This window comes from Mycobacterium sp. NPDC004974, assembly GCF_053600815.1.
The window spans coordinates 453,409-509,655 of the sequence record NZ_JBSGAQ010000004.1 but is presented as its reverse complement, the minus strand read 5'-3'; the positions used below and the strand labels follow the sequence as shown (position 1 = coordinate 509,655).

Sequence of the window (56,247 nt, the reverse complement as noted above, 5' to 3'; positions counted from 1 at the left end):
CGATGAAGCGGGTGTCGCCCGGCTTGGACTGCACCCGCAGATCCCCGTGGTGCTTCTCCACCACGATGCGCCAGGCCAGATCCAGGCCCAGGCCGGTGCCCTCGCCGAACGGCTTGGTGGTGAAGAACGGCGTGAAGATCCGGTTGATGTCCTCGGCGGGGATGCCCGGCCCGTCGTCGCCGATCTCCACCCGGATCATCTCGTCGGTCTCCCGGCAGGTGCGCAGGGTCAGCGTGCCGTGGCCACCCATCGCCTGGACGGCGTTGTCGATGATGTTGGTCCACACCTGATTGAGATCGCCTGGGTAGCAATGCAATTCGGGCAATGACTTGTCCAGGTCCTTGCACAGGCCGACCGGCTTGTCCTTGCCGATCTTGTCGCCGAACATCATCAGCGTGCTGCGCAGCAGTTCGTGGACGTCGGCGCTCTGATAATCGCCGCGGTCCATCTGCGAGTACTGCTTGGCGCCGGCCAACAACGCCGAGATCCGCTTGCTCGCCTCGGCGATCTCGTTCATCCGCAGCTCGGTGTCGATCGTGTACTTCAGCCAACCCAGAGCCGCCTGCAGGGTGGCCGACGCCTCCCCGTCCTTGAGCGCGTCATCGACGGATGCCGAGATACGTTCCAGCCAGTCGATGTCGAGACCGGCCTCGACGAATGTCGGGGCGTAGTCCCAGGCGAACACGATGTCGTGGTCCTCGAGCCAGTCGCCCATCTCGTCTTCGCGGTCGGAGGTCTCCAGTGCGGTGAGCTCCAACCCCTTGTGCTTGGCGACCTGCTCGGCGACCTCGTCCTGGATGGTCACCAGCATCCGCAGCGCCTGCGGGGTGAACTTGCCGTCGGCCAGCATCGCCAGCTTGTGACGCATCTTGCCGACGCCTTCGCGAAGGTCGGCCACGGCGCGGGCGGTGGCCGCCGCCGGGTTGTTGAGCTGATGGGTCAGGCCCGCCGTGATGTTGCCGAGGGCCAGCAGCTTCTCGCGCTGACCGATGATCTGGCTCTGCCGCCGGCCGCCGACCTTGTGGCCCTCCAGCAGGTGTACGGCCATCGGGAACTGGGACTGCATGAACCCCGCGAACGCATTGGCATCCAGGACGAACACCCGCGACGGCTTCGTCAGGCGTACGGACGCCTCGTAGACGTGTTCCTCACCGGGGATATAGGCCGACCAGGCGCCGAAGTACACGCCGCGCATCGAGGTGCGGTTGGTCTGGATGTCGACGCCGCCGGAGCGCTTCGACATCACCAGCTCGCCATCGAGCATCACGTAGAAGCACGTGGCCGGATCACCTTCGGTGACGATCGGGCCGGCCGGGAACGTCTCGATGCTGCCGGCCTGGCACAACGTGTCGAGTTGCGCGTCGGACAGGTGCTCGAACAGAAACAGTGTCCGTAGTTCGTCCCGCACGCAGGTCTCGCCCATATCCGTCCTCAACTCCTCAGGCCTCGCCGGCCATCACGCTTCTGCCAGGTAACGGTGCACGAGCATCACAGCCATCGACCCTTCGCCGACGGCGGCAGCCACCCGCTTGGCGGACTCGGCACGCACATCTCCTGCAACAAACACACCGGGCACACTTGTTTCCAGATGGTGCGGCGGACGTTCCAGGGTCCAGCCGCACACGTCGCGCAGGTCGGGGCCGGCCAGGATGAACCCGTGGTCGTCGCGGGCGACCACGCCGTCGAGCCACTCGGTGCGCGGGGTCGCGCCGATGAAGCAGCACAGGCGCGTCGCACGCACCTCCTCGTGCTGGCCGGACTGCCTGTTCACCAACTCCAGTCCGACCAGGTGGTCGTCCTCGCCGGTGGCACCGACCACCTCGGTGCAGGTGCGCACGAAGATGTTGGGCGTCTGTTCGATCTGCTGGATCAGGTAGTACGACATCGACGCTTCCAGCGACGGTCCGCGCACCAACAGCGTCACCGACTTGGCCTCGCGCGACATGAACATCGCGGCCTGCCCGGCCGAGTTGGCGCCGCCGACGATGTACACGTCCTCGCCCTTGCATTCGGAGGCGTCCGACACCGATGCGCCGTAGTACACGCCGCGGCCGACGTAGTTGTTCGGATTGTCGGGATCCGCGAAGCATCCCGGCACCGGGAGCTGCCGGTACTCGACACCGGTGGCCAGGATCACCGCGCGGGCGCCGATGGTCTCGCCGTCGGCGAACGTGATGGTGCGGGCCGCGCCCGCGATGTCGAGCGCGACGGCTTCGCGGGTGGTGATCACCTCGGCGCCGAACCGCTCGGCCTGTCTGCGGGCCGAGGTGGCCAGTTCGGCCCCCGACACCCCGGTCGGGAAGCCCAGGTAGTTCTCGATCCGGGAACTGCGACCGGCCTGTCCGCCGGTCGTGGTGCCCTCGATCAGCACGGTCTTGAGACCCTCGGAAGCTCCGTACACCGCGGCGGCCAGACCCGCCGGGCCGCCGCCGATCACCGCGAGGTCGTACATGGTCAGCGACGGGGTGGTCGAGAGCCCCAGCATGTCGGCGAGCTCGCCGTCACTGGGTTCGACCAGCGTCTCGCCACCCTCGGTGATCACCACCGGGAGCTGCAGACCGTCCAGTCCCGCGGCATCGAGGAGTTGACGGCCGACGGGCTCGTCGGTGGTGAACGCCCGGAATGTGTGCTGGTTGCGGGCCAGGAACTGGCGCACCTCCCAGGACCGCGAACTCCACTGGTGTCCGATCACCTTGGTGTGCGGGATGGCCCGGTCACCGACGGCGTGCCAGGCCTCCAGCAGGCCGTCGACCACCGGGTAGAGCTTCTCCTCGGGCGGATCCCACGGCTTGAGCAGGTAGTGGTCGAGGTCGACGACGTTGATGGCATCGATCGCCGCGGTGGTGTCGGCGTACGCCGTCAACAGCACGCGCCTGGCCATCGGGTAGAGGTCCATCGCCGACTCGAGGAACTCGATGCCGCTCATCTGCGGCATCCGGTAGTCGGCGACGAACACCGCGACGGTGTCGCCGCGCAGCTTCAGCTCGTTGAGGGTCTCCAGGGCGTCCGGGCCGGATTCGGCACGCACGATCCGGTAGCGCTCGCCGTAGTGGCGGCGCAGATCGCGGGCGACGGCACGCGAGACCGCGGGATCGTCGTCGACGGTCAGGATTACAGGTTTACGGGGCTGGGAGGCGGGGCCAGTCATCGTCACCAATTATGCGCCCCGCCGCCAGCAGTTTTCTCAGCTCGGGTGCGAGCTGCTCCCGTTGTTCGCGTTCGAACCCTGGAGCATGGACGCCACGTCGATGCCCGAGGCCTTGAGCGACTCGAGGATGTTGGCCACCGCGAGGGGGCTGACGCCGAGCAGGCTGCTCACAGCGTCCTGGGTGTCGCCTGACCCGCCGATGATCGACAGCCGCTCGATTTCGGCCAGCGGTGCGGCGGCCGCCTCCGTCGCCTTGACCACCGAGGCCAGCACGTCGGGCAGCATCAGCAGGCGCGCGGCGTCGGCCGTGTAGCCGTTGAGTGCGGCGGCGATCTCCTTCTTGCCGTTGGCCTCGGCCAGCAACTTGGCCTCGATACCGGCGGCCTCGGCCTGCTGTTCGACGCGCAGCGCGTCGGCCAGTTCCTTCTTGCCGGCAGCCTCGGCGACCAGCTTGGCCTGCAGGCTGTCCGCCTCGGCCTGCTTCTCGACGCGCAACGCGTCGGCGGCGGCCTTGCGGGCGTCGGCGTCGGCCTGGCCCTTGCGCCGCTCGGCCTCGGCAGCGGCCTCGGCAGCCAGGATCGTGGACTGGCGCTGACCTTCGGCGAGCGCGATGTCGGCCTGCCGTTTCGCCTCGGCGGGCGCGATCACGTCGGCCTGCAGAGCGGCCTGCGCCTGCTCGGCGCGACGCTGCTCCACCTCGATGCGGGCCTGCACCCGGGCCGCCTCGGCCTGCTCGGTGGCGATGCCGACGTCCTTCTGGGCGCGGGCGTTGGCCAGCGGTCCGGCCTGGTCGGCCTGGGCGTTCTCGGCCTCGGTCTGCGCGCGCAACCGGGCCAGTTCGACATCGCGCTTCTGGTTGGCGGTGGCGATCGCGGTGTCGGCCTCGGCCTGCGCGATCGAACCTTCCTGGCGGGCCTTGGCCGACTGGATCTGGGCGTCGCGCTCGGCTTCGGCGGTGCCCACCGTGGCGTCCCGCTTGACCTCGGCGATGCGCCGCTGGCCCAGTGACTTCAGGTAGTCGTTGGCGTCGGAGATACCGGCGATCTTGAGAACGTCGACCTCCATGCCGATCCGGGCCAGGTCGCCGCCGGCCTCCTCGACCACGCTGCGGGCCAGGCTGTCGCGGTTGGAGTTGAGGTCCTCGACGGTCATGGTCGCGGTGATACCGCGCAGGCTGCCTGCCAGGATCTCGTTGATCTGCCGCTGCAGCTCGTTGAGGTCGGACGTCAGGAAGCGCTGCACCGCGGTCTGCACGGCCTCGTCGGCCGAGCCGATGCGGACCAGGCCGACGGCTTCGACGTTGACCGGCACACCGTTGTTGGACAGCGCGTTCTGCAGGTTGATGCTGACGTTGAACGGTTCCAGGCTCATGATGTCCACCCGCTCGATGCCGGGCATCCGGAACCGGGCCCCGCCCCGGACCACTTTGGGTGTGCCCCGACCGGTGAAGACCGCCACCTCGTTGGGCGGCACCTTGATGTAGTTCTTGACGTAGACCAGCGGTATGACCACCAGGATCAAGATGGCGGCGATGGCAGCCAGGAGGACGATGAGCGCCAGTGACACTGTGGTGGCCTTTCTGAAGGTTCGGTGCTCGGGTACTACTCAGGTTTCTGGAACAGCGACGACGTGAACGAAGTCGGGATCGATATCGGCGATGTAGACACGGGTGGCCTTGGGCAGCGCGGCGGTCTCGTCGCTCTTGGCCCGGGAGAACACCCGGTTGCCGTCGGTGTCGACGAAGGAAACCTCGCCCCAGCCGCCGGGCGGGACATCGAGGGTCACCGTGCCGAGCAGGCCGACGTACGAGGACCGGCCCCGGTGCGAGTTGGACTGCTGGCGGCGCATGTAGGGCAGCAGTAGTCCGTTCAGGGCGAACACCAGCACGACGGCGCAGGTCGCGGCCAGCGCTGCGGTCCACACGGTGCCCAGCCCCAGCCACGTGCCGATCAGGCCTCCGGTCCCGGCGCCGAGCAGGGCCACCGACAGGCCGGTCAGGCTCAGGAACGGCATACCGTCCCCGTGCCCGACATCGGCGAGCAGAAGGGCGGCCAATACAGCGATGCCGCCGACGACGAACGCGGCCAGGTAGACAGCCATCACGTGCTCGTGGTCTCCGTTCCCCCAGACAGCGGATCAGTCCGTACCATTGTCGCTTGATCGGGGGGTCCGCCGCGCACCAAATTTCGGCGGAGGTATCGGGCGGCCAGAGCTGATCAGCCGTGATTTTGGCGCAGGCCGTCGAGCGGGTATTGTGGACCAACGGTGCGGCTATCGTGCCGACTTTTTGCGTGCCCCGTCTTGGAACTGCTGAATTTCTGCAATTTCTCTCGATCCGGCTCACGTTTCGAAGTCGGTCGCCAGCAGCATCGCGACGGGCTGCATTGCGACTGATGAAGCTACGAAACGAAAGCAAGGATCGCCGAAAAGTATGGCCAAGAAAGACGGTGCCATCGAGGTCGAGGGTCGCGTGGTCGAACCTCTGCCCAATGCGATGTTCCGCATTGAGCTGGAGAACGGACACAAGGTCTTGGCCCACATCAGCGGCAAGATGCGGCAGCACTACATCCGCATCCTGCCCGAGGACCGGGTAGTGGTGGAGCTCTCTCCCTACGACCTGTCCCGGGGCCGCATCGTGTACCGGTACAAGTGACCCGATAGAAGCCCGACCAGTAACGACGAGAACGGTGACGTGCGCATCTGCACGCCACCAACAGAGCCAGAAGGATCGAAAAGCCGTGAAGGTGAACCCGAGCGTCAAGCCCATCTGCGATAAGTGCAGGGTGATCCGCCGGCATGGGCGGGTCATGGTGATCTGCAGCGATCCGCGCCACAAGCAGCGCCAGGGCTAACCGTCCACACACGGACGGCGCACGACAACTGAATGATGAACTCCCAGCACCACTGAGCGATACGCCGCTCATCTGCGATGCAAGCCGAGCGCAAGCATCCACGTCCGGAACGGAGGCCGGACCCCGGAGAGTCCTTAGGGGCTGATGGGAACGGGCTGGGACCAGACCTCCGCAGAGAAGAAGGAACACCGCCACATGGCACGTCTCATGGGCGTCGATCTTCCGCGCGACAAGCGCATGGAGATCGCGCTGACCTACATCTACGGCATCGGCCGTACGCGCTCGCAGGAAATCCTTGCCGCCACCGGCATCGAGAAGGACCTGCGCACCAAGGATCTGACCGACGATCAGGTGTCCCAGCTGCGCGATTACATCGAAGGCAACCTCAAGGTTGAGGGTGACCTGCGCCGCGAGGTGCAGGCCGACATTCGCCGCAAGATCGAGATCGGCTGCTACCAGGGCCTGCGGCACCGCCGCGGTCTGCCGGTGCGTGGCCAGCGGACCAAGACCAACGCGCGCACCCGTAAGGGCCCGAAGCGCACCATCGCCGGCAAGAAGAAGGCTAGGTAACCCCGATGGCACCACCGAAGAAGGCCGCGGGCGCCAAGCGCGGCAAGACCACCCGTCGCCGGGAAAAGAAGAACGTCCCGCACGGCGCCGCGCACATCAAGAGCACGTTCAACAACACGATCGTCTCGATCACCGATCCCCAGGGCAACGTCATCGCCTGGGCATCCTCGGGTCATGTCGGCTTCAAGGGTTCGCGTAAGTCGACCCCGTTCGCCGCGCAGCTGGCCGCCGAGAACGCCGCCCGCAAGGCGCAGGAGCACGGCGTGAAGAAGGTCGACGTGTTCGTCAAGGGCCCGGGTTCGGGCCGTGAGACCGCCATCCGCTCGCTGCAGGCCGCAGGCCTCGAGGTGGGCGCGATTTCCGACGTCACTCCGCAGCCGCACAACGGCTGCCGTCCGCCCAAGCGGCGCCGGGTCTAGGGAGGATCTGAACAATGGCTCGTTATACCGGACCCGCCACTCGCAAGTCGCGCCGTCTCGGCGTCGACCTCATCGGCGGAGATCAGTCGTTCGAGAAGCGCCCCTACCCGCCCGGCCAGCACGGCCGCGCGCGGATCAAGGAGAGCGAATACCGCACGCAGCTGCAGGAGAAGCAGAAGGCTCGCTTCACCTACGGCGTGATGGAGAAGCAGTTCCGCAAGTACTACGAAGAGGCCAACCGCAAGGCCGGCAAGACGGGTGAGAACCTGCTCCAGATCCTGGAGAGCCGCCTGGACAACGTGGTGTACCGCGCCGGCCTGGCGCGTACCCGCCGGATGGCCCGTCAGCTGGTCAGCCACGGCCACTTCACCGTCAACGGTGTCAAGGTGAACGTCCCGAGCTTCCGGGTGTCGCAGTACGACATCATCGACGTCAAGGAGAAGTCGCTCAACACCCTGCCGTTCGAGGTTTCTCGGCAGACCGCGGGTGAGCGTCCGATCCCGTCGTGGCTGCAGGTCGTCGGCGAGCGTCAGCGCATCCTGGTGCACCAGCTGCCCGAGCGCGCGCAGATCCAGGTGCCGCTCGCCGAACAGCTCATCGTCGAGTTCTACTCGAAGTAATGACTTACCGGCCACCCGGCCGGTAAGTACCCAGACGGCATCAAATAGCGGGTGCCGAGAAGGAGAAGAACACAATGCTGATCTCTCAGCGACCCACACTGGCCGAGGAAACCCTCGCCGACAACCGCTCCAAGTTCGTCATCGAGCCGCTGGAGCCCGGTTTCGGTTACACGTTGGGTAACTCGCTGCGGCGCACGCTGCTGTCGTCCATCCCGGGCGCGGCGGTCACGAGCATCCGCATCGACGGTGTGCTGCACGAGTTCACCACCGTCCCCGGGGTGAAGGAAGATGTCACCGACATCATCCTGAACCTCAAGGGCCTGGTCGTGTCCTCCGAGGAGGACGAGCCGGTCACCATGTACCTGCGCAAGCAGGGCCCGGGTGCGGTCACCGCCGGTGACATCGTCCCGCCGGCCGGTGTCACGGTGCACAACCCGGACATGCACATCGCCACCCTCAACGACAAGGGCAAGCTGGAGGTCGAGCTCGTCGTCGAGCGCGGTCGCGGCTATGTCCCGGCCGTGCAGAACAAGGCGTCGGGCGCCGAGATCGGCCGTATCCCGGTCGATTCCATCTACTCGCCGGTCCTCAAGGTCACCTACAAGGTGGAGGCCACCCGTGTCGAGCAGCGCACCGACTTCGACAAGCTGATCCTGGACGTCGAGACCAAGAACTCGATCAGCCCGCGTGACGCCCTGGCGTCGGCCGGCAAGACCCTGGTCGAACTGTTCGGTCTGGCACGGGAACTCAACGTCGAGGCCGAGGGCATCGAGATCGGGCCGTCGCCGGCCGAGGCAGACCACATCGCCAGCTTCGCGCTGCCGATCGACGATCTGGACCTGACCGTCCGTTCGTACAACTGCCTCAAGCGCGAGGGTGTGCACACCGTGGGCGAGCTCGTCGCCCGCACGGAGTCCGACCTGCTGGACATCCGTAACTTCGGCCAGAAGTCCATCGACGAGGTGAAGATCAAGCTGCACCAGCTGGGTCTCTCGCTCAAGGACAGCCCGGCCACGTTCGATCCGTCCGAGGTCGCAGGTTACGACGCCGCTACCGGCACCTGGACCAGCGACGCCGGCTACGACCTGGACGACACCCAGGACTACGCCGAGACCGAGCAGCTCTAAAGAATTCCGTCCCGGTCCTACCTGATACGGGGACCGGCCCCAATTAGGAGATAGTCGCAATGCCCAAACCCACTAAGGGGCCCCGCCTCGGCGGGTCGTCCTCGCACCAGCAGGCGCTCCTGGCCAACCTGGCCACGTCGCTGTTCGAGCACGGCCGGATCAAGACGACCGAGCCCAAGGCCCGGGCGTTGCGTCCGTACGCCGAGAAGCTGATCACCCACGCCAGGAAGGGTGAACTGCACAACCGGCGCGAGGTCATGAAGAAGATCCGCGACAAGGACGTCGTGCACGCCCTGTTCGCCGAGATCGGTCCCTTCTTCGCAGATCGCGAGGGTGGCTACACCCGCATCATCAAGGTCGAGAACCGTAAGGGCGACAACGCCCCCATGGCGGTCATCGAGCTGGTGCGGGAGAAGACCGTGACCTCCGAGGCGGACCGCGCTCGTCGCGCCGCCGCCGCGCAGGCCAAGGCTGCCGAGGCCGAGGCTCCCAAGGCTGAAGAGGCCGAGGAAGCCGCCGAGGAGACCCCGGTTGCCGAGGTCGAGGCCGAGGACGCCGCCATCGCGGATGCCGAGACCGCTGAGGCTGCGGCTGAGGATGACTCTGCCAAGTCGTAGTGACAACATGAACATGCCCGCCACCGATTCCGGTGGCGGGCATGTTCGTTTGCGCCTGGACATCGCCTACGACGGCACGGATTTCGCGGGCTGGGCGGTGCAGGCGGGTCAGCGCACGGTTGCCGGCGTGATCGACGACGCGCTGTCGACGGTGTTCCGGACGCCGGTGGTGACGCGCACCGCGGGCCGTACCGACACCGGGGTGCATGCAACCGGCCAGGTCGCCCACGTCGACATCCCCACCGACGCACTTCCACACGTCTATCCGCGGACCACCCATGCGGGCGATGCCGAATTCACGCCGCTGGTTCGGCGATTGGCGCGGCTGCTGCCGACCGATGTCCGGGTCCGCGACATCGTGCGGGCGCCCGCGGGTTTCGATGCCAGATTCTCGGCACTGCGCCGGCACTACACCTACCGGCTGAGTCTGGCCCCCTACGGGGTCGAGCCGGCCGAAGCCCGGTTCATCACACCGTGGTCGAAACCCCTGGACCTCGACGCGATGGCGGCCGCATCGCGGGAGCTGGTGGGGCTCAACGATTTCGCGGCGTTCTGTCGCCACCGTCCCGGGGCCACGACGATTCGCGACCTACAGCGGTTGGAGTGGGTGCGCGACGGTTTCTACGTGACGGCGCACGTCACCTCGGATGCGTTCTGCTGGAACATGGTTCGCTCGCTGGTCGGCGCAATGCTGGCGGTGGGGGAGGGCAGGCGGTCAGCTGAGTGGACGGCCGGGCTGTTGAGTGAGACGAGCCGGTCCAGTGATTTCGCCGCCGCTCCTGCCCGCGGGCTCACGCTGGTGCAGGTCGATTACCCGGCCGATGACGAGCTTGAGGCCCGCAACTTGATTACCCGTGACGTGCGGACTGCCGACTGAGCGCTACAGCGCACGGTTTTCTACTCCTGGGTCGTAGGTGACGTGGTTTGGCGACCACAGGGTAGAAAGCGGTGCGCCGCCGCCAGGTTGGACTTCCGTTTGAGCCGTGGTGGTGCCCCGCAGGCCGTCTGGAGCCCCCGAAGGTTGTCCACTAGCCCTCAGAGTCGGGCGGAGACGAACCTGGCCGCCTGGGCCACCATGCCCGAGCGGATATAGCCGGGCGCCAGGTGATCCTGCCATCCGGCTTGCCATTTGTACGGGCTGCTCGGATTGCAGATCGGATCATCGGAGTGGCACAGGTCGATGGTGCGGTTCTGATAGGCCGGGTTCAACAGGGTGATCGGTGCGGCCCAGTTGGCGCCGTTACCGAACAGTGCCACCGCGGCGACGTGCCGGTCGGTGCCCTTGGGAAGCGGACTGTTGAAGGTGAACGCCGAGATCGGCATCGCCAGAATCAGATCGGTCGCAACGGCGCCGAGCGAGTATCCGCCCAGGACAAGCCGGGTGTTCGGACAGTTGCGGGTCATCCACTGCACGTGGCGGCTCATGTCGTTGGCGGCTACGTCGGCCTGGGTGTCGGCCGGGTACTTCACCGAATAGAGGGCGACATTCGGGCCGCGCAGGGCACGCAGTGCGTTGACGAAGGCGGCACCGACTTGTCCGGGTCCTTGGGGCTCCATACGGCCGCGGGCGAACACCACCTCCGCCGGTGGGCACGTGGCGGCCTTCGCGGCGCCAATCATGCTGGGCGCCACCGTCATTGGTACCACAACGGCAGTCAGAGCGGTGATCAGTGCGGCCGACATTCGACGGCCAATCACGCGTTAGATGGTATTTACGGTGCCGTCGAGAATAGGTGCCGGTCCGGCAACGATCCGGCGACGAAGTTGATCTCGGTGGTTGGTCAGGGCCAACTCAGAGGCGACCCGCGACGAAATCCGCGGCCTGGTTGACCATCCCGCCGTCGATGTAGGCGCCCGCCAGGTGATCTGGCCAGTTGTTCTTCCAGGTGTCCGGGTCGGCCGGGTTGCAGATCGGGTCGGCGCCGTGGCACAACTCGATGGTGCGGTCGGCATAGACCGGGCTGAAGCGCGTGATCGGACCGACCCACGCGGCGCCGTTGCCGAACAGGGCTACGGCGGCGATGTGCCCGTCGGCGCCCGCGGGAAGCGGAGTCTTGAAGCCGAAGCCGGTGAAGGGGACGGCCAGCACCACGTCGGCGACTGCCGCGCCCAGCGAGTACCCGCCGATCACCAACCGGGTATCCGGGCAGTTGTCCATCATGTACTGGATGTGGCCGCTCATGTCGTTGGCGCCGATGTCGACTTCGGTATCAGCGGGGTACTTGACGGCGTACGCGCCGATGTTCTTGTTGACCTTGGAGCGCAGGGAACTCACGAACGCGTTCCCGAGGGTGCCGACGCCGGCGGGTTCGGTGCGGCCGCGGGCAAAGACGACCTCGACCGGAGGACACGAAGCGGCGTTGGCCACCGCCGGCGAACCGGGCAGGACAGCCGAAGCGACCGGCAGGACAGCTACGGTTGCCGCGATGACGGCAGCCACCCCGATCCAGCGCCGGAGCAGCCGGGTTACACGGTTACCGCTAGGAAGTTCGACCACCTCAGCGATCGTAGCGGACAACGGCTACAACAGTCCGGCTACGAAGTTCGCGGCATCGTTGGCCGGGCCTTCGTATGCCCGGTGTGCCTGCACGCTGTCACCGTCGCCGCAGATCGGATCGCCCGGGTTGCACAGGTCGATGGCGCGGCCCCCGTACACCGGGCTGGAGGTCAGCGGCAAACCGAGCTTGGCTGACGGGTTGCCGAAGACCGCGACCGCGGCGACGTGCTCGGGGACATTCGGCGGCAGCGGTGCGTTGAAGCCGACGGCCGGGAACGGGACGGCGGCGATCACGTCGATCACCGCGGCACCCTGGGAGTACCCGCCGAGCACCAGGCGGGTGCCGGGGCAGTTGTCCACCATCCACTGGATGTGGCCGGAGGCGTCGTTGGCGCCGCCCGCCGCGGCCAGGAAGTCGAAGCTGGCCGGGTAGTTCACCGCATAGGCGCCGACCGAACGGCCGCCGACCTTGTTGCGCAGCGAACTGACGAACGCATTGCCGATCCGGCCGAGGCCGGCGGTGTCATTGGTGCCGCGGGCGAAGACCACCTCGATGTCGGGGCAGTCGGCCGCCGCCACCGGAAGTCCCGAGGAGGCGGCGGGCACCACAACCGGTGCGACGACGGCGGCGGCAGCGGTCAGCGCTGCCGCCACGAACAGGGTGCCGCGACGAACAAGATCAAAGGCCACACCAAATCCTAACGTCTGTGGTCGACTAAACGATTCCGGCGACGAAGTTGGCGGCCTGATCTGCCATACCCACGTAGTCGCTGTGCGCGAACGGGTTCCGGCCGCGAGAGCAGATCGGGTCCCCGTCCTTGCAGAGGTCGATCGCCTTGCCGCCGAAGATCGACGAGGTGAGCGGGATTCCGAATTTGGTCGAGGGGTTTCCGAAGACGACCGCTGCGGCGACCTGGGGGACCAGCTCGCCGGCCAGGGGCGGTGCCGATCCGACTTCCCCGACCTTGTTGCCGAGCGGCGGGATGCCGGCCAACATGTCCACGACCGCGGCGCCCTGTGAGTAGCCACCGAGCACGACCCGGGTTGACGGGCAGGAGGACGCGAGCGTGGCGATGCGGTTGGCGGCGTCGTTGGCGCCGTCGGCTGCGGCCAGGAAGTCATAGCTGGCGGGATAGTTCACCCCGTACGTGGACACTGTGCGGCCGCCGACCTGGGAACGCAGCGCGTCGGCGAAGGCCTGCCCGGGACGTCCCAGATCTGGGAGATCGTTGGTGCCACGGGCGAAGATGACCTCGATGTCGGAGCACGGTGCGGCCGCGGCGGGCGCGGCGAGCGCCAGCGGAAAAGCCGCGCTGGCCAGGGTTGAGACGATCGCGGCCACCCGGGCCGACTTCCGGAGGAGACTCACGGGGGACATAGTCACACAAATTGCTTAGCCGCGGCTAATCGATTGCGCGTTCGGACGTCTCCTGTATGGCCATGTCGGGCCAGGTCGCCAGCTCGACCTGAGTGGCTGTGTCGGGGTCCGCCTGCTCGCTGCGATCGCCCTGTCGGGCCACGGCCAGACCGACCAGTACGACTGCGCCGCCGATGGCCTGGCTCACCGACATGGCCTCGCCGAGCATGATCCAGGCGATCAGGACCGCGAAGAGTACTTCTGACAGCCCGACCAGGGAGGCGAAGCGCGGCTTGAGCCGGGCGATCCCGACGATGCCGAGGGTGTAGGCCAGGGCGGTGGGGATCAGGCCCAAGGCGATCACCGGCACCAGCCACGCGGTGGTGTGCCCCGCGATGGTGACGGCGTTGGTGGTGAAGATCAGCGGCATGACGCCGGTGACGCCGAGGAGCGTCACGGCCGCGGTGCCGACGACCAAGCCGCCGGCGGCCAGGCTGATCGGGCTCAGCCCCTCGCCGTCGGTGCTGGCCTGGTTGGACATCATGAAGTAGCAGGCGGCACACACGGCGGCCGCCAGGCCCCAGCTGACCCCGGCGAGGTTGATCTGGGCGCCGCTGAACACGTCGAGCACCAGGATGATGCCGGCGATGGCGACTGCCACGCCTGCGAAGGTCATCGCGCTGGGGCGGTGTCGCGTGGTGGCCCATACCCAGCCGACGACGAGGATCGGCGCGGTGTACTCCAGGAGTAGGGCCACGCCGACGGACAGGTGTGCGACGGCGTTGTAGTAGCAGAGTTGCGCGCCGGCGATCGGGATCAGGCCGTAGCCGACGACGGTCTTGGCGTGGCCGAGCACCTCACGGACCCAGCCGGGCCGGACGATGCTGGCGAAGACGGCCATCATGAGCGCGCCGCCGGCGAGCCGGGCCGTGACGGCCGCGGTCGGGCTCCAGCCGGATTCCATCAGGGCTTTGGCGAAGGGGCCCGATGAGCCGAACGCGAGCGCGGAGCTGACGGCGAACATTAGGCCGAGCCGGAAGTGGTTATCGGCGGTCGTGCGGTCGAGCTGGGCTTCGGCAGTCATCGGTACACCTCCCCTGGGGCATGTCATGAGTAAAGTTGACTATGGTAATGACAACGAGGTCGACGCTACGGTGACAAGGGGTCATGAGTCAAATGCTTTTTACCTATGACACGGAGCTCACGCTCCGGGCCGCGATGGTGCTGGTGAACACCGATCGGGTAGAAGGCGAACAACTGTCTGACCAGGCCGATTTGAACGCCTACCTGGACGGCTTCGGCTGGACCGGACGACGAGACCGCAACGACGCCGAACTGGAGGCCGTGCGCGCGCTGCGCGGGCGGCTCGGGGAGATCTGGGCGGTGGCCGATGACGAGGAGGAGACGGTCCGCCGAGTCAATGCCCTACTGAGCGATACCAAGGCATCGCCGTGGCTGACCCGGCATCCGGAGATGCCGGAATGGCACCTGCATCTGGCCTCGGTCGACGACCCGCTGGCACAGCGGATGGGCGCCGAGATGGCGATGGCGTTGGCCGACCTCATCCGCGGCGGCGAACTCCGCCGTCTCAAGAGCTGTGCGGCCCCGGACTGTGAGGCCGTCCTGACCGACCTGTCGCGCAACCGCTCGCGGATCTTCTGCGACACAGGCAATTGCGGTAACCGCCAGCACGTCGCGGCTTACCGGCAGCGCCAGCGCGAGGACTGAGGCGTTTCGGGCAAAGTCTTGGTCCCGTCGATGACCGCCCGTGCTCGATACAGTGCTCGGATGCTCATTTCCGCTGACGTGATCGACGTCCTGGACCCGATGTCGGGTCTTGTTGTTGCCGGCGAGGCGGGCGGGCGTCTTACTTTCGCGCTGTGGCGAGACGGTGCAGTGCGTCTTCTCGACGACAGACTCGCCGAGAATTCGCAGCGAGAGCTCCCTCTGGAGGACGACGTTCGCGTCCTTGCGGCGTCCGGCATCGATCTGGTGATACTCGCGTCCACCGGCGGGCTCGTCATCGTCGGAGACGAAGTGGTCACGGTGCCCGGAATACCCGCCGACGCGGCTGCGCTCCTGGGCGGTCTACTTGTCGTCGCTGCCCCGGACGGCGAGAGGCACCGGCTGCTGGTGCTCGATTCCGCGACTGGGGCGATCCTCGACGACCAGGCGATCGACGCGGATGATGCGCGCGCCTTCCTGCATCCTCATCCTGCCGAAGACACGGCGATTCTTGAGCTCGCCATGGGGCAGGATGGCGTTCTGGCCTTCCGCGTCGACGTCGAGGGAACGCGCCTACATCTGACCGAGATCCTCGCTGGAGATGATCCCGTGATCGCGGGCTTCAGTCCGTCGGGCGCGAGGCTACTTGTCGCCCCATATCCAAGCGATCCGGAGACCGTACGGGTGCTGTCGTGGCCGGATCTGAAGGAGATCTCACGGCTCGACGCGAGTGACGTCGACGCCGAGTACGGTTTCGGGCTGGCCGGATGCTGGATCAACGACGACCGGGCCGCCGTGTACGCGACTGAGGACGCATTGATCGTCGCCGACGAGAACTTCGAATCGTCCGAACGCGTCGTACTGCCGATCGACTTCGGTGACGAGGGAGAGATCGAGAGGCTCACGTATTTGGGTTCGGGGAACGTCGCCGTCGGCGCGTGGACGCCAGCCGGTCGACTCACCCTCGTCGTGCGCCTCATCGAAGGAGAGGGCTGTGACTGACAACGCCATAGTCCCGGCCGGCGACCAACAGGTGCGGTCACCGTCCCCGGTCCCGGGTTAGGGTTCTGCCCGGGGGATATATGGCACGGCGAACGGCCACTCGATTACAGCTCAACGGGCATCGATTTCTGTTGCGGCGCATGGCACACGCGCTGGTTCGCGGTGATGCCCGCATGCTCGACGATCCATTGCGCGCGCAAGCCGTGGCGTACGGAGCGGGCTGTGTGCTGGCGGCCATCGCGATCGCGGTGTGCGCGGTGCTTGCTCTCGTGCGTCCCGGCTCGGTGCCCGGCGACGCGCCGATCCTGGTGGCGCGCGACGCCGGTGCGCTGTACGTACGCATCGACGACACAGTGCATCCGGTGCCCAATCTCGCCTCGGCCCGACTCATCATCGGCGCCCCGGCGAATCCGGTTGTGGTCAACGATGCGGTGATTGCGAAGTTCCGGCGCGGGCCACTGGTCGGCATACCGGGCGCCCCGGCCCAGATCGGCCGGCCACTCAGTCTCGACGAGTCGGGCTGGGCGACCTGCGATGTCGCCGAACCCGCCGAGACGGTACTGCTGGCGGGCCGGGCCGACCGTGAGATCTCACCGTTGCGCGGCGGTCAAGCCCTGTTGGTGTCGGCGCGCGCAGTGGGAGCTCCGACCTATCTGCTCGCCGACGGCTGGCGCGCCCGGGTGGACCTTCGTGACATCGCCGTTGTTCGCGCGCTACATCTGGAAGGCATATCGGCCCAACCGGTTTCGCAGGCCCTGTTGGACTCGGTGCCCGAGGCTCCCGCGCTGCAGGCGCCTTTGATCGCCGGCGCGGGCCGTCCTGGACCGGCCGCGCTGGGAGGGCTCGCCGTAGGAACCGTGGTACGCGTGATGCGTGCCGGTCCCGCCGAGTTCTATGTGGTGCTTGCCGATGGGCTGCAACGCATCGGCAGGGTGGCGGCCGACGTCATCCGCTTCAGCGTGAAGCAGTCCGATGACGAACCTCCTGTCGTTCCCGCCGATGTGGTGGCCGACGTACCGGTCGCCGCCGGACTCGCGGTGGCCCGGTTCCCGGAGCGGGTACTGCCTCGTGGGCGGGCGGTGGTGTGCGCTCGCTGGGACCCGAGACAGTCCGGTCCTGATACGAATACGACTGTGGCGATTGCTGATTCACTCCCCGGCGACTCCGTGTCGTTGGCTCAGGCCGACGGTGCCGGGTCGGGTATCGACCGTGTGCACATCCCGGCAGGCCGCAGCGTTCTGCTACAGGCCGGCAGTGTCGTCCGCGGGGCGACGGTCGGTGGACCGCTGTATCTGTTGAACGATCTCGGTGTGCTGTTCGGGATCCGCGACGGGGCGACTGCTGAACACCTGGGACTGGGGACGAGCACTGTCCCCGCACCATGGCCCATGCTGGCCATGTTGCCGCGCGGGCCCGAACTCGACAGCGATGCGGCGTCAGTCGTGCGAGACGTGGTGGCCGCGCCGGCGTAACCGGTTGGCCGCCAGTGCCAACGCGGTCACCACCGTCATGGCGACACACACGGCTGCCCCGCCGAAGGCGATGCGCCGGGGCATGGGGTCGGTCGGCGTGGGGACCGTAGCTGCCACCGAAACCGGGGCCGCGGTCGCGGCTGCGGGCGCCGGGGTGCTGCCGCTGACCGCGGCCAGGGCGTCGATCACACCGTGTCCGACGTACGGATTCCAGCCGCCGGCCGGGTTGTGTGCGGTGTCTTCGATGCGGCGCATCACCTCGCGCGCGCTCATCTGCGGGAATCGGGAGCGTACGAGTGCAGCGACTCCGGCCACCACTGGTGCGGCATAGCTGGTTCCCGATATCGGGGCATCCCGTCCGATCGTGTCGATCAACTGCTCGCCGTCGGGATGCAGCGACACGAGGTTCTCCCCGGGTGCGGCTACATCCACCCAGGGGCCTGCCAAGCTGAAAACCGATGGGGTGCCGTCTGATCCGACCGACCCCACAGACAGCACCAGGTCGTCGTACCAGGCGGGGCTGGACACCGTGCGCACGCTGTTCCAGTCGGGTTCGCCGGATCGTCCGACAGGGCCGTCCTGCTGGGTGCAGCCCGCTCCGACGTTGCCGGCCGCGACGACCACCACGACGTTGCGCACGTCGACGGCGTAGCTCAACGCTGCGCCGAGGGTACGGTCGTCGGGTGCGGCGGCGACCGGCACGCAGGCTACCGACGAGATGTTGATGACGGTCGCACCGAGGTCGGCCGCGGTGCGCACCGCCGTGGCGAGGGTGTCGACGTCGCCGACACCGATCGCGCCACCGTCGACGGCGAACTTGTTGCTCGACTGCCGGATGGCCAGGACCGCGGCATCGGGGGCGACCCCGCTGAAGCCGGCGTTCGGTGCGGCAGCGGCGATTCCGGCGACGATGGTGCCGTGCCCGTCGCAATCTGCGGTGCCGTCACCGTGTGACACATAGTCGCCGCCGCCGATCAGGCGTGGCAGTAGCCGGTGCCGGGCCACCCCGGTGTCGATCACCGCGATCTTCTGGCCGTCGCCACGGGTGAGCGGCCACACGGCATCCAGACTCAGTGGCGTACCCGTCGCGCCGGTCGCACCGCTTGCGGACTGGTAGCAGGGCTGACGTTGCTCTGTGCGCGCGACGGGCGCAGGCGGCGCCGGGCGGGGCAGCAAGGTGGAATCCACCGCGGGCGGTACGACGACCGGTGGCACGACGGCCGGGGCCGGCGCGATGGCCAATAGCGGAAGCCCGGCGATCAGCGTCGCGGCCATCCGGCCTGACCGGTTCACCGCAGTCCCAGGTCCCGAAACAGATCGAAGGCACCGGCGAGCCAACATGCCAGCGGCACCACGGCGGCCAGCGCGAGGTACTCGATGGCGTCGGCGAGCCGCGCCGCCACCGGACTCTGGACGGTGACCGGCCAGATCACGGCGATCCCGGTCCCCACGGCGAGGATGCCGGTCCAGCTGCCGTGCGCGGGATTCCATGCCACCACGAGGATGAAAGTCGCTGTGAGCGAGAGAAATCCACAGACGGCGGGAACGGTCCGGCAGCGTCCGGGTGCGTAGGTACGTGAGCGGAACAGCAGCGCCACCCCGACGGCGGCGGCAAATGCGACCTCGATGACCGTGACCTGTCGAAGACCGGCGAGGGCGAGTACTGCGGTTCCCAGTGCGGCCGCGACCGCACCACCGGCCACCAGGCCGACCAGGTTCTGATGCCCGAGAAGCGCACGTGTGTCGGCGTCGAATGCGTTGTCGTCCAGAATCTCTTCGTCGCTATCGGGATACCCCGGTACCGCAGGTGTCAGGCCTGCCAGAGCGATGGACAACCGGGGGGTCAGCGGTAGCAATGCCATCCCGACCGCGCTCACCACCGCTCCCAATGCCGGTGTGGCCAAAGGCCACAGCACTGAGAACCCGGTCGCCACGGCCAGCACCCCGGCAACGGTCACGATCGCGAGCAGGACCTGTCTGCCGCACCCGGATGCCCGGATCAGCACCGCGCCCAACGAGCCCGTCGCGGTCACGGCCAGGAAGAAGTTCGCCGGTGCGGGTCCGGCCGGAACCACCAGGAATCCGAGAACCCCCGCGAATGCCACGGCGGCGACGTTGAGAGTGGCGATCACGGTCGGACCCAGACCCAGACGCGGCGCGGACACTGCGACAGCGGTGACGGTGACAGCCACCGCTCCGGCGGCGGCGATGCGGTCCCATCCGGCACTGCCCAGCCCGGCCCACGCCAATGCCACCAGGCCCAGCGCGCAGGCCCACAAGCAGGCGGCGACCCGCAGTCCGGTGGGGATGCCGTCATCGGGCGAGTCGACCGTCAGCGCGTCCATCAGCGCCCGCTCGGGTGTCGGCCGATCACAGGACCGGGTCAGGATCAGGAGATCGCCGTCACGAATATCGTTCTGCACCAGGGTTGCCGACTCATCCAGGCCGCGACCACCGAGGTGGGCGAGCTGCCACCGGCGTGGTGTGCCGTCCCCGGCGCCGAGCGCATCGATGATCCACGGCAACAACTCGCCCACGGTCATCGCAGCGGGCAAGGACAGATCGACCGTGGCACCGTGTCCCACCTCGGTCGGCGGTCCGCAGTGAACCGATACATGGCGTAAGGAATCCGGCATCGCATCACCCCCCGGTAGACGCCGACACATGTCACGCTAGCCGACCCGTCATGCACCCCCGCGCACCAAAATTCCGCTGCGGAACGGGAACCCGAAGGGCTCGGCGTGCGTCCAAATGTCGATGGAAACCCTCCGTACACCACACGTCACCCGTGGGCTCCCGACTGCGGAGCCGCCGCCCGGGGAGATGGTGATCGATGCGCCGCCCGCACTGCCTCGCCATATCCCGGGCGGCTCGCTGACCAGGTTGTTGCCGCTGGTGCTTGTGGTGGCGATGATCGGCATGATCGCGGTGTACGTCACCTCGGGCGCGGCTGCCACCCGCGGCCCGGCGTCGACGATGTTCCCGATCATGATGGCGATGTCGGCGATCGGCACGGCCGCTTACAGTTTGAAGAGCAACGGCCGGGCTCAGCAGCTCCACCGGGACCGCTGCGAGTACCTGCGCTATCTCGACGGGATCGACGCCGCGACCGGTGAAACGGGCCGCTCGCAGTGGTTGGGGCTGCACGCGGAACATCCCGCACCCGCACGATTGTGGACACTTGCCGGTAGCGCGCAGATGTGGAAGCTCCGCCCCGGTGACCCCGACTTCTGTGAGGTGCGGATCGGAGTGGGGGAGCGACCACTGTCCACGCGGCTGGTCGCCGGCGACACCGGCCAGGGACGCGATGTTGATCCGGTGACGGCATCGGCGCTGGCGCAACTGATCCGGCGTCGGTCGACGGTGGCCGACGTGCCGCTGACGCTGAACCTGGGCGGGCTCGACCATGTGACTGTGGGTGGGCCGGCCGATGCGGCCCGAGCGTTGCTGCGTGCCATGATCTGCCAGCTGGCCACGGCACACAGCCCGCGACATGTCCGCATCGCCGCCGTCGTCGACGGGTCGACCGGGCGTCACTGGGAGTGGCTGAAATGGCTTGCCCACCATGGGACTCCCGATGGCCGTGGCGGGGTCACCGCGTTGCGGTTGCGCACTCTGGCAGAGTTGCCGACCGCGACGCCTCCGATGCACACCGTGGTCATCGTCGACTCTGCTTCTGCCGCACTACCTGTGCCCGGCGCCGCTGTCACGCTGCTGGTCGTTGCCGGTCCGGGTGACATCGACACAACCGGAGCCGATCTGCATCTGGACCTGGGCCCTGAGGTGGTGCGCTGCGGTGGTGCCCCGATGCAACCCGACCAGATGAGCCAGGAGCAGGCCATCACCTGTGCCCGCAGGCTGGCGCGCTACCGTCCGGCGCGAGAACCCGATGACTGCGGCTGGCCGGCGCTGATCGGTATCGACGATCCGGCCGCGTTGGATCCGCTCGACACCTGGTCGGCAGCGGATCCGCAGCGGTTCCTTCGGGTTCCGGTCGGCCGGTGTGCCGACGGCACCCCGCTGCACCTCGACCTCAAGGAGGCCGCGCATGACGGGATGGGACCGCATGGGTTGTGCGTCGGGGCGACCGGGTCAGGGAAATCGGAGTTCCTGCGTACGTTGGTGCTGGGCCTGATCGCCACGCATCCGCCCGAGGCGCTCAACCTGGTCCTCGTCGACTTCAAAGGCGGGGCAACATTTCTCGGCCTGCACAAGGCGCATCACATCAGCGCGCTGATCACCAACCTCGCTGAGGAGGCGCCGCTGGTGGCCAGGATGGCCGATGCGCTGGCCGGGGAGATGACCCGTCGTCAGGAGTTGCTCCGGGCGGCCGGGAATCTGGCCGGCATCGCCGAGTACCGGTGCCGGGGCGATCTGCCTGCGTTGCCGGCCCTGCTGATCGTGGTGGACGAGTTCTCCGAACTGCTGCAGCAGCACCCGGATTTCGCCGAATTGTTCGTGGCGATCGGCCGGCTCGGGCGATCACTGGGCATGCACCTGCTGTTGGCCAGCCAGCGCCTCGACGAGGGCAGACTGCGCGGACTGGAGAGCCACCTGTCGTATCGGGTGTGCCTCAAGACGTTCTCGCCCAGCGAATCCCGATCAGTGCTCGGTATAGCCGATGCATACGAGCTGCCCAGCACCCCGGGCGCGGCCTATCTCAAGACTCCGTCCGGCGAGATCATCAGGTTTCAGACCGCATTCGTCTCAGCTGCGTGCCCAGTGCCGGAGCGGCTGCCGCGCATTACGCAGGAGGAGCTGCGGCCGCGACGATTCACCGGGGTCGGTGTGGAGACCGATCGCCGCCCGGCCGCACCGGCCACCACCACTGTGCTGCACGAGGTTGTCGGCCGGCTGGCCGGGTACGGCACCCCGGCACATCGGGTATGGCTGCCGCCGCTGCCGCCGGCCGTCCCGCTCAGCGACGTGTTGTTGTCCGATTCCGCGCCGCTGGCGGTAGCGATCGGGCTTGTCGACTGTCCGTTCGAGCAGCGTCGGGATCGACTGATGCTCGTCCTGGGCGCCGCTCAGGGCAACGTGGCGATCGTGGGCGGTCCCCAGTCTGGAAAGACCACGGCTGCCAAGACTTTGGCGGTGGCACTGGCTGCCACGCATCATCCCCGCGACGTGACGATCTACTGTCTGGACTTCGGCGGCGGAGCGTTGAGCGCACTACAGGTGCTGCCGCATGTCGGCGTGGTCGCCGGCCGCGCTGACACCGACCTGGTCCGGCGCACCGTGGCCGAGTTGCATGCCCTGGTCAACGCCCGCGACGCACGTTTCACCGCCCTCGGCATCGGTTCCGTGGCCGAATACCGGGAACGTCGTCGTGCGGGGGACATCGACGATCCGTTCGGCGATGTGTTCCTGATCATCGACGGCTGGTCGACATTCCGCGGAGAATTCGAATCTCTGGAGCCTTCGATCACCGCCCTTGCGGTGCAGGGGCTTTCGCTCGGTGTCCATGTGGTCGCGACGGCGTCGCGGTGGGCGGAGTTCCGGCCGGCGCTCAAGGACCAGCTCGGAACCCGCATCGAGTTGCGGCTCGGTGATCCGGCCGAATCCGAGATGGATCGCAAACGCGCCAGGCAACTTGCCCAGCAGGCACCGGGGCGGGGTCTGACCCGTGAGGGGCGCGAGCTGTTGATCGCACTGCCCCGGTTGGATGGCACCCCGAGCGATAGCGGGATCGGCACGGCGCTGGCAAGGATCGGGGACACCCTGCGCATCCAGTACGGGGATGCCCGAGCGCCGGCGGTCCGGCTGTTGCCCGCATGCGTGCGCGGGCACGAGCTGGCCCGGGCCCCGCGGGCCCGGGCCGCGACCGACGTACTGCTGGGCCTCGGTGAACGCGAACTGGCACCGGTGTTGGTCGATTTCGCCGCCCAGCCGGATCTACTGATCCTCGGTGACACCGGCTGCGGCAAGTCCACGGCGCTGCGCACCCTGTGCAGCGATCTGGTCGCCGGTAACGATCCGTCATGCGTGCAAGTGCTCATCGTGGACTTCCGGCGCGCCCTGCTGGGAGTCGTCGAATCGGAGCATCTGGCCGGGTACGCGCCCTCGACAGGGGCGCTGGACGCCGCGCTGCCGAGAGTCCTTGAGACACTGCGCGCTCGGTTGCCCGGTCCCGAGGTCACGCAGCGGCAGCTCCGCGACCGTTCGTGGTGGAGCGGCCCGGAACTCTACGTCGTGGTCGACGACTACGACCTGGTGGCCGGTGGCGCGACGAATCCGCTTTCGCCGCTGTTGCCTTACCTGCCCCATGCCCGAGACCTCGGACTGCACCTACTGCTGGCCCGGCGTTCCGGCGGCGCAGCGCGGGCGATGTTCGATCCGGTCCTGGCCGCCGTGAAGGACCTCGGCTGCATGGGCCTGATGATGAGTGCGAACCCGGACGACGGCGTGCTGCTGGGATCGGTACGCCCGGTTCGACTTCCGCCCGGGCGGGGCACTCTGATCACCCGTGGGGCACCCGACCAGCTGGTGCAGGTCGTGCTGTCCGGCGCGGCGGACGCGTGGTGACATCGACCATCGTCGAGGTGGGTCCGGTGACCGTGCGCGGACCCGGGCCGCGCTCGGACCTGGCCGGGGTCGCAGTGGCCGCCGTCGACGACGAGATCACCCTGGTGGACGACGAACCGGTTGCGGTGTCGGATCTGTGGGCCGATGTGCTTGCCGCCGCAGCGGCGGGGGCGCGGAACCTCACCCTGGTGTGCCCGACCTGGTGGACCGCCGATCGTTGTGACCGGGTGCGGGGGGCTGCCGCCGCTTCCGGTGCAGAAGTTGTTGTGATGCAGCGGGTTCAGGCCGTGAGCGCGACGCTGACAGGTGCATCTTGGGTCGTCGTGGAGATCGCCGACGAGGTCATCGTGGTGTCGGGCGCCCCTGCCGGAGGCGTGACACTCGCCCGCCACGCCGAGGGTGACGTGGATCCGGAGGCGGTGGTACGCGCAGTGATTGCGATCGCCGGGGCATCGGTTGAGGTTGCCGTCGATGCACCGGTGGATGTCGCCGGAGCGGTGACATTGGGTAACGCGGTGATGTCCGGACTACGCCGTCGCGGTGCGTTGGTCACCCTGGCCGACAGCCGGACGTGGCGTGACGCCCTCGTCGTCCCGGATCCCCCGGCCGCCGCCGTTTCGGTCGGCACGCGGGTGCGGCCGGGCCGGGTCGCGATCGGCGCGGCAGCGGTTCTGGCGGCGGTGCTGGGCGCAATCTCGTTCGTCGCTCGCGGCGGGCCGGCGGACGACGTGGCGTTGACGGTCCTCGCCGAGGGCCGGGTTGGCGTGCAGATCCCCACCGGATGGGATGTACAGCGGGTCACCGATGGGCCGGGATCGGCTCGGGTTCAGGTGGTTTCGCCGACCGACCCGCAGCTGATGATTCACCTGACCCAGTCCGGCATCGGGGACGGCGCGGTGGCGGACACTCTGCAGCGGGCTCTGCAGGAGCAGCCTGCAGGGATCTTCGTCGACTTCGATCCGTCAGCGGTCGTCGCGGCGCGTCCGGCGGTCAGCTACCGAGAGATCCGTGACGGCCGGGAGATCCGGTGGGCGGTGTTCGTCGACGGTGGGGTACGGATCGCGATCGGGTGCCAGAGTGCACCGGGGCAGGCCGAGGCCGTGCGGCCGGCGTGCGAGGCAGCCGTCCGTTCGGCGCACGCGGCGTTCTAGAAATCGGGTGGAACCGAACCGGCCCGTGCTGCGTCGAATTGTTATATCCCGCAAGACAAGACCGGAGGGGCAGGGAACATGTCACCAGGACTGACGGGGCCGTTGGGCACCGACTTCGAGGTAATGACGAGAGTTGCCGGCCGGATCGACGTCCTCAACGACGACGTCCGGGCCATGCTGCAGACGTTCATCGGGAAGATGGGCAGTGTGCCACCGTCGGTATGGGGCGGGGTGGCTGCTGTGCGCTTTCGCGACGTCGTTGACCGCTGGAACGGCGAATCGCTGACCCTGTACTCCACACTGGGCCGCATCGCCGAGACCATCAGGACCAATGAGCGCGCGTTGCGCGGCGCCGCCGACGCACACGCCCAGCGGCTCGGCACCATCGGCGACGGAATCTGATCGGCGTCGACGATGGATCACGTGCTGTCCTACGACTTCGGCGAGATCGAGTACTCGGTGCGCCAGGAGATCCACACCACCTCGAGCCGGTTCAACGCCGCTCTCGACGAGTTGCGTTCGCAGATCGAGCCTCTGCAGCAGGTCTGGACCCGTGAGGCGGCGCAGGCCTATGCCATCGAGCAGGCCCGGTGGAACCGGGCGGCTGCGGCACTCAACGAGATCCTGTTCTCCCTGGGCAATGCGGTGCGTGACGGTGCCGACGAGGTGGCCGCCACCGACCGCAGTGCTGCCAACGCGTGGGGTGTCTGACCCGCCACCCCAGAAGACATGTGCGGCCCCGCCCGGTGGAGAGGACCGGGCGGGGCCGCACACTTTCGTCTGGTTCGGGCTAGCGACTCGAGCCCGAGTCGCGACGGGGACGCCGGGGTCCGCCACCGCGCTGCTGTCCGCCGGCACCGGCACCGGACCCGGACCGCGCCGACGGGGCACCGCCATTGCGGGAAGCGGAACCGTTGGGGCGGCTGCGGCGCTGCTGCTGACCCGACTTGCCCGGCTGTCCGGACCTGTTGCCCTGGCGCCGCGGCGCCGGAGCGGCCTGGGCGACCGGCTCGGGACGGATCGGGTCACCGAAAACGCGGTCGCCGGGGGCGATCTCGCGGAGCACCGGATGATCGGTGCTGTTCACGCGGGTGATCGTGGGCTTGACCCCGGCCTTTTTGGTCAGGGTGCGTACATCGGAAACCTGCGCGTCGTGCATGAGGGTCACCACGGTGCCCTCGTTCCCGGCGCGGGCCGTGCGACCGGACCGGTGCAGGTAAGCCTTGTGCTCGACCGGCGGGTCGGCGTGCACCACGAGGCTGACGTCATCGACGTGGATGCCGCGGGCGGCGATGTCGGTGGCCACCAGAACTGCCGCCGATCCGTCGGAGAACGCCGTCAGGTTGCGGGTGCGGGCATTCTGAGACAGGTTGCCGTGCAGCTCAACTGCCGACACGCCACGCGAATTGAGCTGACGGGTCAGGTTTTTCGCGCCGTGCTTGGTGCGGGCGAACACGATGGTGCGGCCCGGGGCGGCAGCCAGATCGGCAACCACGTTGACCCGTGCGGCGTTGTCCACGTGCAGCACGTGGTGCACCATCGCGGTCACCGGGGACTGTGCCGAATCGACACTGTGCACCACGGGGTCGTGCAGGTAGCGCTTGACCAGCACGTCGACCCCGGCATCGAGGGTGGCCGAGAACAGCAGGCGCTGGCAGTTTTTCGGGGTGCGGTCCAGCAGTCGCTTCACGCCGGGCAGGAAGCCGAGGTCGGCCATGTGGTCGGCCTCGTCGAGCACGGTGATCTCGACCGCGGACAGGTCGGCGTGGCCGGACCGCATGTGGTCTTCGAGCCGGCCCGGGCAGGCGATCACGATGTCCACGCCACCCCGCAGCGCGGAGATCTGCGGGTTGGCGCCCACGCCACCGAAGATGTTGACCGACCGCAGACCGGTGGCCTTGGCCAGCGGGGCCAGCGAGGCTTCGATCTGGGTGACCAGTTCGCGGGTGGGAGCCAGGATCAGCGCGCGCGGCCGGTTCGGTGCCCGGCGAGTGCCGCTGGTCGCCAACCGCGCCACCAGGGGCAACAGGAACGCGTAGGTCTTGCCGGAGCCGGTCCGGCCGCGGCCGAGGACGTCACGGCCTTTGAGTGAGTCAGGCAGGGTCGCGGCCTGGATCGGGAACGGGGTCTGGACCCCGCTCGAGGCCAGGGTCGCGACGATCTCGGCGGGCAGGCCGAGTTCGGCGAATGTGGGCACAGCGGTGCCAGGGGTTTCTTGGACAGACAAAATGAAAGCTCCGAAAATAGAGGGCGGTCGTCCTGCCCGGCGCGAGTGATATCTCGCGGCGCTCGGTGTGACGATCGAGAAGGCGGCAAAGGCAGAACAGACAAGCCGCCGTGCCCCAACTATACGGGTAGCGGGGTGGATTCCCCGATTTCTGCTGGTTGACCTACCGGTGGTATCCATCACAGGTCGGGCTGGTCAACTATCCTGGCGGTTACGCGTGAATGCCATGTCAATGGCCCGACGCCGGGAGAGATGATCGCCGTGGCCGCATCGAGGAACGCGGGAGGCCGGATGTCTGCCCGGGCACTGCCCGCGAAGGTGCGCGCTATCCATGACCTGTTCATCGACGGCCAGGTGGACGCGGATTCCCTGGATTCCACCCCGGTGCGCCGCGTCATCATGGAGAGCTGGCAACGCAGCCTGGCCACTGGCGTCGACCCCGATCTGGGCACCCGGGCGGCCGCCGCGGCGGCGGCATTGACCGAATTGCGCAACACGCATCCGCTCGCGCCCACCCTGCCGCTGATCCGTCGCCTGCTGGTCGACGACGCCGTCGGTGCCGGGGTGGTGGTGGCGATTACCGCGGCCGACGGCACCCTGCTGTGGGTCGAGGGAGATCCGGGCGTACGCCGCAAGGCCGAGGCGATGAACTTCGTGCCCGGCTCGGACTGGAGCGAGCGGGCGGCCGGGACCAACGCGCCGGGCACCGCGCTGGCGCTGGACCGTGAACTGCAGATCCTCGGGTCCGAACACTTTTCCCGCACCGTGCACTCGTGGAGTTGCACCGCGGTGCCCGTCCACGACCCGGCGACCGGGGTGCTGCTGGGCGCCATCGACCTGACCGGCGGGTCCGCCGTGGCGACGCCGCAGACATTGGCGCTGGTCAGGGCTACCGCCGTCGCGGTAGAGAACCAGCTGGCCCTGCTGCGGCTGACCGGGCCCGTCGCACCGGCCGCCCCCGAGGGGGCACGGTTGACGGTGCTGGGCGCCGACCGCCCGCGCTGGCAGGTGACCGACGCCGCGGGCCGGCCCGAATCCAGCGGGCTGACCGGGCGGCACGCCGACATCCTGGTCCTGCTGATCCGGCACCCCGAGGGGCTCAGCGCCGATCACCTGGCCATGCTGCTCGACGACAAGGACCTCGATGTGGTCACCGTGCGGGCCGAGGTGTCGCGTCTGCGGCGGGTCATCGGCAGCACCTACATCGAGTCGCGGCCGTACCGGCTGATGGCCCCGGTGGCCAGCGACATGGGCGACGTTTCCGACGCGCTGGAGGCCGGGAACGTAGCGGCCGCCCTGGACGCGTACACCGGGGCGCTGTTGCCGCAATCGGTCTCACCTGCCATCGCGCGGCTGCGCACCGAGCTGAGTGCCAGCCTGCGCGAAGCGGTGCTGGCCGGGGGCAGCCTGAGCCTGCTGCGGCGCTGGTTGGGGCTGCCCGACGGCCGTGACGACCGGCAGGGTTGGCGGGTGCTGCACGACCATCCCGAGGCCGACCCGCTGGCGCGGGCGCAGGCCCGCGGTCACCTGGCGGGAATCGACTCCGAACTGGCCTGATCCGGTCCACGGGCCGTGTGCAACGTTGCTTTTGATCAGTGCAACTGTGCTGCAACCTACTGCTGACTACCTTTAGTGATGACCGACACATCTGGTGTCCGATGCAGGAGATTGCCATGACTGTTTATGCACGTCCGGGCGCCGATGGCGCCCTGATGTCGTTCGAGGCCCGCTACGACAACTACATCGGTGGCGAGTGGGTCGCACCCGCCGAGGGCCGCTACTTCGAGAACCCGACGCCGGTCACCGGTCAGGTGTTCTGCGAGGTGGCCCGCTCTTCTGCGGCCGACGTCGAGAAGGCGCTGGACGCCGCCCACGCCGCCGCGCCAGCATGGGGCAAGACCTCGCCGGCCGAGCGTGCCGTCGTCCTCAACAAGATCGCCGACCGGATCGAGGAGAACCTCGAATCCATCGCCCTGGCCGAGTCGTGGGACAACGGCAAGCCGATCCGCGAGACGCTGAACGCCGACATCCCGCTGGCGGTCGACCACTTCCGGTACTTCGCGGGTGTGCTGCGCGCCCAGGAGGGCTCGCTCTCGCAGATCGACGAGGACACCGTCGCCTACCACTTCCACGAGCCGCTCGGCGTGGTCGGCCAGATCATCCCCTGGAACTTCCCGATCCTCATGGCGGTGTGGAAGTTGGCCCCGGCGCTGGCCGCCGGTAACGCGGTGGTGCTCAAACCTGCTGAGCAGACCCCGGTTTCGGTGCTCTACCTGATGTCGGTGATCGGTGACCTGTTGCCCGCCGGTGTGGTCAACGTCGTCAACGGCTTCGGTGTCGAGTGCGGCAAGCCGCTGGCTTCGAGCAACCGGATCGCCAAGATCGCCTTCACCGGTGAGACCACCACGGGCCGGCTGATCATGCAGTACGCCAGCCAGAACCTGATCCCGGTGACGCTCGAGCTGGGTGGCAAGAGCCCGAACATCTTCTTCTCCGATGTGCTGGCCGCTGCCGACGATTTCCAGGACAAGGCCCTGGAAGGGTTCACCATGTTCGCCCTGAACCAGGGTGAAGTGTGCACCTGCCCGTCGCGGTCGCTGATTCAGGCCGACATCTACGACGAGTTCCTCGAATTGGCCGCCATCCGCACCAAGGCGGTGCGTCAGGGTGACCCGCTGGACACCGAGACGATGATCGGCGCGCAGGCCTCCAACGATCAGCTGGAGAAGATCCTGTCCTACATCGAGATCGGGAAAACCGAAGGCGCCCAGCTGATCACCGGTGGTGAGCGGGCCGATCTGGGTGGCGACCTCAACGGCGGTTTCTATGTGGCGCCGACGATCTTCACCGGGCACAACAAGATGCGCCTGTTCCAGGAGGAGATCTTCGGCCCGGTCGTTGCGGTGACCTCGTTCAAGGACTACGACGACGCCATCTCGATCGCCAACGACACCCTCTACGGCCTGGGTGCCGGCGTGTGGAGCCGCAACGGCAACACCGCCTACCGGGCCGGCCGGGACATCAAGGCCGGCCGGGTGTGGACCAACTGCTACCACGCCTACCCCGCGCATGCGGCGTTCGGCGGCTACAAGCAGTCCGGTATCGGCCGGGAGAACCACAAGATGATGCTCGACCACTACCAGCAGACCAAGAACCTGCTGGTGAGCTACGCCAACAAGGCCCAGGGCTTCTTCTAGGCCGTCAGGTCGACGGGTCCGGCCCGGAAAGGTCGTCATGCTGCCGCGCTGGCAGCGCCGGTACGTGCCGGTGCTGCCAGCGGATCGGATAACCGAATAACAACAAAAAACGGCTGCCAGCAACACCTTTCAACGATGGGACCGACTCATGACCCAGACTCTCGACGACAGCGTCGGCGCCAACAGTGCCGGCCGGATGCGCGCGGCGGTGGTCACCGAATTCGGTGCACCGCTGCAGGTTTCCGAGCTCGACCTGCCGACGCCCGGACCGGGTGAGGCATTGGTCAAGCTGGAGACCTCCGGCGTGTGTCACACCGACCTCCATGCCGCACACGGCGATTGGCCGGTGAAGCCGAGCCCGCCGTTCGTACCGGGCCACGAAGGCTACGGCACCGTGGTGGCGCTGGGGCCCGGTGTGGCCGACCTGAAGGTCGGCGACAAGGTCGGCAACGCCTGGCTGTGGTCGGCCTGCGGCACCTGTGAGTACTGCCGCACCGGCTGGGAGACCCTCTGTGAACAGCAGCGCAACGGCGGCTACAGCGTCGACGGCAGCTTCGGCTCTTACATGTTGGTCAACGCCGCCTACGCCGCCCGGATCCCGGACGGCGCCGACCCGGTCGAGGTGGCGCCCGTCCTGTGTGCCGGGGTGACGGTCTACAAGGGCCTGAAGGTGACCGACACCCGGCCCGGCCAATGGGTGGCGATCTCCGGGGTCGGGGGACTGGGGCACGTCGCGGTGCAGTATGCCCGCGCGATGGGTCTGCGGGTGGTCGCGATCGACATCGACGACGCCAAGCTGGAACTGGCCGGTCGCCTCGGCGCGGAGGTGACGGTGAACGCCCGGACGTCCGACGCCGTGGCCGAGGTGCAGAAAGCCACCGGCGGCGTGCACGGCGTGCTGGTGACGGCGGTCCATCCGCAGGCGTTCGGCCAGGCCATCGGGCTGGCCCGCCGCGGTGGCACGATCGTGTTCGTCGGGCTGCCGCCGGGAGACTTCCCGGCACCGATCTTCGACATCGTGCTCAAGGGGCTGACGATCCGCGGCTCGATCGTGGGTTCGCGGCAAGACATGGTGGAAGCCCTCGACTTCTACCACCGCGGCCTGATCCATCCGATCGTGGAGACAACCTCACTCGATCAGATCAACGACGTATTCGACCGGATGGAACGTGGGCAGATCGACGGTCGGATCGTCATCGACTATCGGTAGCCGATGACAGACGGACGATGGCGCGAGTGGCCGGACGGCCTCCTCGCGGCGTCGTCGTGTCGACCTGTTTGTTAATGGCATTGGCGGACAACGTGATTCGGTCCAGCTGTGACGCTGGACAAATTTCGTCCGCAGGGTGATACTTCTTACTCAAAGGTTGGTTTACAGACCTTTAACGCGATTGGCCCGGCACGGAAGGCCGGCGTCGCCGAAGATAAAAGCGTTGCAAATGAAGGAGTTTGAAATGGCGGGTGTGGAAGAACACCTGGAGAGCGCTGACTACCTACAGAAACGTCAGCTCAAATCCGGAAGCGCGGGCTGGCTGCTGCTGGCCGGTCTGGGCGTCAGTTACGTGGTGTCGGGCGACTTTTCGGGCTGGAACTTCGGCCTCGAGCAGGGCGGCTTCGGCGGTCTGCTGATCGCCGTGGTGGTCATCGCCGCGATGTACTTCTGCATGGTGCTGGGTTTGGCCGAGCTGTCCTCGGCACTGCCCGCGGCCGGCGGCGGGTACACGTTCGCCCGTCGCGCGTTGGGCCCCTGGGGCGGTTTTGCCACCGGCACCGCGATCCTGATCGAGTACTCGATCGCGCCGGCCGCGATCGCCACCTTCATCGGCGGCTACGTCGAATCCCTTGGTCTGTTCGGCATTCACAAGGGCTGGTGGGTCTACCTGGCGGCGTTCGTCATCTTCATCGGCATCCACCTCGCCGGCGTCGGTGAGGCGTTGCGGCTGATGTTCGTCATCACCGCGATCGCGCTGCTGGGCCTGGTCATCTTCGCCGTGAGCGCCATCGGGAGCTTCGACGTCGCCAACCTGACCAACATCGCCCCCGACGCCGCCGCGGCCGGTGCTTCGAGCTTCCTGCCGCACGGCTACCTGGGCATCTGGGCGGCGATCCCGTTCGCCATCTGGTTCTTCCTGGCCGTCGAGGGCGTCCCGCTGGCCGCTGAGGAGACCGCCAACCCGGAGCGCAACGTGCCGCGCGGAATCATCGCCGCGATGACGGTCCTGATCCTCACCTGCGTCACGGTGCTGTTCCTGACCACGGGAGCCGGTGGGGCGGAAGCGATGTCGACTGTGGACGATCCGCTGGTGCAGGCCCTCGGCGGGACCGGTATGGCCGCCAAGGCGGTCAACTACATCGGCCTGTTCGGGCTGATCGCGAGCTTCTTCTCGATCATCTACGCCTACTCGCGGCAGACCTTCGCGCTGTCGCGGGCCGGTTACCTGCCCACGAGGTTGTCGGTGACCAACAAGCGCAAGGCCCCGACGCTGGCGTTGATCGTCCCGGGTGTCGTCGCCTTCCTGCTGTCGCTGACCGGTCACGGTGATCTGATCCTGAACATGGCGGTCTTCGGTGCGGCCCTGAGCTACGTGCTGATGATGATCAGCCACATCGTGCTGCGGGTGCGCGAGCCCAACATGCCGCGGCCGTACCGCACCCCGGGCGGGATCGTCACCACGGGCTTCGCCCTGGTCATCGCGGTCGTGGCACTGATCGCGACCTTCGTGGTCAGCCCGGTGGCCGCGGGTCTGTGCCTGGCTGTGTTCTGCGCGTTCATGCTCTACTTCGCGCTCTACAGCCGCCATCGTCTGGTGGCCAACTCGCCCGACGAGGAGTTCGCGATGCTCGCAGAAGCGGAGAGTGCCCTGAAATGAAGTACCACCAGCAGGTTTCGGGGGTGACCTACAGCTTCGACGGTCTGGTCGAGGTGATGGCCAAGGCCACCCCGCTGCGCTCCGGCGATCAGCTCGCCGGCTGCGCGGCCGAGCACGACGGTGAACGCGCCGCGGCCGCCTGGGTGCTCGCGGACCTGCCGCTGGAGGTTTTCCTCAACGAGGAACTGGTGCCCTACGACACCGACGAGGTCACCCGACTGATCATGGACAGCCATGACCGGCAAGCCTTTTCGGAGATCTCGCATCTGACCGTCGGCGGGCTCCGGGACTGGCTGATGGACACCGCGGCGCATGATCACAGCGCCGAGCGGCTGGCCGCCGTCGCACCGGGACTGACCCCGGAAATGGTTGCGGCGGTCAGCAAGATCATGCGCAACCAGGATCTGATCGCGGTGTCGGCCGCCGCGGAGGTGACCGCGGCGTTCCGGACCACCGTCGGTGCGCGCGGCACCCTGGCCACCCGGCTGCAGCCCAACCACCCGACCGATGACCCCCGCGGGATCGCCGCGGCGGTGCTCGACGGGCTGCTGCTGGGCTGCGGTGATGCGGTGATCGGGATCAACCCGGCCACCGACTCGCCGCAGGCCACCGCGGATCTGCTGTATCTGCTCGATTCGATCCGCACGCGCTACGACATTCCCGCACAGTCCTGCGTGTTGTCCCATGTCACCACCACGATCGGGTTGGTCGAGGCCGGGGCGCCGGTGGACCTGATGTTCCAGTCCGTGGCGGGCACCGAGGGCGCCAACTCCGCATTCGGGGTGAACCTGCAGTTGCTCCGGGAGGGCAATGAGGCGGCGCGTAGCCTGCGCCGCGGAACCGTCGGCGACAACGTCATGTACCTCGAGACCGGGCAGGGCTCGGTGCTCAGTTCCGGCGCACATCTGGGTGTCGGCGGCAAGCCGGTGGATCAGCAGACGCTGGAGGCCCGTGCCTACGCGGTGGCCCGGGATCTGCAGCCGCTCCTGGTCAACACGGTTGTGGGGTTCATCGGGCCGGAGTACCTCTACGACGGCAAGCAGATCATCCGGGCGGGCCTGGAAGATCACTTCTGCGGCAAGTTGCTCGGCCTGCCGATGGGTGTCGACGTCTGCTACACCAACCACGCTGAGGCCGACCAGAACGACATGGACAACCTGCTGACGTTGTTGGCCGCGGCCGGAGTGGCCTTCGTCATTACCGTGCCGGGCGCCGACGACGTGATGCTCGGCTACCAGAGCTTGTCGTTCCACGACGTGCTGACCACCCGGCGCACCCTGGGGCTGCGGCCGGCCGCCGAGTTCGAGGCATGGCTGCGCAGCGTCGGGATGGTCGACGACTCCGGCAAGCTGACCCCGTTCGACCTGGAGCGTTCGGTGCTGCGGTCCCTGACTTCCGCGGAGACGTCATGAGTCCCAACGAGATTGCGGTTCAAGAGTTCTGGGACGAGCTGCGCAAGACCACCCAAGCCAGGATCGGGCTGGGCCGGGCCGGCAACGCACTGCCGACGCGCCGGGTGCTCGAACTGGCCGCGGCGCATGCCGCGGCCCGTGATGCTGTGCACGTGCCGTTGGATGTCGACAAACTCTCCGGCGAGGTCCGGGCGGTGGGGATCGGTGAGCCGACCGTGGTGACCAGCAAAGCCACCTCACGCGACGAGTATCTGCGCCGGCCCGATCTGGGGCGGGAACCCGCCGAGGGCATGCAGGTGCCGGACACCCCGGCCGACATCGGCTTCGTCCTGGCCGACGGGTTGTCGCCGACCGCACTGGATCGTCACGGTGCGACGCTGCTGGCGGCGTTGGTGGCCGAGCTACAGGATCGCTACACGCTGGCCCCGCCGGTGATCGCGACGCAGGCCCGCGTCGCCCTCGGTGACCACGTCGCGGCCCGGGCCCACATGCGGACGGTGCTCGTCGTCATCGGGGAGCGGCCCGGTCTGAGTGTGGCCGACAGCCTCGGCATCTACCTCACTCACCTGCCGATGCCTGGCCGTACCGACGCCGACCGCAACTGCATCTCCAACATCCACCCGCCCGACGGCCTGGGATATGCCGAAGCCGCACGGGTGGCAGCCGGATTGGTCGACGGTGCGCTGGCGCTGGGCCGCTCCGGCGTCGACCTGAAGGACACCTCACGGACCTCGGCGCTCGGCACCCCGGGCCTCGCCGAATTGACCTAGTCGAACTCACCTGACAGGAACCCCCTTGATGACCTCACGCGCACCACTGTCCCTCCTTGTCGCTGCCGTGACGGCGGCGCTGACCGTCGCCGGGTGCGGCTCCGGCACCGAGTCGGCGCAGTCGTCGGGCACGTCCGAGAAGGACCCGGCGACTCCCGCCGCCTCCTGTCGCACGCTGGCAGAGAACCCCGGTTGGTACGGCGACAACCGGGACCGCATCGACGCGATGCTCGCGGATCTGGGGACCTGCGGGGCCAACGGCTCGGTGGCCGACGGTGCACCGCTCGCGCTGTTCGACTGGGACAACACGCTGGTCAAGAACGACATCGGCGACGCGACGTTCTTCTGGATGGTGCGCAACGGCAAGGTGCGGGCACCGGCAGGCGGTGACTGGTCGACCACCAGTGAATTTCTGACCCCGCAGGCCACCGCCGCGCTGTCCAAGGCGTGCGCCGCGGCCACACCGGGCCAGCCGATGCCGACCAACACCGATCTCGGGTGCGCCGATGAACTGCTGTCGGTCTACACCGAGGCGAAGACACGGGCGGATGAGCCGGCGTTCGCCGGGTTCAACGCCCGCCGGTTCGAACCGGCGTATGCATGGAACGCGCAGATGCTGGCCGGCTGGTCGGAGTCCGAGCTGACCGGTTTCGCCGAAGCCGCGCGCAAGGAGAACCTGGATGCGCCCGAGGGCACCGAGCAGAAGGTGGGCAGCGGCGAGGAGACCGGCTGGGTGCGCTACTACCCGCAGATGCGGGATCTGGTGGAAACGTTGCGCGCCAACGGCTTCGACGTGCGAGTGATCTCGGCATCGCCGGAACAGGTGGTCCGGGTGTGGGCGGCCGACCTCGGTTTCACCCCCGACAAGGTGATGGGGGTGCGGACCGAACTCGACGGCGGGGTGCTCACCTCGAAGATGGTGCCCTGCGGCGGCGAGACAGCCATCCCGTACATCGAGGGCAAGCGGTGCCGGGTCAATGAGGACGTCTTCGGAGTCAAGGGGCCCGCCGCGTTCGAGCAGCTGGCCGAGCCCAAGCGCGCGGCGTTCGGTGCCGGGGACTCCGACACCGACGTCACGTTCCTCACCGATGCCACCGCCCTGCGCCTGGTGCTCAACCGCAACAAGACCGAGTTGATGTGCTCGGCCTATGACAACGCCGACGGTCGCTGGTTGGTGAATCCGATGTTCATCGATCCGAAGAAGAAACAGGGCGACGCGTACGAGTGCGCGACCGAGGGCTACATCGAGCCCAGCGGTAAGGAAGCCCCGCTGCACCGTCCGGACGGAAGCGTGGTGCCCGACCAGCAGGACCGGGTGTCCTGACGCCGTGAGAATGCCGGCGTAGAGCTCGGAATTTCCCTCAGCAATTACACAGCCCGGTGACGGGGTGCCCTACAGAATTCGGGCGTCACATATGTGCCATGAGCGCAGATGAGGGGCAGCTGAAACTCAAGGGGCACAGCCGGATGCAGGTAACAAGTCTGTTACTTGGCGTCGCCGCCATCTCGGCGATGGCGGCGTTCGCGTTCGGGCATCCCGAGGGATTGCCTGCGGGGCAGAGCACCCCGCTCGCCGGATCTGGTGATGCGCCGACGAATACCGTGTTCACCCAGCCCGTGGTCGGCCCGATGAAACTCGGCAGCACGGTCACGGCGACCATCCCTCCGGTTGCGAAATAGGTTGTGGTGGAACGTATGTCAGCGCGCACTCGCGGAGTGGCGGTAGCCTTCGCAGCTCCGCTGGCGGCTCTCGCCATGAGCGGCGTCGCACACGCATCGTCGCCCGACGTCGTCGGCCAGAAGTACAGCGACGCATCGGGCGCTCTCAGCGGAGCCGGGTACTCACCGGTGGTGGAAACGACGGTCGGCGACCGCGAATCCTGGTCGGACTGCGTCGTCACCCGTCAACAGGACCGCACGGTGCAGCCGCCGCCCAACACCTCGGGCTCGGCGACCAAGCAGACGCTGGTGTCCCTCAACTGCGACAAGACAGTGGCATCGGCCACCGGACCTGGTAGCTCCGCGGCCAGCCCGGAGGGCCGCGCGGCGATCCAGGCTGCCCAACAGCAGGCCGCGCAGGACCAGGCGCAGGCCGAGAAGAAGCACTAGACCGGCCTCGGTGACGGCCGCCCCTCAGGGCAGGGCGGCCTCCTCTGACGGCAATGCCGCCGGGCCGGTGATGTTCGGATGCGCCTTCGCCGTCGCCATGGCCAGCGGCGCCCGTACACCCGTTGTCGTTGTGGCGCCCAATGTCATGGACGCCGAGGCCACGGTGGGGGGAGGCGGGGGCGAGTGGAAGGCCACCGGGGCGCTGTGGTCGGCCGGCGTCGCGCTCAACCACGCCAGCGTCGCCACGGCGCCTCCGCCGGCGATTGCTGCAATCCTTCGGATGCTGAAGTTCATTTCGGCAGTCACGGTGCTGAGCCCTTCGTTCCTCCAGTTGGGTGTTGTCAATGCCATCGGCCACCCCAGTGCACGCCTGGAATCTGGGAGTTGCGATGCGGCTGTGGTGTGAGTTCTCTAGGAGCGGCGTTGAACGCCGGGTGACCTGAGGCGGGGCTTTGCGGCCCAGCCTCCGCGCGAGGCCCGCAAGGGCGTTTTGACCTGCCCCGACGCCGACCGGTAAGCTGCTCCGTTGGTGTGTGCTGCCCATTGGGCGGTTCTCCCGGGTCAACGTCGGTCGCCGGGAGGGCTGAATGCATGCGCCGCGACCGGCACCCCGGGTCAGCCTGGGAATCAACCCGAGATAGAAGAGGTATGCGCTGTGCCTACGTACACGCCGAAGGCGGGTGACACCACGCATCAGTGGTACGTCATCGACGCCCAGGACGTGGTGCTCGGCCGGCTCGCCGTCGAAGCAGCCAAGTTGCTCCGCGGCAAGCACAAGCCGACATTCACGCCGAATGTCGATGGTGGCGATTTCGTCATCGTCATCAACGCCGAGAAGATCGCCGTCAGCGGCGACAAGCTCACCAAGAAGTTCGCTTACAGCCACTCGGGTTACCCGGGCGGTCTGCGCAAGCGCACCATCGGCCAGCTGCTGGAGAAGCACCCGACCCGCGTCGTCGAGAACGCGATCATCGGCATGTTGCCCCACACCAAGCTCGGTCGGCAGATTCAGAAGAAGCTCAAGGTCTACGCCGGTCCGGATCATCCGCACGCCGCGCAGCAGCCGGTTCCGTACGAGATCAAGCAGGTGGCCCAGTGACCGAAACGATTGAGAACGGCGACGTCGTCGAAGCCGTGACCGAAAGCGTCGAGGTGGTGGAGCAGGAGCACCGCGAGCCGGTCATCATCGACCGCCCGATCCAGACCGTCGGCCGCCGCAAGGAGGCCGTGGTGCGGGTTCGCCTGGTGCCCGGCACCGGCCAGTTCAACCTGGACGGCCGCACCCTGGAGAACTACTTCCCGAACAAGGTGCACCAGCAGCTGATCAAGGCCCCGCTGGTGACCGTCGACCGCCTCGAGCAGTTCGACATCTTCGCCCACCTCGATGGTGGCGGCCCCTCGGGCCAGGCAGGCGCCCTGCGTCTGGCGATCGCCCGTGCGCTGATCCTGGTGCAGCCGGAGGACCGGCCCGCCCTCAAGCGCGCCGGCTTCCTGACGCGTGACCCGCGTGCCATCGAGCGCAAGAAGTACGGCCTCAAGAAGGCCCGCAAGGCGCCTCAGTACAGCAAGCGCTGATCTGTCGCCTTACGGCCGAACGAACCCGCCGGGTGTGTCCTGTACACACCCGGCGGGTTTGTTTTGTACACACCCGGCGGGTTTGTTTTGTGTGCCCCCGGGCCGTCGCCGGTTCGGGCGCCGCCGCTTTCTACGCCAGGGCTGTTCTCCTCGCTCTGCACGACCCTGAGGTAGAAACCGGCGTCATCGCCCGTGTTCCTGGCGACGAATTTCGGGCCGATGACCTCGGCAGATGCTCACCTGAGGCAACTTTCTCGCAGATTCTCGTTTGAGGACCGCCGCGGAGTGGAAGACCACTGGGTGGAGAGCAGGGGGCTGCTTTGTGTCAGCAGGGTTGTGCCCGCAGGACCTTCCTGCCACCGGTAGACGTCGTACCGACGTCGGGGGACCGGATGCCGCTTTCCCACCGGAAGGAGTAATTGTGGGGAACTTCGTGAAGACGGCGACTGCGGGCGCGATGCTCGGCGGGTCGCTGCTGTTTACCGTCGGGCTGGGTATCGCGCACGCGGCGCCGAACACGGCCGGCGACGGCAAGGTGAATCTCACGCTCGGCACCGTCTCGGTTCTGGAGAATATCGACGACGCCGCAGCCGCCCAGATCGCGGCGGGGGTGTGCGAGAACACCGACACCGCATCGCTGACCACCGCCGTTCAGGGGGTCGACGCGAACGGTACCGACCATGTCGTCTGCACCAACAACCTCGGGACCATCTCGTTCAGCCAGAACGGCACGGCTGAGCTGCCGGGTAACGCCCCGCAGGGGACCGCGCCGCACAGCCTCGCGCCGACGACGGCACCCCCGATGACGCCGGGAGGCACCCACTCGTCGTCAGGCACTGACGGCAGCTAACGATTTGTCGCCGATCCCCGCCCGCGAATCAGCCCGCGGGTGGGGACGCGGTGATGACACAGTCGAGTATCACGATGGCGTATCAATTGAGCCCCGGGATGGTCGCTGACCTCGTCGGTTGTGTTTCAGACAGCCAATTATGAGAAGTTTGAGGGCATGGGTCGACTGTTCGGCACCGATGGGGTGCGCGGAGTCGCCAATCGCGATCTGACTGCTGAACTGGCAGTTGCACTCGGTTCGGCGGCGGCACGGCGTCTCGGCAATTCGGCGGGACGCAGCCGGCGGGTCGCCGTGGTGGGTCGTGATCCGCGGGCCAGCGGCGAGATGCTGGAAGCCGCGGTGATCGCCGGTATCACCAGCGAGGGTGTCGATGTGCTTCGGGCCGGCGTGCTGCCGACACCTGCCGTGGCCTACCTGACCAGTGCGTATGACGCTGATTTCGGTGTGATGATCTCTGCGTCGCACAACCCGATGCCCGATAACGGCATCAAGATCTTCGGTCCCGGCGGGCACAAGCTCGACGACGCCGCAGAGGACCGCATCGAGGAGCTCGTCAACGGTGGCCCGGGCCTGCGTCCGACGGGGGCAGGCATCGGCCGGGTGCTCGACGCCGAGGACGCGATGGACCGCTACCTGCGCCACGCCGCCAAGGCCGTCACCACCCGGTTGGAAGGCCTCACCGTGGTCGTCGACTGTGCCCACGGTGCCGCCTCGACGGCCGGTCCGCGCGCCTACCGGGCCGCTGGAGCGAACGTCATCGCGATCAACGCCGAACCCAACGGGCTCAACATCAACGACGGCTGCGGATCGACCCACATGGAGGTCCTGCAGGCCGCCGTCGTCGAGCACGGCGCCGATCTGGGGCTGGCCCACGACGGCGATGCCGACCGGTGTCTGGCGGTGGACGCCGGAGGCCGGGTCATCGACGGCGACGCGATCATGGTCGTGCTCGCGCTGGCCATGCGGGAAGCCGGCGAGTTGGCCTCCGACACGTTGGTGGCCACGGTGATGAGCAATCTGGGATTGCACCTGGCCATGCGGGCGGCCGGTATCGAGGTCCGCACCACAGGTGTGGGGGACCGCTACGTGCTGGAGGAACTGCGGGCCGGCGAGTTCTCGCTCGGTGGTGAACAGTCCGGCCACATCGTGTTGCCCGGCCTGGGCACGACCGGTGACGGCATCGTCACCGGCCTGCGGCTGATGTCGCGGATGGCGCAGACCCGCACCACCTTGGCCGGCCTTGCCGAGCCGATGCGCACGCTGCCGCAGGTTCTGATCAACGTTGCGGTCGACGACAAGGCCGCGGTGGCAAAGGCACCGTCCGTGCAGTCCGCGGTCGCCCAGGCCGAGGCCGAACTCGGCGACACCGGCCGAATCCTGTTGCGGCCCTCGGGCACCGAGCAGGTGGTCCGGGTGATGGTCGAGGCCGCCGACGAGAACACGGCCCGACTGGTCGCGGTGCGGGTGGCCGAGTCGGTCAGCGGCCACTCAGCCTGAGGGAACCGAACAGCGCCCGGTTGCGTCTAAACCGGGCATGGGAGATGTAACTGCCGCGCGCGTCGACGCCGAGGCGCTTCTGCAGGTGGCACGACAATTCGGTGCTGCCGCCGAGATCATAGAGGCCGGCGCCCAGGTGCGGCTGCGGTTCGACGGCGCGACGGCCGGCCGGGTGCACACCGCGTCGGGTGAGTCGCTGCGGGCCGCGCTCGAAGAGCGGATCGCGCCACTTCTCCAGTGGGCCCGGGCGGCAGGCGAGGTTGTTGCGGTACTGCGGAACACCACTGACCGTTACCTCGCTGCAGATGCCGGCGCGGCCGCCCGGGTGGGCTGAGACGTGGCCCAAATCGGTGATGTCGCACGACGTTTGGATCAGGGGCAGCCTGCGGTCGAGACTTTTGCCGAGTTCGTGTCGGCCTGCGGCCTTGTGGGCTACCAGCATCCGGACCTCACCGCGCACGTCGGCCAGGTGCAGGACTGGTACGGCACGGAGGACGGCCTGGACCTGCGGACGCTGGACGCCGACTGCACGGCGCTGGCGGCGGTCGCGGAGTCGGCCGAACAGGCACTGCGGCTGCAGGACGATCAGCTGACCGCACTCGAGCAGGCATGGCAGGGACGCGGCGCACAGGCCGCGCGGGAGTTTCTGCACCGCCAGGGCGGCGCGGCCCAGCAGGCGGTCGCCGCCGTGCGCAGGGCCGCCGACACCCTGGCCGCACTGCATGAGCAGTTGTGGCGGGCAGTCGACACCAAGGTTGCCGTGACCGAGCGGATCGAGGCACGATGCGCGGCACAACGCCAGGACTGGTTGGCCGCGGCGCGCATCGTGCGGGCGGGGCTCGGAGATCGCGACGCAGCCAGTGAACTGATCGACGCGCAGGTGAAACCGTTTGTCGCCAACGACATCGGCGCCGACTGGGTGCCGGCGATGCGCTCGGCGACCGCTGCGGTGGCCGACGCCTACGCCGCGGCGATCGCGGCTCTCGCCGATGGCCCGGCTCCGGTGTTCGAGATACCCGGCGATCTCGGACCGTCGTTGACACCGCGGATCGGCGCGGTGGCTCTGGCGGATCCACGGGTGGGCAGTGCCGGGTCGGTTCCCGCGGGATTCGTACCGTCGGCCGGTTCCGGCCCGGCGTCGTGGACGTCCCCGGCCGGCGCGGTGAGCCTGCCGCCGCCGGCCCCTCAGATTGCCTCTACGGCACCAACTCTCGCACCGCCGGCGATCGATCCGGTGACCCCTGTGATACCGCCGGCGACCAATCCCGCCGCAGCCGATCCGGCCGCCGGATGGGGCTCGCCGCCGGGTGGCGGACTGCCCGGGGCCGGGTTGTCAGGCATGGGATCCGGGGTGTCCGGCCTCGGTCAACAACTCGCCGACTTGTTCGGCGGGCTGATCGGATCAACCGCGGACGGATCGCTGGGGTCGAGCGCCGACACCTCGCTGCCCGGGCAGCTCGACACACCGGAGATCGCTGACCCGGCCGATGGTGCCGATGATGCGGACAGCCTCGACGAATCGAGCGACGAGGACGAAGACCGCGATGACGAGACCGCCGAAGATGCTGCCGAGGAGGACACCGACTCGGACGCGGCCGCCGATGATCAGGCGGTCGAGGCGGATTCGACCGCCGTACCGGCGCCTGCCGACACCGCCGTCGAACCGCAGTCCGAACCGCGGCCCGCCGCCGCGGTTGCTGCGCCCGGGGTCCCGACCCCGCCGGCCGCGCAGACGGCGGCACCGGCAGGCGAGAGTCCGTGTGAGATCGCCGCCGACGAGCTACCGCAGGTCGGCGGCTAGATGTCTGCGTCAAGTCGGATTTTGATCCCTGCCAGTGGGACTTTTGGCACCAGTGGGCCATCTCGGTGTTAGACCGTATTGAGACGTGAGTAACGGTCGCCGCGAAATTTCGGAGGGGGTCCCCGATGACGATGGAATCCGAGTACGAGGTGCGCCAGATAGAAGCCGAAGCGCCGCCGGGACGCTTCGCGCGGGGCTGGCACTGCCTGGGTTTGACCCGCGACCTCGGCGACGGGAAACCCCACGGAATCAACGTGTTCGGCAAGAAGCTCGTCATCTTCCGCGGCGGCGACGGCAAGATCAACGTGCTCGACGGATACTGCCGGCACATGGGTGGTGACCTGGCCCAAGGCCAGGTCAAGGGCGATGAGATCGCCTGTCCCTTCCATGACTGGCGGTGGGGCGGTGACGGTCGCTGCAAGAACGTGCCGTACGGCAGGCGCGCTCCGCGACTGGCTCGCACCGCCACCTGGACGACCCTTGAGCAGGACGGGATGCTGTTCGTCTGGAACGACCCGGAGGGCAATCCGCCGCCGGCCGACGTGACGATTCCGCGCATCGAAGGTGCCACCAGCGACCAGTGGACCGATTGGCATTGGTACACAACGGTCGTCAACGCCAACTGCCGTGAGCTCGTGGACAACGTGGTGGACATGGCGCACTTCTTCTACGTGCACGGATCACTGCCCACGCACTTCAAGAACATCTTCGAAGGCCACATCGCAACGCAGTACATGAATGCCAATACCCGTGCCGACCGCCACGATGTCGGGGGCGCGACGATGCTCGGCACCACCTCGGTGGCGTCGTACTACGGACCGGCCTTCATGATCGATGATCTGACGTACCACTACGTCGAGGCCGATCATCACAGCGTGCTGATCAATTGCCACTATCCGATCGACGCGAATTCGTTTGTCCTGCAATACGGCATCATCGTCAAGAAGGCCGAAGGGGTGTCCGACGAGCTGGCCATGCAGAGCGCCGTCGCGCTGGGAGACTGGGTCAAGATCGGTTTCGAACAAGACGTGGCGATCTGGAAAACCAAGGCCCGCATCGACAACCCGTTGCTGTGCGAGGAAGACGGGCCGGTGTACCAGCTGCGTCGATGGTACGAACAGTTCTACGTCGACGCTGCCGATGTGGCCGCCGACATGGTCGACCGGTTCGAATACGAGATCGACACCACGAGCGCGCAGCATGTCTGGACTCAGGAGATCGAAGAAAACATCGCTGCCGGCGCCACCACCCAGCCGGCACGATGACCGTCCGTCTCGACCCTCGGCTCGAAGAATTCCCGATGATGCCGGTGTCGTGTCGCAACTGCGGCGCGGTCGTCCTGGCGCGGAAGAGCAGTTGGCAGCAGACCAGCGTGCAATGGAATGCCACGGCGACCGGACTGTGCCGGCAGCGTCGCGACGCCGAGGCGCTCGCCGGCCACAGCGATCGTGGTCTGTTCCTTGGCTGCGATGCGATGGCTGCTTCGGTCGTGGTGGCCACCATCGACGGCGTGCTGCCCTTGGCAGACGCGGAGAGCAGGTCTGACGCCCCGTCGATCAGGTGAGGATCGACGCGAGCCGACTGATGCTGTCGCGGATGGCGGCCTCGCCCAGTGCGCCGTATCCGATCACCAGGGCCGGCGGCGCTGAATCGGGGTCGGCCCAATTCCAGCGTGCGCCGTCCAGGCGCAGTCCCTGACCCCGGGCGGTGGCCACGACGGTGTCCTCGTCCGAGTTGCCCGGCAGCCGAAGGTAGACGTGCAGGCCGGCGTCGATTCCCGTCGGCTGCGTCTGAGGCATCGACGCGCTGATCGCCGCGAGCATGGCGTCGCGTCGCCGGCGATACATCGGGCGCACCCGCCGCAGGTGGCGAGTCAACCCGCCAGTGCCGATGAACCGGGACAGGGCAAGTTGTTCGAGCGCGGAGTTGCCCATGTCGTCGTACAGTTTTTCGGCCGCCGCGGACTCCACCAGCCAGGGCGGCAGTGCCATCCAACCGAGTCGCAGGGCGGGAGTCAGCGTTTTGCTCACGCAGCCCGCATAGGCTACGTGATCCGGGTCGAGTCCCTGCAGGGCGCCGACAGGACTTCTGTCGTAACGGAATTCGGCGTCGTAGTCGTCTTCGATGATCAGCGTGTTCCGGTCGCGGGACCATTCGATCAGCGCTGCCCTGCGGTCCGCGGCGAGGACGACACCGGTTGGATACGAGTGGGCGGGAGTCACCAGCACGCCGTCGACGTCGAGTTCGGCCAATCTCGCGACCTCGAGCCCGTTCTCGTCGACCGGTACCGGCACCGCGCGCAGTCCGGCGCGTGCGATGGCGTCGCGGTGAAATCCGAAACATGGGTCCTCGACGGCGAGGGTGTGGCATCCCCGCGCCCGCAGTGACCGGGCCAGCAGCACGATCCCCTGTGTGAGACCCGATGTGACGATCATCCGGTCGGGCGTGGTCGCAACTCCGCGTACCCGGGCCAGGTAATCGGAGAGGGCTTCGCGCAGCGGGCGAGTTCCGAGCGGGCCGGGGTAGCCGAGCTGGGCGTTGGGCACCTCGGTGAGAGCGTTGCGGTAGTGCCGCAGCCATTCGGTACGCGGAAACAATGCGGCGTCCGGCAGGCCGCCGCCCAACGGCGCGACCGGATCCCGCGCGCGACGTACGTGCGGAGATGGTTGTGGGGCAACCTGTTTGACCCTCGTTCCGGAACCTTGGCGTCCGGTCAGGTAGCCATCGGCGACCAGATGTTCGTAGGCGGTGACGACGACGCTGCGGGCCACGTCGAGCTGTGCTGCCAGCGCGCGGGACGGCGGTAGGAGTGACCCTGCCGCGAGCCGGCCCTGCTGTATTCCCACGCGGAGTTGATGTTGCAACTGCACCGCGAGCCCGTCGCGCGACGTCCGATCCAGGGCGACCAGAAGATCCGGGGGAAATCCGGCATCAGCAAAATTGGTCTGCTGAATGCCTCCACTATTGGACCCTGACATATACCAATACTAGGAGCGATCGTGATGGCATGTCTTCGATCAACAACCTCGCCTCAGCCGTCGTCCGACCGCTGATCGTCTCCTGGATGCCCGGGCCCGCCGCCGACGACGGGCCGGTCGTCGTAAGCGTGACCGAATATGCCGCGCATTCTCTGAGGCATCTGCCGGGCGTCGCCTACAACGGGATGCGGATGCGGGAAGGTTGGTATGCCATGCCGGGCGCGGTCGGGCTGTGGTTGTGGAGCCTGCCCGCTTCGGGTCTCAGCGGGTCGATCTCGGTCTGGACGAGCCGAGAAGCACTGCAACGGTTTATCGGTCTGCCGCACCACGTCGACATCATGCGCCGCTACGGAGACCGCGGCGACGTCCGGTCCACCACTTGGGAGGCCGACACGTTTGATCGGGCGGGCACCCTCGCGCGGGCCCGGGAGTGGATCGGGCAGTAGGCGCGGCGGTTGGTCGGGAGCGCGGTTGACAACTGACGTGGTCACCCCGGACCCCGTGTCTCTGCGTCAAGATGGTCCGATGAGCGCGCCCAAGACTGCCAGAACCGGACCGGGACGGCCCGCGGGCATCGACAGCGGCGACACCCGCCAACGGGTCATCGACGCCGCCTGCCACTGCTTCGCCGAGTTCGGCTACGGACCGGCCACCAACAACCAGATCGCCGAGGTGGCCGGCGTGACGGCGGGCTCGGTCTACTACCACTTCGGCACGAAAAACAAGTTGTTCGAAGCGGTTTGCGACGACGTCTACGGCAAGATCCTGGCCAGTGCCGCACCGGCGATGGCCGGGCCGCGTTCGATGCACGAACTGCTGCGTGCGGCGCTGGCCGAATCGATCCGGATCAACCGCGAGTATCCCGAACTCGCCGGTTTCGTCGCGACCGCGCCGATCGACGCGCGTCGGCACCAGGAGCTGAGCGCGGGCTACGCGCGTCAGGGTGCCCGGATGACGGACGCGCTCGCGCGTTCGGTCGTCGAGGGGCAGCGGGGCGGGTTGATCGCCGCGGAGTACGACCCGGTTCAGGTGGCGCGGGTGATCGGCGCGATTGTCGACGGTTTCGCGCACGCGGCGGCTGTCACCGAACCAGAAGAGATGGACGGCGTGAACCGGCTGTTCGAATCGTTGCTGCTGAATGCGGCACTCGGCAAGCGTCCGGCTCCCAAGACGCCTGCCTGACGGCGCCGAACCTACTGGCCCAGCCGAGGCACGAACGAACCATCTCTCATCTCCCTTGGGGCGGTGTGACCGGTTGATGGTCACTTCTCCCAGGGGAGGTGATGTGAGTAGTCGGGTACTGCAATTTCGAGAACCGTCAAATTTGCGACGGGTGGCCGTACCACCGCCCGCGCTCCGGCCCTACTGGGTGAGCGAGACGAGCTCCTCGCAGAACTTCACGGTCTCGGCGGTATCGGTGGCCAGCGGGTGCACCAGCATCGTCGTCACCCCGGCTTCGGCGTAGGCGGCGAGCCGCTCCTTGACGAATCCCTTCGGCCCGACCAGCGACACGTTGCGCACCAGGTCGTCGGGCACGGCCGCGATGGCCTCGGCCTTCTTGCCCGCCAGGAACAGGTCCTGGATGTGGTCGGCCACCTCGCCGTAGCCGTACCGGGTGGCCAGCTTGTGGTAGAAGTTCTGCCCGCGTGCGCCCATGCCACCGATATACAGCGCCAGTTGGGGTTTCGCCCAGGCGAGTCGGTCCTCGACGTCGTCGCCGATGGCCAGGCTGGCGCTGACCATGACGTCCAGTGGCCCGAGTGCCGGATCACGCTTGGCGGCCCCGGCCCGCAGGGCGTCGCCCCACACGTCGTCGGCCTTCTCCGGGAGGTAGAACACCGGTTGCCAGCCCTCGGCGATCTCGGCGGTCAGCTCGACGTTCTTCGGCCCCAGTGCCGCGATGGTGATCGGAATGCGCTCACGGACAGGGTGATTGATCAGATGCAGCGATTTGCCCAGGCCGGTGCCGCGGTCGGCGGGCAGTGGCAGCTGGTAGTACTTGCCGTCGTAATCCAGGTTCTCGCGACGCCACACCTTGCGGCAGATTTCCACCACCTCACGGGTGCGGCCCAACGGCGCGTCGAACGGTACGCCGTGGAAGCCTTCCATGACCTGCGGGCCTGAGGTGCCGATGCCGAGGCGGAACCGGCCGTCGGACACATAGTCGACGCCGGCCGCGCTCATGGCCATCAGGGCCGGCGTGCGGGTGTAGATCGGGACCACCCCGGTGCCGAGCTCCATGGTGGAGGTCTTGGCGGCGAGGTAGCCGAGCTGGCTGATCGCATCGTAGGAGTACGCCTCGGCGACCAGGGCGATGTCGATGCCCACCTTCTCCAGTTCGACGACTTGGTCGGCAGCCTCTTTGAAGCCGCCGGCATAACTCAGGAAGATGCCAGTGCGCATCGCAGGAGTGTAGCAACCCAACCAGTTGGTTGGGACGCGGGGTTGTGCAGCTTTTGGGCGAGAAGAGTTGTAGAGATGCAACGAAGATTGACAAGTGAGAGGTAGTTGGTTGGCTGATGAAACTGACTCCTCCGCAACGGTCGAAGGGGCTACGTCGGCAACCGGCGACTACATCAACGGCGGTGCAGGTTCACCGGACGCAACAAGCCTCACGTTGTGGCCGATGTCGCGATCGCCCGCGAGCTGGCCGGTTGGTGCTGGTTACTGGCCACCCTGCAGTGACCGCACACTGAAAACTTGATCGGAGCCGCCCCGCACTGAAGCGGGGCGGCTCTCACCTGCCTTTGATAAACCATGCCTGCATATCAGCCGAAGTACGCGTAGTCCTGCACCCAGTGGAATCCGCGGCTGCGCAAAGTGAGGCTGTTCGGATCCACGCGTTCCAGGTTGATCGCAACCGGACGGTCACGCAGATTCCCGTGCAGTAACAGCCGGTCCGGGGTGGGTTGCTCAGCAGACAGCGTCGCGAAGGGTGGCCCGCGCCCGTCCTTTCCGCCGGTTGTGTTTGTCAGCGTGGTGAGTTCCAGCTGGCCGTCGGCGAGGAAGTCGGCGTGTACCGGCACCAGTTCACCGTTCATCTGTTGGTAGGTTGCTGCTCCGGGGTCATCGAAAACAATTCGTTGCCAACGATTCTCGTCGGTGGTCAGCGGTGGCACCGGCTGCCCGTCGAGGGTGAAGTCCCGCACGTCCCAGATTCCGTACAGTTCGGACTTCGGGCTGGCGGCGCCGTACTGATCTTGCCAGACCACCCAGCGGTCAAAGCCGCCACCGAACGCGACCCAGATGCCGATGGTCACCTGAACCCAAGCTGCGATGCGGTTCTTCCGGTTGTCGGTGAACAGTGGGGCTTGCGCCAGCGGTTCGCATCCGCGTTGCAACACAAACACATTGACCAGCCGACGCAGGTACGGGGCGAGCAGGACCAGGCTGATCAAGAGCAGGTGCGATGAGAGCAGCTTTTCCGGTACATCGAAGGTCATGTTCATCAGGAGGACCTGAGTCATGCTCGCCAGACTCAATGCGGCGCCCAGCACCGCGGTCCGAGGCACGAACAGCAGCAGCCCGGCTAGGACTTCCGCAGCGCCGAGGGCCATCTCATATGGATAGGAGCTGCCGACCTGTAGCCAAAGCACCGACATGGGACTGAAGCTGCCGTACGGCTGCAACATCTGTGCCAGCGTGGGGCCGGGCATCTGGGTGGGGATCAGCTTGGCAAATCCGAACGACAGCATCTGTCCGCCCAGGCACAGCCGAAGGAGCAGCGTGAACCATGCCAGCAGCCGGGGGTGGGAGGTGCGACGGTCGACGGCAGTCCACACGGCGGTGGCTACCACCGCGGCAACCAGGATGCAGAACACCAGCACCCAGATGGCGGTCTGGTCGCCGGCTCCGGAGTCCTCGTGCAGCACTGCGTCGACCCCGAAAAACGTTCTGCCCACCCAACCGGTGACGGGGTCGGTCAGGGATACAATCCACGGCCCGCTGCGGACAGAGCGGCCGAGGATGCCCAACAGCTCGAACGGGATATACGTGGTGAGCACGCAATACAGGCCGATATAGACGACGCAGAATCGGAATGCGGTCCGCCACAGCGGATGCCAGCTCGCCCCTGTGGTGCGAGCGTCGACGGACCTGGGCTGAATCTGGCCGAGCGTGCTGGTCACTGCTGCATCCTTGGGTCCTGGGTGGGATCGGCGTATGGGGGCGGGCATCCGTGATCGGCGGCGTCGGGACGCAGTTCGTAGTGCCAGGGTTCGTTGCCATAGATCTGGCACAGCCCGTACCCGGCGCCATTCGTGGGCAGCCATGCGGCGGCATCCGACGGTCCGATGTCGACCGCGTCCCCTGACACGTGAGCAGACGTGTTGGGGGTGGCCACCCATCGGGCAGCTTCCGCCTCCGACCCGTACTCCGAGACCGCTTCGCGAAGCAGCTGAGCTTGGTACGTCGGGGAACGCCAGCCGCTGTTTACGACGAACTCGACACCGTCGCCCGCGGCATCGGTTGCAGCGTGGCGCAGGGCAGCGAGCAGATCGGCGTTGAGGTTGACTACAGCCGGAATCTCGTCGTCGAAGACCGTCACACCGTCAGGGACGGCGCCATCAACGACGGTGACTTCCGATGCCAGCTGGACCTCCGGGGCGCTTGCTTTCCAAGGACGGTGCGCAGTTGCCGCAACAGGTGCCAGCGACTGGTGGGCGAGGACACTGATAAGCACCGCGTTGAGCACTACAGCGGCAGCGAAGGCGGCGGCGGGGATATGGCGGGCTGCTGCTCGTGCTGATTGGTTGTAGGTCATGGCTTCAGCCCGGCCGGCCAGTTTCCGCTGGCCCCGGTAGCGCGGCGGTGAAGAAGTCGTGGCACGCGTCCACCGCGGGCCGGAGTTCGGGAATGCTGCGGGCGCTGACGCCGCCCCGTATTTTCGTGGTGTCGATGAGAGGATCCTGCGCGGTGGCAGGGTCTGGGAAGTCGGGCACTCCGTTGCCGCGGACGCATTGGGCGAACTTGAGCGCAGCTTCCTGCTGTTCGGGAGTGCGACCTCCGCCACCAGGGTCGGCGCCGGCCTGGGCAGCGATGGTCAGAGATCCCGAGCCGATCAGGGCGGCGATGGCCAGTATGGCCAGCGGTCGTCGTGTGCTGCGGACTGCGGCGTGTGCTGAACTGTTGTATGTCATGGCCGCCAGTCAAGGCAGTGCGGTGTTGTCAGCACGTATGTGATTTTCGATATGCCGGCGATATGCGCGGCCTCGTAGCTTGAGAGCATGCGTGCATTGGTCGTTGAGGACGAACCCCTCCTGGCGGAAGCCATCCGCGATGGTCTGCGTCTGGAAGCGATCGCCGCCGACATCGCCGGTGACGGTGACACTGCTCTGGAACTGCTGAGCATCAACGCCTACGACATCGCCGTCCTCGACCGTGACATCCCCGGACCCTCTGGTGACGAGATCGCCGAACGCATCGTCGCCTCCGGAAGCGGCATGCCGATCCTGATGCTCACCGCTGCCGACCGGCTCGACGACAAAGCCTCGGGGTTCGGGCTGGGCGCAGACGACTACCTCACCAAACCCTTCGAACTCCAAGAGCTCGTGCTGCGTCTGCGAGCGCTCGACCGCAGGCGTGCCAATCACAGACCACCCGTGCGAGAGATCGCTGGCCTGCGGCTGGATCCGTTCCGCCGTGAGGTCTTTCGTGACGGCCGCTACATCGCGCTCACCCGAAAACAGTTCGCGGTGCTCGAGGTCCTCGTCGCTGCCGAAGGCGGTGTCATGAGCGCCGAAGAGCTACTGGAACGTGCGTGGGATGAGAACGCCGACCCGTTCACCAACGCCGTGCGCATCACCGTCTCGGCACTGCGCAAACGGCTCGGCGAACCCTGGATCATCGCCACCGTGGCCGGTGTCGGCTACCGCATCGACACAGCACCCGCCACCGAACGCGAAGGGGGTGACCGTGGATAGAACCCCTGGGGTGAGTGTCCGCCTCAAACTCACCCTCAGCTACGCCGGGTTCCTCATGTTCGCCGGCGCCTTGCTGCTCGCCGCCGTGTGGCTGTTCCTACTGCGTTACGTCCCCGACCGGATGAAGATCATCCCCGGAAGCACGGACAACACGATGACTGATGGTGTGTTTCCTATCCAGTCCAACCTCCTACGTGCCTTCGCTCCGGCGGCGGCCGCAGTGCTGGCGTTCCTGCTGGTGTTCGGTCTCGTCGGAGGGTGGCTTCTTGCCGGCTGGATGCTCAAGCCCCTGGCGCACATCGCCGAAGCCACCCGGGTAGCCACCAACGGATCACTCTCGCACCGGATCCGGTTACCGGGCCGCAGAGATGAATTCCGCGAACTCGCCGACACCTTCGACACCATGCTCGAACGGCTCGACGCATACGTCGCCGAACAACGGAGATTCGCAGCCAACGCCTCCCACGAACTGCGCACCCCACTGGCGATCACGCAGACCGTTCTCGATGTGGCCCGCAACGACCCGCACAGCAACACCGGCGAACTCGTCGACCGCCTGCTCGCCGTCAACACCCGAGCGATCGACCTCACCGAAGCATTGCTCCTTCTCAGCCGCGCCGATCAACGGTCCTTCACCTCAGAACACGTCGACCTGTCCCTGATGGCCGAAGACGCCACCGAAACGCTCCTCACCCTCGCCGAAGAACGCGGCGTCACCCTCGAGACCTCCGGCGTCACCGCCCCGACCACCGGCTCACCCGCGCTGCTGCTGCAGATGACGACGAACCTCGTGCACAACGCGATCGTCCACAACCTGCCAGAACAGGGCACCGTGTGGGTAACGACCAGCGTTCACCGTGACACTGTGGTGCTCACTATCGAAAGCACCGGCGCGATGCTCTCCCCACAATTGGTTTCCACGCTCGTCGAGCCGTTTCAACGCGGCACTGAACGCGTACGCACCCACCACGCGGGTGTCGGCCTCGGCCTGGCAATCGTCAACAGCATCACCCAGGCGCACGACGGAACCCTCACCCTCACGCCCAGACCCACCGGTGGGCTGCGCGTCACGGTGCAACTACCCGCGCGGCTATGACAGGAGGGCCTGAGCGCCGGTGGTAATCAGCGGCCTGCATGAAACCCGTTGACGCGGCGTGCATATCGTGTTGGGCAAATATTCGACCGTTGTACTACCGGCCGAAATTGCTTGGCTGGCAAGACGAGTGAGGGTCATCAGCGCGCTATACGGCCTGGCGTGGCCGTCATGGGGCGTATCCCTGTCCGGTCCCGCTGTCGTTGGCGGCACTTGCCTGGCGTCCGGCATGTTGTCTGCTAATCCACGCTGCTTACGCAGCTCCGTCAGCATAGAGAGTTTAGGCGATCGGGAGGTTCGCTCTACTGGACACTATCCCGTTGTAGCGCAGGGCATCTTGGTCCGGCACACAGAAGTGTGAGTTGCGGTGTGGATGCTCACTACGGACGACAGGCAGGCTTCGCGGGCAGCGGTATGGTGGTCGAACTCGCGTTTTGCAACGAGGATTAACAAGCGCTCGCGACACGCCCATGTTCTGTCAAAGTAGCGCGGTCCTGCAGTGTCAGGACACGAACGCGTTGTGTTCCTGGTGTGGGGCTGACGGGCCGCCTTCGCTATATCTGGCTCCAGGGGCGTGGCTCCAGCAACCCGACATAATCGAGTCATGAGTGTCCCCGCGCCTGAATCCCCGTCGTTCGAGCATGTCGACTTCGAGGAACTCGATTCGTTCCGTTTCCCGGACGGCGGAGGGTACCCCCAGAGCTACCGCGAGTTTGTTCGCTCCTACGGCTGGGCCCGCACGTTCGGCCTGTGGCTCATCTACCCGCCCGTGCAACCCGGTTTCGCAGACGGGCGGGCCCGTGCAGCGAACCTCACCGAGCACTTCCACGCGGTCTTCCGCGACGGCGAAGAGGAGGAATTTGATTGGATGATCGAGCCCGACGGTAGCTGGGACCTCGCCGAACGACTCGAAGTCTTCGGCTGGAGCGAGAATGGCGACCTTCTCCTCTGGGACGTCGCAAGCCGCATTGCCGATAAGGAGTATCCGGTGTGGGAATCGCGCGGCATGAACACCCTCCACCTGCTCGGCTCGAGCCTGGATGAGGCGCTTCTCAAACTGCGCGAGCGCTCCGAGGCCCAGGTCATTGAGCCGCTGAGACCTGCCCGTCTCTGACCCAGAGCCCATCGGGATCCGCGCGAGGCTGAGATCCGCCAGGACGCCACCGCGCCCCGAGGCGCTCCGGTGTCAAGCAGCAGCGCCTGCAAGTCACGGACACGTTCACGTCGCGCTACACGCCGATCGCTGGCTCACTCCGCGTTGACGTAGACCTGAGCCACCGAGCCAGAAGCGACTGCGTTCACGCCATCCTTCGGCGCGTCCCGTCAATCTTCGCTGCATCTCGACACAATCGTCGAGTTCTGTCACCGTCCGGCTTCGATGTCTGCCACTTTGATGGCTGCTTCTTTTCCGCAGAGCCGTTGCAGGTCGACGGGCCCGGCGGCAAGCAGGCTATCGATGCGGCTGTGTAAATCACCGGAGGTGAGGTGGGCGTAGAGGTTGGCGCCTGGGCAGGAGGTGTCGGCGAAGTCGCGGTGCCCGCCCAGGGTGCCGCTGGCCAGATGGAATTGTTGGGCCGCCCAGGCGAATGCTGTTGCCGCACCGTTGAGTTGGGCATCGCTGACGGGCTCCTGGTCGAAGTCACCCTCGCAGAGGACGAGGAAGTGTCCGGTGGGGTCGTAGTTGGTCGCGGTGTCGCCGGCGATCTCCGGGGTGCGTAGTTCGTAGATGTTGCCGTTGCGATCGACGCTCACGTGGTAGGCGATGTCGATCCATCCCCGGTCATTCTGGTGGAAGCGCTGGTGCTGACGTAACCGGCTCGGGGCGAGCCGATTGTCGCCGAGAACAACGGCGGTGTGGTGCAACGTCATTCGCGTGATGGTGTGAGGACGTCCGCCAGGTCGGGCCGGTGCCGCGCCCCATGCCTGCCGGCAGATCTGGACCATGGGCCGCCCGCTGGCCATCGTCGTGGCCGGGGCCGGCTCAAGGGGCAGCGGAGTGACGGCGGCCGGTTGAGGGAGTGGAGCGGGCGTGGCGTTCGTTGACGGGGCGGTGGGCGCCGAAGTCGATTCGGCGTTGTCGGCGCAAGCACCGAGCGTTGCGGCCAGCCCGAGGCTGCCGCCGATCTGCATCAGCCGCCGACGACTCAGGGCGTCGAGCTGCGTCCCTGGTCCACGGCTTGGCTGCGGGTCCATCGTGGTCACGATACGTAGCCGCCCGGCCTGACATGGGCCGTTCGAAGCCGCGTGTGTCAAGTGCCCTTGAGAACACGATCAAGTGCTGCGCGGCCTATCGGACCCCAGTTCGGCTTGCCGCCGGCGACGCGGCCTCCACTATGTGATCAATTGCTTGATTACCTGCGCGGCCCGTAACTACGCTGCTGCCATGACAGCGACCGCCGGCGCGGTGACCCAGCTATTGATCGACGGCCGGCTGGCACCCGGCGGTGGCGGTGAGTTCCCGACCATCAATCCGGCCACCGAGGAGCCGCTCGGCACGGCAGCGGACGGCGACGGCGCAGACATGGACCGCGCCATCGCGGCGGCCCGCGCCGCGTTCGACGAGACGGACTGGTCGCGCGACGTCGCGTTGCGCGTGCACTGCCTGAGGCAGTTGCGCGACGCGCTCAACGCCGACATCGAGAGGCTGCGGGACATCACGGTCGCCGAGGCCGGTGCTCCGGTCCGGCTGACCCGGGGCGGACATCTGCAAGGTCCGATCAACGACCTCGCGTTCCCCGCCGATACCGCCGAAAATTACCCGTGGAGTGTCGATCTCGGAGTGGCGCAACCACTCGGCGTGCTGACGAAACGCACACAGGTGCGTGAGCCGTTCGGTGTCGTCGGGGCCATTACGCCGTGGAACTT

The 56,247-nt window shown here is 67.3% G+C and carries 57 protein-coding genes and 1 pseudogene (2 of these 58 cut by a window edge); 40 read left to right on the top strand and 18 right to left on the bottom strand.

The genetic code is table 11. The annotated features are described in order from the left end of the window. The 4 genes in view from ACWEFV_RS13330 to ACWEFV_RS13315 are tightly spaced (at most 39 nt apart) and all read right to left on the bottom strand, a layout consistent with a single transcriptional unit that may run on beyond the window. Positions 1-1,423 carry the 5' portion of an ATP-binding protein gene (locus tag ACWEFV_RS13330; RefSeq protein WP_135452935.1) on the bottom strand. The gene continues 65 nt to the left of window position 1, outside the view, so only the first 1,423 of its 1,488 coding nucleotides appear in the window; the start codon lies at positions 1,421-1,423; its stop codon lies off the left edge, out of view. Between the two features lie 33 nt (positions 1,424-1,456). Continuing rightward, positions 1,457-3,148: an FAD-dependent oxidoreductase gene (locus ACWEFV_RS13325; protein ID WP_135452936.1), complete on the bottom strand. Its 1,692-nt coding sequence runs from the start codon at positions 3,146-3,148 to the stop codon at positions 1,457-1,459. A 36-nt stretch (positions 3,149-3,184) separates the two neighbouring features. Next, positions 3,185-4,714 (bottom strand): flotillin family protein, encoded by a 1,530-nt coding sequence (locus ACWEFV_RS13320; protein ID WP_450070487.1) that lies wholly within the window; start codon positions 4,712-4,714, stop codon positions 3,185-3,187. 39 nt (positions 4,715-4,753) lie between these two features. After that, entirely contained in the window at positions 4,754-5,248 is a 495-nt protein-coding gene (locus ACWEFV_RS13315; RefSeq protein ID WP_210115484.1) for a hypothetical protein, read from the bottom strand. Between the two features lie 331 nt (positions 5,249-5,579). On the opposite strand from ACWEFV_RS13315, the gene infA reads away from it, so the two are divergent. The 8 genes from infA (at position 5,580) to truA (ending at position 10,230) form a co-directional block, all read left to right on the top strand. Next, positions 5,580-5,801 (top strand): translation initiation factor IF-1, encoded by a 222-nt coding sequence (gene infA, locus ACWEFV_RS13310; protein ID WP_003418601.1) that lies wholly within the window; start codon positions 5,580-5,582, stop codon positions 5,799-5,801. A gap of 85 nt (positions 5,802-5,886) precedes the next feature. Further along, complete coding sequence (gene rpmJ / locus ACWEFV_RS13305) at positions 5,887-6,000, top strand: 50S ribosomal protein L36 (protein WP_003879483.1); 114 nt, start codon at positions 5,887-5,889, stop codon at positions 5,998-6,000. 195 nt (positions 6,001-6,195) lie between these two features. Further along, entirely contained in the window at positions 6,196-6,570 is a 375-nt protein-coding gene (rpsM, locus tag ACWEFV_RS13300; protein WP_135452939.1) for a 30S ribosomal protein S13, read from the top strand. Positions 6,571-6,575: 5 nt separating this feature from the next. After that, positions 6,576-6,989, top strand: coding sequence for a 30S ribosomal protein S11 (rpsK, locus tag ACWEFV_RS13295; protein WP_004571524.1), 414 nt, complete (start codon positions 6,576-6,578; stop codon positions 6,987-6,989). A gap of 14 nt (positions 6,990-7,003) precedes the next feature. After that, a complete protein-coding gene (gene rpsD / locus ACWEFV_RS13290; protein WP_135452940.1) occupies positions 7,004-7,609 on the top strand; it encodes a 30S ribosomal protein S4 in 606 nt (201 codons plus the stop codon). Positions 7,610-7,683: 74 nt separating this feature from the next. Next, positions 7,684-8,736 (top strand): DNA-directed RNA polymerase subunit alpha, encoded by a 1,053-nt coding sequence (locus ACWEFV_RS13285; protein WP_450070486.1) that lies wholly within the window; start codon positions 7,684-7,686, stop codon positions 8,734-8,736. A gap of 59 nt (positions 8,737-8,795) precedes the next feature. After that, positions 8,796-9,353, top strand: coding sequence for a 50S ribosomal protein L17 (gene rplQ / locus ACWEFV_RS13280; protein WP_135452942.1), 558 nt, complete (start codon positions 8,796-8,798; stop codon positions 9,351-9,353). Between the two features lie 7 nt (positions 9,354-9,360). Beyond that, complete coding sequence (gene truA, locus ACWEFV_RS13275; protein WP_450070485.1) at positions 9,361-10,230, top strand: tRNA pseudouridine(38-40) synthase TruA; 870 nt, start codon at positions 9,361-9,363, stop codon at positions 10,228-10,230. 158 nt (positions 10,231-10,388) lie between these two features. On the opposite strand, the gene ACWEFV_RS13270 is transcribed toward truA, so the two are convergent. The 5 genes from ACWEFV_RS13270 to ACWEFV_RS13250 all read right to left on the bottom strand — a co-directional run bounded on the left by ACWEFV_RS13270 (position 10,389) and on the right by ACWEFV_RS13250 (position 14,291). Then, positions 10,389-11,036 (bottom strand): cutinase family protein, encoded by a 648-nt coding sequence (locus tag ACWEFV_RS13270; RefSeq protein ID WP_450070514.1) that lies wholly within the window; start codon positions 11,034-11,036, stop codon positions 10,389-10,391. Positions 11,037-11,145: 109 nt separating this feature from the next. Then, positions 11,146-11,850, bottom strand: a complete 705-nt coding sequence (locus tag ACWEFV_RS13265) for a cutinase family protein (RefSeq protein ID WP_450070484.1) — start codon at positions 11,848-11,850, stop codon at positions 11,146-11,148. Between the two features lie 24 nt (positions 11,851-11,874). Continuing rightward, on the bottom strand, positions 11,875-12,540 hold the full coding sequence (locus ACWEFV_RS13260; protein ID WP_450070483.1) for a cutinase family protein: 666 nt from the start codon (positions 12,538-12,540) through the stop codon (positions 11,875-11,877). A gap of 25 nt (positions 12,541-12,565) precedes the next feature. After that, positions 12,566-13,228 carry a cutinase family protein gene (locus ACWEFV_RS13255; protein ID WP_135459882.1) on the bottom strand — a complete coding sequence of 221 codons (663 nt, stop codon included), beginning with the start codon at positions 13,226-13,228 and terminating at the stop codon, positions 12,566-12,568. Positions 13,229-13,253: 25 nt separating this feature from the next. Continuing rightward, a complete protein-coding gene (locus ACWEFV_RS13250) occupies positions 13,254-14,291 on the bottom strand; it encodes an EamA family transporter (protein ID WP_450070482.1) in 1,038 nt (345 codons plus the stop codon). A 92-nt stretch (positions 14,292-14,383) separates the two neighbouring features. On the opposite strand from ACWEFV_RS13250, the gene ACWEFV_RS13245 reads away from it, so the two are divergent. The 3 genes from ACWEFV_RS13245 to eccB all read left to right on the top strand — a co-directional run bounded on the left by ACWEFV_RS13245 (position 14,384) and on the right by eccB (position 17,406). After that, positions 14,384-14,935 (top strand): CGNR zinc finger domain-containing protein, encoded by a 552-nt coding sequence (locus tag ACWEFV_RS13245; RefSeq protein ID WP_450070513.1) that lies wholly within the window; start codon positions 14,384-14,386, stop codon positions 14,933-14,935. Positions 14,936-14,995: 60 nt separating this feature from the next. Beyond that, positions 14,996-15,934, top strand: coding sequence for a hypothetical protein (locus ACWEFV_RS13240; RefSeq protein WP_450070481.1), 939 nt, complete (start codon positions 14,996-14,998; stop codon positions 15,932-15,934). Between the two features lie 80 nt (positions 15,935-16,014). Then, the gene (gene eccB / locus ACWEFV_RS13235; protein ID WP_450070480.1) at positions 16,015-17,406 is read left to right on the top strand and encodes a type VII secretion protein EccB; all 1,392 of its coding nucleotides are present in this window, start codon (positions 16,015-16,017) and stop codon (positions 17,404-17,406) included. Here eccB and mycP read toward each other — a convergent pair. Next, positions 17,371-18,681, bottom strand: a complete 1,311-nt coding sequence (mycP, locus tag ACWEFV_RS13230; protein ID WP_450070512.1) for a type VII secretion-associated serine protease mycosin — start codon at positions 18,679-18,681, stop codon at positions 17,371-17,373. The two genes, eccB and mycP, sit on opposite strands and share 36 nt — an antisense overlap. A gap of 14 nt (positions 18,682-18,695) precedes the next feature. Then, positions 18,696-20,042 (bottom strand): type VII secretion integral membrane protein EccD, encoded by a 1,347-nt coding sequence (gene eccD / locus ACWEFV_RS13225; protein WP_450070479.1) that lies wholly within the window; start codon positions 20,040-20,042, stop codon positions 18,696-18,698. Positions 20,043-20,157: 115 nt separating this feature from the next. Between eccD and eccCa the strand changes: the two genes are divergently transcribed. From eccCa to ACWEFV_RS13205, 4 genes are all read left to right on the top strand, one after another. Beyond that, on the top strand, positions 20,158-23,931 hold the full coding sequence (gene eccCa / locus ACWEFV_RS13220; RefSeq protein ID WP_450070478.1) for a type VII secretion protein EccCa: 3,774 nt from the start codon (positions 20,158-20,160) through the stop codon (positions 23,929-23,931). Further along, positions 23,928-25,082 carry a type VII secretion-associated protein gene (locus ACWEFV_RS13215; RefSeq protein WP_450070477.1) on the top strand — a complete coding sequence of 385 codons (1,155 nt, stop codon included), beginning with the start codon at positions 23,928-23,930 and terminating at the stop codon, positions 25,080-25,082. The genes eccCa and ACWEFV_RS13215 overlap by 4 nt, the downstream gene beginning before the upstream one ends. Before the next feature lie 78 nt (positions 25,083-25,160). Further along, a complete protein-coding gene (locus ACWEFV_RS13210) occupies positions 25,161-25,484 on the top strand; it encodes a WXG100 family type VII secretion target (protein WP_450070476.1) in 324 nt (107 codons plus the stop codon). Positions 25,485-25,496: 12 nt separating this feature from the next. Continuing rightward, positions 25,497-25,793: a WXG100 family type VII secretion target gene (locus ACWEFV_RS13205; RefSeq protein ID WP_450070475.1), complete on the top strand. Its 297-nt coding sequence runs from the start codon at positions 25,497-25,499 to the stop codon at positions 25,791-25,793. Between the two features lie 79 nt (positions 25,794-25,872). Here ACWEFV_RS13205 and ACWEFV_RS13200 read toward each other — a convergent pair whose 3' ends face one another. After that, positions 25,873-27,279: a DEAD/DEAH box helicase gene (locus tag ACWEFV_RS13200; protein WP_135459885.1), complete on the bottom strand. Its 1,407-nt coding sequence runs from the start codon at positions 27,277-27,279 to the stop codon at positions 25,873-25,875. Between the two features lie 282 nt (positions 27,280-27,561). Here ACWEFV_RS13200 and ACWEFV_RS13195 point away from each other — a divergent pair, with 282 nt between their 5' ends. The 18 genes from ACWEFV_RS13195 (at position 27,562) to ACWEFV_RS13110 (ending at position 44,954) form a co-directional block, all read left to right on the top strand. Then, a complete protein-coding gene (locus tag ACWEFV_RS13195; RefSeq protein ID WP_450070474.1) occupies positions 27,562-28,866 on the top strand; it encodes a GAF domain-containing protein in 1,305 nt (434 codons plus the stop codon). Positions 28,867-28,982: 116 nt separating this feature from the next. Further along, on the top strand, positions 28,983-30,506 hold the full coding sequence (adh, locus tag ACWEFV_RS13190) for an aldehyde dehydrogenase (RefSeq protein ID WP_450070473.1): 1,524 nt from the start codon (positions 28,983-28,985) through the stop codon (positions 30,504-30,506). A gap of 148 nt (positions 30,507-30,654) precedes the next feature. Continuing rightward, positions 30,655-31,716 carry an alcohol dehydrogenase AdhP gene (gene adhP / locus ACWEFV_RS13185; protein WP_286174681.1) on the top strand — a complete coding sequence of 354 codons (1,062 nt, stop codon included), beginning with the start codon at positions 30,655-30,657 and terminating at the stop codon, positions 31,714-31,716. 244 nt (positions 31,717-31,960) lie between these two features. Further along, a complete protein-coding gene (gene eat, locus ACWEFV_RS13180; protein ID WP_135452953.1) occupies positions 31,961-33,376 on the top strand; it encodes an ethanolamine permease in 1,416 nt (471 codons plus the stop codon). Beyond that, the gene (locus tag ACWEFV_RS13175; protein WP_135452954.1) at positions 33,373-34,788 is read left to right on the top strand and encodes an ethanolamine ammonia-lyase subunit EutB; all 1,416 of its coding nucleotides are present in this window, start codon (positions 33,373-33,375) and stop codon (positions 34,786-34,788) included. Before eat ends, ACWEFV_RS13175 begins: the two co-directional genes overlap by 4 nt. Beyond that, the gene (gene eutC, locus ACWEFV_RS13170; protein WP_450070472.1) at positions 34,785-35,558 is read left to right on the top strand and encodes an ethanolamine ammonia-lyase subunit EutC; all 774 of its coding nucleotides are present in this window, start codon (positions 34,785-34,787) and stop codon (positions 35,556-35,558) included. Before ACWEFV_RS13175 ends, eutC begins: the two co-directional genes overlap by 4 nt. Before the next feature lie 28 nt (positions 35,559-35,586). Continuing rightward, positions 35,587-36,882, top strand: coding sequence for an HAD family hydrolase (locus ACWEFV_RS13165; RefSeq protein ID WP_135452956.1), 1,296 nt, complete (start codon positions 35,587-35,589; stop codon positions 36,880-36,882). Positions 36,883-36,980: 98 nt separating this feature from the next. After that, positions 36,981-37,238 (top strand): hypothetical protein, encoded by a 258-nt coding sequence (locus ACWEFV_RS13160; protein ID WP_450070471.1) that lies wholly within the window; start codon positions 36,981-36,983, stop codon positions 37,236-37,238. Between the two features lie 15 nt (positions 37,239-37,253). Further along, on the top strand, positions 37,254-37,667 hold the full coding sequence (locus ACWEFV_RS13155; RefSeq protein WP_135452958.1) for a hypothetical protein: 414 nt from the start codon (positions 37,254-37,256) through the stop codon (positions 37,665-37,667). 10 nt (positions 37,668-37,677) lie between these two features. Then, a complete protein-coding gene (locus tag ACWEFV_RS13150) occupies positions 37,678-38,073 on the top strand; it encodes a hypothetical protein (RefSeq protein WP_450070470.1) in 396 nt (131 codons plus the stop codon). Between the two features lie 249 nt (positions 38,074-38,322). After that, on the top strand, positions 38,323-38,766 hold the full coding sequence (rplM, locus tag ACWEFV_RS13145) for a 50S ribosomal protein L13 (protein ID WP_135452960.1): 444 nt from the start codon (positions 38,323-38,325) through the stop codon (positions 38,764-38,766). 35 nt (positions 38,767-38,801) lie between these two features. Further along, positions 38,802-39,242 (top strand): 30S ribosomal protein S9, encoded by a 441-nt coding sequence (gene rpsI, locus ACWEFV_RS13140; protein ID WP_135459887.1) that lies wholly within the window; start codon positions 38,802-38,804, stop codon positions 39,240-39,242. Positions 39,243-39,663: 421 nt separating this feature from the next. Continuing rightward, entirely contained in the window at positions 39,664-40,092 is a 429-nt protein-coding gene (locus tag ACWEFV_RS13135; RefSeq protein ID WP_135452961.1) for a hypothetical protein, read from the top strand. A 156-nt stretch (positions 40,093-40,248) separates the two neighbouring features. Beyond that, complete coding sequence (gene glmM / locus ACWEFV_RS13130) at positions 40,249-41,589, top strand: phosphoglucosamine mutase (protein WP_135452962.1); 1,341 nt, start codon at positions 40,249-40,251, stop codon at positions 41,587-41,589. A 37-nt stretch (positions 41,590-41,626) separates the two neighbouring features. Further along, positions 41,627-41,923: a type VII secretion target gene (locus ACWEFV_RS13125; RefSeq protein ID WP_450070469.1), complete on the top strand. Its 297-nt coding sequence runs from the start codon at positions 41,627-41,629 to the stop codon at positions 41,921-41,923. A gap of 3 nt (positions 41,924-41,926) precedes the next feature. Next, a complete protein-coding gene (locus ACWEFV_RS13120; protein WP_450070468.1) occupies positions 41,927-43,390 on the top strand; it encodes a hypothetical protein in 1,464 nt (487 codons plus the stop codon). Positions 43,391-43,515: 125 nt separating this feature from the next. Next, entirely contained in the window at positions 43,516-44,655 is a 1,140-nt protein-coding gene (locus ACWEFV_RS13115) for a Rieske 2Fe-2S domain-containing protein (protein ID WP_450070467.1), read from the top strand. Then, entirely contained in the window at positions 44,652-44,954 is a 303-nt protein-coding gene (locus tag ACWEFV_RS13110; RefSeq protein ID WP_450070466.1) for a ferredoxin, read from the top strand. The genes ACWEFV_RS13115 and ACWEFV_RS13110 overlap by 4 nt, the downstream gene beginning before the upstream one ends. On the opposite strand, the gene pdxR is transcribed toward ACWEFV_RS13110, so the two are convergent. Continuing rightward, positions 44,947-46,368 carry a MocR-like pyridoxine biosynthesis transcription factor PdxR gene (gene pdxR / locus ACWEFV_RS13105; RefSeq protein WP_450070465.1) on the bottom strand — a complete coding sequence of 474 codons (1,422 nt, stop codon included), beginning with the start codon at positions 46,366-46,368 and terminating at the stop codon, positions 44,947-44,949. The two genes, ACWEFV_RS13110 and pdxR, sit on opposite strands and share 8 nt — an antisense overlap. Before the next feature lie 29 nt (positions 46,369-46,397). Here pdxR and ACWEFV_RS13100 point away from each other — a divergent pair, with 29 nt between their 5' ends. Together ACWEFV_RS13100 and ACWEFV_RS13095 are read left to right on the top strand one after the other, a co-directional pair. Then, positions 46,398-46,814: a hypothetical protein gene (locus tag ACWEFV_RS13100; protein WP_135452968.1), complete on the top strand. Its 417-nt coding sequence runs from the start codon at positions 46,398-46,400 to the stop codon at positions 46,812-46,814. A gap of 79 nt (positions 46,815-46,893) precedes the next feature. Then, positions 46,894-47,550 (top strand): TetR/AcrR family transcriptional regulator, encoded by a 657-nt coding sequence (locus ACWEFV_RS13095; protein ID WP_450070464.1) that lies wholly within the window; start codon positions 46,894-46,896, stop codon positions 47,548-47,550. A 180-nt stretch (positions 47,551-47,730) separates the two neighbouring features. Here ACWEFV_RS13095 and ACWEFV_RS13090 read toward each other — a convergent pair whose 3' ends face one another. Further along, a complete protein-coding gene (locus tag ACWEFV_RS13090; protein WP_450070463.1) occupies positions 47,731-48,771 on the bottom strand; it encodes an LLM class F420-dependent oxidoreductase in 1,041 nt (346 codons plus the stop codon). Between the two features lie 144 nt (positions 48,772-48,915). On the opposite strand from ACWEFV_RS13090, the pseudogene ACWEFV_RS13085 reads away from it, so the two are divergent. Beyond that, positions 48,916-49,053 (top strand): annotated as a pseudogene (locus ACWEFV_RS13085) (IS110 family transposase); the annotation flags it as partial. Between the two features lie 83 nt (positions 49,054-49,136). On the opposite strand, the gene ACWEFV_RS13080 reads toward ACWEFV_RS13085, so the two are convergent. From ACWEFV_RS13080 to ACWEFV_RS13070, 3 genes are read right to left on the bottom strand one after another with little or no spacing between them, the layout of a single operon-like run. Then, positions 49,137-50,495: a DoxX family protein gene (locus ACWEFV_RS13080; RefSeq protein WP_450070462.1), complete on the bottom strand. Its 1,359-nt coding sequence runs from the start codon at positions 50,493-50,495 to the stop codon at positions 49,137-49,139. Beyond that, complete coding sequence (locus tag ACWEFV_RS13075; protein WP_450070461.1) at positions 50,492-51,130, bottom strand: M15 family metallopeptidase; 639 nt, start codon at positions 51,128-51,130, stop codon at positions 50,492-50,494. Before ACWEFV_RS13075 ends, ACWEFV_RS13080 begins: the two co-directional genes overlap by 4 nt. 4 nt (positions 51,131-51,134) lie before the next feature. After that, positions 51,135-51,506 carry a hypothetical protein gene (locus ACWEFV_RS13070; protein ID WP_450070460.1) on the bottom strand — a complete coding sequence of 124 codons (372 nt, stop codon included), beginning with the start codon at positions 51,504-51,506 and terminating at the stop codon, positions 51,135-51,137. 87 nt (positions 51,507-51,593) lie between these two features. Between ACWEFV_RS13070 and ACWEFV_RS13065 the strand changes: the two genes are divergently transcribed. The 3 genes from ACWEFV_RS13065 (at position 51,594) to ACWEFV_RS13055 (ending at position 54,496) form a co-directional block, all read left to right on the top strand. Then, the gene (locus tag ACWEFV_RS13065) at positions 51,594-52,289 is read left to right on the top strand and encodes a response regulator transcription factor (protein WP_450070459.1); all 696 of its coding nucleotides are present in this window, start codon (positions 51,594-51,596) and stop codon (positions 52,287-52,289) included. Beyond that, positions 52,282-53,385, top strand: coding sequence for a sensor histidine kinase (locus ACWEFV_RS13060; protein ID WP_450070458.1), 1,104 nt, complete (start codon positions 52,282-52,284; stop codon positions 53,383-53,385). The genes ACWEFV_RS13065 and ACWEFV_RS13060 overlap by 8 nt, the downstream gene beginning before the upstream one ends. Positions 53,386-53,986: 601 nt before the next feature. Further along, positions 53,987-54,496, top strand: a complete 510-nt coding sequence (locus ACWEFV_RS13055; RefSeq protein ID WP_450070457.1) for a hypothetical protein — start codon at positions 53,987-53,989, stop codon at positions 54,494-54,496. Between the two features lie 248 nt (positions 54,497-54,744). Here ACWEFV_RS13055 and ACWEFV_RS13050 read toward each other — a convergent pair whose 3' ends face one another. Next, positions 54,745-55,575, bottom strand: a complete 831-nt coding sequence (locus ACWEFV_RS13050; RefSeq protein WP_450070456.1) for an N-acetylmuramoyl-L-alanine amidase — start codon at positions 55,573-55,575, stop codon at positions 54,745-54,747. A 190-nt stretch (positions 55,576-55,765) separates the two neighbouring features. Here ACWEFV_RS13050 and ACWEFV_RS13045 point away from each other — a divergent pair, with 190 nt between their 5' ends. Next, positions 55,766-56,247, top strand: the beginning of a protein-coding gene (locus ACWEFV_RS13045) for an aldehyde dehydrogenase (RefSeq protein WP_450070455.1). Its footprint extends 982 nt past the window's final position; only the first 482 of its 1,464 coding nucleotides appear in the window; the start codon lies at positions 55,766-55,768; its stop codon lies beyond the right edge, outside the window.

Excerpts from the sequence above, each read along its gene's own strand:
- ACWEFV_RS13325 (WP_135452936.1), bottom strand. The coding sequence starts at position 3,148 with ATGACTGGCCCCGCCTCCCAGCCCCGTAAACCTGTAATCCTGACCGTC.
- ACWEFV_RS13315 (WP_210115484.1), bottom strand. The coding sequence starts at position 5,248 with ATGGCTGTCTACCTGGCCGCGTTCGTCGTCGGCGGCATCGCTGTATTG.
- infA (WP_003418601.1), top strand. The coding sequence starts at position 5,580 with ATGGCCAAGAAAGACGGTGCCATCGAGGTCGAGGGTCGCGTGGTCGAA.
- rpsM (WP_135452939.1), top strand. The coding sequence starts at position 6,196 with ATGGCACGTCTCATGGGCGTCGATCTTCCGCGCGACAAGCGCATGGAG.
- rpsK (WP_004571524.1), top strand. The coding sequence starts at position 6,576 with ATGGCACCACCGAAGAAGGCCGCGGGCGCCAAGCGCGGCAAGACCACC.
- rpsD (WP_135452940.1), top strand. The coding sequence starts at position 7,004 with ATGGCTCGTTATACCGGACCCGCCACTCGCAAGTCGCGCCGTCTCGGC.
- ACWEFV_RS13285 (WP_450070486.1), top strand. The coding sequence starts at position 7,684 with ATGCTGATCTCTCAGCGACCCACACTGGCCGAGGAAACCCTCGCCGAC.
- rplQ (WP_135452942.1), top strand. The coding sequence starts at position 8,796 with ATGCCCAAACCCACTAAGGGGCCCCGCCTCGGCGGGTCGTCCTCGCAC.
- truA (WP_450070485.1), top strand. The coding sequence starts at position 9,361 with ATGAACATGCCCGCCACCGATTCCGGTGGCGGGCATGTTCGTTTGCGC.
- ACWEFV_RS13270 (WP_450070514.1), bottom strand. The coding sequence starts at position 11,036 with ATGTCGGCCGCACTGATCACCGCTCTGACTGCCGTTGTGGTACCAATG.
- ACWEFV_RS13255 (WP_135459882.1), bottom strand. The coding sequence starts at position 13,228 with ATGTCCCCCGTGAGTCTCCTCCGGAAGTCGGCCCGGGTGGCCGCGATC.
- ACWEFV_RS13250 (WP_450070482.1), bottom strand. The coding sequence starts at position 14,291 with ATGACTGCCGAAGCCCAGCTCGACCGCACGACCGCCGATAACCACTTC.
- ACWEFV_RS13245 (WP_450070513.1), top strand. The coding sequence starts at position 14,384 with ATGCTTTTTACCTATGACACGGAGCTCACGCTCCGGGCCGCGATGGTG.
- ACWEFV_RS13240 (WP_450070481.1), top strand. The coding sequence starts at position 14,996 with ATGCTCATTTCCGCTGACGTGATCGACGTCCTGGACCCGATGTCGGGT.
- eccB (WP_450070480.1), top strand. The coding sequence starts at position 16,015 with ATGGCACGGCGAACGGCCACTCGATTACAGCTCAACGGGCATCGATTT.
- mycP (WP_450070512.1), bottom strand. The coding sequence starts at position 18,681 with ATGGCCGCGACGCTGATCGCCGGGCTTCCGCTATTGGCCATCGCGCCG.
- eccD (WP_450070479.1), bottom strand. The coding sequence starts at position 20,042 with ATGCCGGATTCCTTACGCCATGTATCGGTTCACTGCGGACCGCCGACC.
- eccCa (WP_450070478.1), top strand. The coding sequence starts at position 20,158 with ATGTCGATGGAAACCCTCCGTACACCACACGTCACCCGTGGGCTCCCG.
- ACWEFV_RS13210 (WP_450070476.1), top strand. The coding sequence starts at position 25,161 with ATGTCACCAGGACTGACGGGGCCGTTGGGCACCGACTTCGAGGTAATG.
- ACWEFV_RS13205 (WP_450070475.1), top strand. The coding sequence starts at position 25,497 with ATGGATCACGTGCTGTCCTACGACTTCGGCGAGATCGAGTACTCGGTG.
- ACWEFV_RS13195 (WP_450070474.1), top strand. The coding sequence starts at position 27,562 with ATGATCGCCGTGGCCGCATCGAGGAACGCGGGAGGCCGGATGTCTGCC.
- adh (WP_450070473.1), top strand. The coding sequence starts at position 28,983 with ATGACTGTTTATGCACGTCCGGGCGCCGATGGCGCCCTGATGTCGTTC.
- adhP (WP_286174681.1), top strand. The coding sequence starts at position 30,655 with ATGACCCAGACTCTCGACGACAGCGTCGGCGCCAACAGTGCCGGCCGG.
- eat (WP_135452953.1), top strand. The coding sequence starts at position 31,961 with ATGGCGGGTGTGGAAGAACACCTGGAGAGCGCTGACTACCTACAGAAA.
- ACWEFV_RS13175 (WP_135452954.1), top strand. The coding sequence starts at position 33,373 with ATGAAGTACCACCAGCAGGTTTCGGGGGTGACCTACAGCTTCGACGGT.
- eutC (WP_450070472.1), top strand. The coding sequence starts at position 34,785 with ATGAGTCCCAACGAGATTGCGGTTCAAGAGTTCTGGGACGAGCTGCGC.
- ACWEFV_RS13165 (WP_135452956.1), top strand. The coding sequence starts at position 35,587 with ATGACCTCACGCGCACCACTGTCCCTCCTTGTCGCTGCCGTGACGGCG.
- ACWEFV_RS13160 (WP_450070471.1), top strand. The coding sequence starts at position 36,981 with ATGAGCGCAGATGAGGGGCAGCTGAAACTCAAGGGGCACAGCCGGATG.
- ACWEFV_RS13155 (WP_135452958.1), top strand. The coding sequence starts at position 37,254 with ATGTCAGCGCGCACTCGCGGAGTGGCGGTAGCCTTCGCAGCTCCGCTG.
- glmM (WP_135452962.1), top strand. The coding sequence starts at position 40,249 with ATGGGTCGACTGTTCGGCACCGATGGGGTGCGCGGAGTCGCCAATCGC.
- ACWEFV_RS13125 (WP_450070469.1), top strand. The coding sequence starts at position 41,627 with ATGGGAGATGTAACTGCCGCGCGCGTCGACGCCGAGGCGCTTCTGCAG.
- ACWEFV_RS13115 (WP_450070467.1), top strand. The coding sequence starts at position 43,516 with ATGACGATGGAATCCGAGTACGAGGTGCGCCAGATAGAAGCCGAAGCG.
- ACWEFV_RS13110 (WP_450070466.1), top strand. The coding sequence starts at position 44,652 with ATGACCGTCCGTCTCGACCCTCGGCTCGAAGAATTCCCGATGATGCCG.
- pdxR (WP_450070465.1), bottom strand. The coding sequence starts at position 46,368 with ATGTCAGGGTCCAATAGTGGAGGCATTCAGCAGACCAATTTTGCTGAT.
- ACWEFV_RS13100 (WP_135452968.1), top strand. The coding sequence starts at position 46,398 with ATGTCTTCGATCAACAACCTCGCCTCAGCCGTCGTCCGACCGCTGATC.
- ACWEFV_RS13095 (WP_450070464.1), top strand. The coding sequence starts at position 46,894 with ATGAGCGCGCCCAAGACTGCCAGAACCGGACCGGGACGGCCCGCGGGC.
- ACWEFV_RS13090 (WP_450070463.1), bottom strand. The coding sequence starts at position 48,771 with ATGCGCACTGGCATCTTCCTGAGTTATGCCGGCGGCTTCAAAGAGGCT.
- ACWEFV_RS13075 (WP_450070461.1), bottom strand. The coding sequence starts at position 51,130 with ATGACCTACAACCAATCAGCACGAGCAGCAGCCCGCCATATCCCCGCC.
- ACWEFV_RS13070 (WP_450070460.1), bottom strand. The coding sequence starts at position 51,506 with ATGACATACAACAGTTCAGCACACGCCGCAGTCCGCAGCACACGACGA.
- ACWEFV_RS13065 (WP_450070459.1), top strand. The coding sequence starts at position 51,594 with ATGCGTGCATTGGTCGTTGAGGACGAACCCCTCCTGGCGGAAGCCATC.
- ACWEFV_RS13055 (WP_450070457.1), top strand. The coding sequence starts at position 53,987 with ATGAGTGTCCCCGCGCCTGAATCCCCGTCGTTCGAGCATGTCGACTTC.
- ACWEFV_RS13050 (WP_450070456.1), bottom strand. The coding sequence starts at position 55,575 with ATGGACCCGCAGCCAAGCCGTGGACCAGGGACGCAGCTCGACGCCCTG.